Here is a 56,516-nt window from a genome sequence, read left to right on the forward strand (position 1 = left end):
ATCGGCTCGTGATCAACGCGCAGAACTGCGTGCACTGCAAGACTTGCGACATCAAGGACCCGACGCAGAACATCGTGTGGGTCACGCCCGAAGGCGGCGGCGGGCCGAATTACCCGAACATGTAACGACCGGGACGCGCCGCCACGAGCGGCGCGTTTTGCGTGGGTCACGGCACACCGCCGCAAACGAAACGGGGCGCTGCATCACGCAGCGCCCCGCTTGCATTCATCGTTTGCCGGACGAGGCGACACGCGCCGCGCCCCAACCTGCTTCGTATCAGGTCGCGCTGCCGGCGATCTTCGGCGTCGACGTCTCGACGTCGCCGCACTGCGCACGATGGCGCAGCGCATGGTCGATCAGCACCAGCGCGAGCATCGATTCGGCAATCGGCGTCGCACGAATACCGACGCACGGATCGTGGCGGCCAAAGGTTTCGACCGTCGCCTCTTCGCCGGACTTCGTGATCGAGCGGCGCGGCGTGCGAATGCTCGACGTCGGCTTGATCGCGATCGACACGGTGATGTCCTGCCCCGTCGAAATCCCGCCGAGCACGCCGCCCGCGTGGTTGCCGACGAAGCCGGCCGGCGTCAGTTCGTCGCCGTGCACCGAGCCGCGCTGCGCGACGCTGTCGAAGCCCGCGCCGATCTCGACGCCCTTCACCGCGTTGATGCTCATCATCGCCTTCGCGATATCGGCATCGAGCCGGTCGAATACCGGTTCGCCCCAGCCGACCGGCACGCCCGACGCGACGACATCGATGCGCGCGCCGATCGAATCGCCGTCCTTGCGCAGCGCATCCATGTACGCCTCGAGCTCCGGCACGACCGCCGCGTTCGGCGAGAAGAACGGGTTCTCGTGCACATGCGACCAGTCGACGAACGGCACGTCGATCTCGCCGAGGGCGCTCATGTAGCCGCGCACCTCGACCCCGAAGCGCTCGCGCAGCCACTTCTTCGCGACCGCGCCGGCGCCGACGATCGGCGCGGTCAGGCGCGCGGACGAGCGGCCGCCGCCGCGGTAGTCGCGGATGCCGTATTTCTGCCAGTAGGTGTAGTCGGCGTGGCCGGGACGGAACGTCTCGACGATGTTGCCGTAATCCTTGCTGCGCTGGTCGGTGTTGCGGATCAGCAGCGCGATCGGCGTGCCGGTCGTCACGCCTTCGAACACGCCCGACAGGATCTCGACCTCGTCGGCCTCCTGCCGTTGCGTCACGTGCCGCGACGTGCCCGGCTTGCGGCGATCGAGTTCGACCTGGATGTCGGCTTCGGTCAACCCCATCCCCGGCGGGCAGCCGTCGATCACGCAGCCGATCGCGGGACCGTGCGATTCGCCGAAGGTCGTGACAGTGAAAAGCGTGCCGAGGGTATTGCCGGACATGATGGAACCGCCCAAAGAGAAATGGGCAAACCGATGCGCTGCCGGGGCCGCGGGCAGGTCGATCGTTTGCCGGTCGAAAAAGAGGTAAACCGCTATTATGCCAGCCGTCCCGGGCCCGCGGGCCGTGTGAACCGTTCAGATCACCCGGGCAGGCCGTGGCCGCGGCGTGGCCTGCGGTCGCTCGGCCGCACCGGGGCCGGGCAGGCCGTGCGGCTCGCCGCGCTCGTCGCCGCGCGGCAACCGGTTACCGGCAACCCGCACCCGGCCGCCGCGCCTACTTCCGCGCGCCGCGCAGCTCGGTCACTGCCGCCTGCAGCGCTTCGGGCGTCGCCATCGACGCCGGGATCGGCTCGCCGACCGCCAGCGTCAGCCGGCTCATCACGCCGCGCTTGATCGGCCGCGGCATCCGCGCATCGGCATGCCGCGAAAAATAGCTGCCCCACAGCCCGCGCAGCGCCATCGGGATCACCGGCGCCGGCGTGCGGCTCAGGATCTCGGTGATGCCGTGGTGAAACGTGTTGATGTCGCCCGTCTTCGTCAGCTTGCCCTCGGGGAAGATGCACACGAGTTCGCCGTCCTTCAGTGCTGCCTCGCACAGGTCGTACGCACGCGCGAGCATCGCGGCATCCTCGTGGCGCGGCGCGATCGGGATCGCCTTCGCGTGCCGGAATACCCAGCTCGCGAAACGCGTCTTGAAGATCCGGTGATCCATCACGAAACGAATCGGCCGGGGGCTCGCGGCGGCCAGCACGAGCGCATCGACGTAGCTCACGTGATTGCACACGAGCACCGCCGCGCCTTCCGCCGGAATCCGCTCCGCGTGCACGAGGCGGATCCGGTAGAACGTATGCACGAGCACCCACGCGACGAAGCGCAGCAGGAACTCGGGCACGAGCAGGTAGATATACGTCGCGACGACCACGTTCAGCAGCGCGGTGACGAGGAACAGCCCCGGGATGTCGACGCCGGCCTTGGTCAACCCCATCGCCATCACGGCCGACAGGATCATGAACAGCGCGTTGAGGATGTTGTTCGCGGCGATGATCCGCGCGCGGTGGGTCGGCGCGCTGCGGCTCTGGATCAGCGCGTACAGCGGCACGCTGTAGAAGCCGCCGAACATCGCGAGCAGGAACAGGTCGGCGAGAATCCGCCAGTGGCGCGCACCGGCCAGGAATTCGCCGACCGACAGCAGATGGCCGGGCGACGGCAGCGCGTGGCTCGCGAAATACAACTCGATGGCGAACACGCTGATGCCGATCGAGCCGAGCGGCACGAGGCCGATCTCGACGCGCCGCTGCGACAGCCGCTCGCACAGCAGCGAGCCGAGGCCGATGCCGACAGAGAAGGTCGCGAGCAGGATCGTGACGACGTCGGGGCTGGCGGACAGCACGTCCTTCGCGAAATTGAAGAACGACGTGAGGAACGTCGCGCCGACGAACCACAGCCACGAGATGCCGAGCAGGCTCAGGAACACCGTGCGGTTCTGGCGCGCGAGCTTCAGGTTGCGCCAGGTCTCGCTGACCGGGTTCCAGTTGATCACGAGGTCGGGCTGCGGCGCGGGCGTGGGCGGCACGCGCTGCGCGACGAGCCGCCCCGCCAGCGCGATGACGACGACGCTCACCGCGAGCACGCGTTCGCCGCTGCCTTCGATGCCGGCCGCCGCGCCGCCGATGATCGTGCCGATCAGGATCGCGATGAACGTGCCCATCTCGACGAGCCCGTTGCCGCCGACCAGCTCATGTTCGCCGAGATGCTGCGGCAGGTACGAATACTTGACGGGCCCGAACAGCGTCGAGTGCATGCCCATCATGAACGTGCACAGATACAGCAGCGTCGCGCTGTGCGTGACGAAGCCGGCCGCGCCGACCAACATCAGCACGATCTCGAACGATTTCACGAAGCGCGTGAGAGTCGCCTTGTCGTATTTGTCGGCGATCTGGCCGGAGGTGGCCGAGAACAGCACGAACGGCAGAATGAAGATCGCGGAAATCAGGAACGCGGCCGTCTTCGCATCGACGCCGGAAAACCGTGCGGTGTGATACGTGACGAGCGACGTGAAGCCGATCTTGAAGACGTTGTCGTTCAGCGCGCCGAGGAACTGGGTCGTGAAGAACGGCGCGAAGCGGCGCTCGCGCAGCAGGTCGAACTGCGATGCGTGGGCGCGCCGTTCGTCGCGCCGCCCCGAAGTGGCTTGCGTGTGATCGCTCATGCGGAATACGCGCGCATCGTCTGGGCGAAGCTGCGCGGGCCTCGTGTCGTTGTTGAAAAAAAAGCGGCGCAGGCCATGCCTGCGCCGCCGCGTGCCGGATGGCGGCGCCCATGCATCGACGTGCCGGGCGCGGCGCGATTCACGGCTTGTGCGCTTCGGCTTCCGATTCCGGCCAGTCGCGGATGTATGCCTTCAGCATCCGGTTCTCGAAGCTCTGCGCCTCGACGACCGTCTTCGCGACGTCGTAGAACGAAATGACGCCCATCAGCACCTTCTTGTCGAGCACCGGCATGTAGCGTGCGTGACGCTCGAGCATCATCCGGCGCACTTCGTTGACGTCCGTTTCCGGCGTGCACGTGAGCGGCTCGTCCATCACCTTGCGCACCTGCACGTCGCCGATCGCGCCGCCATTTTCGCGCAGGCGCAGGATGATCTCGCGGAACGTCAGCATCCCGACGAGATCGCCGTACTCCATCACGACGAGCGAACCGATGTCGTGTTCGGCCATCGTATCGACCGCTTCGCGCAGCGGCTTATCGGGCGTCACGGTAAACAGCGTGTTGCCCTTCACTTTCAGAATATCGCTGACGCGCATCGTAGTCCCCTCATGCTTGAATGCAAAATCTCTTTCGATCCTATCGGAAAGCCTGTCAAAAGGAAAGCACGGGCCCGCGCGGCGGCCCGCCGCCGCTTGCGGACGCCGGCCGCCGGCCGCACAATGGCCTTGTGAACGGCGGCCCGAGGAGACGGCCATGGCGCATACGCATACGGAGCAATTCGCCAGCTTCGCTGACTTCTACCCGTATTACCTGAACGAGCACCGGAACCTGACGTCGCGGCGGCTGCACTTCATCGGCTCGCTCGGCGTGATCGGCTGCGTCGCGATGGCGGTCGCGACCGGCCACTGGCCCTGGCTGCCGGCCGCGGTCGTGTGCGGCTACGGGTTCGCGTGGGTCGGGCACTTCTTCTTCGAGAAGAACCGTCCGGCCACGTTCCGACACCCGATCTACAGCCTGATGGGCGACTGGGTGATGTTCAAGGACATCTGCACCGGCAAGATCCCGCTGTAGCCGCCCGCCCCGCCTTCACGCAGGCCGCGGCGGCCGCGCGTGCGGATCGTCCACGCGCGGCGCCGCGCCGGCGTTCCCGGCCGGCTGCCCGCCCGCGAGCCGGTGCGCGGCGATCAGCGATGCGAGCGTCACGTCGAACCGGTCGCTCGACAGTACCGCGAGCAGCGCCGCGCCTTCGACGTGGCTGCGGCGCCGCTCCAGTTGGTAGGTCAACTCCGCGCGGTCGATCACCAGCACGTCGAACAGTTGCGCGAGCGTCAGTTGCTCCGGGTTCGCGAGCAGGATGTAGCGCGGCGTGGCCTCGTCGCCGCCCTCGAGCCGCGCGACCCATTCCCGCTCCTCCATCGTCGTCAGCAAGCGCTGCGCGGTTTCCATGTCGCAGCGCAGCATCGTCGCGAGCCGCATCGCCGTGTAGCCGCGCTTGCCGGCCGCGCGCGCTTCGGCGAGCCGCGCGAGCAGTTCGAGCGCGTCGAGCAGGTCGCTCCCCGGATAATGGATGCGGTGAAACTGGCCCACCCGAATCGCCGGCAGCGCCGACGCGACCATCGCGCCGAGCAGCGCGATGAACCAGCTCAAATACACCCACAGCAGGAACACCGGCAGCGCCGCGAACGCGCCGTAGACAGCCGTATATGTCGGAATGCGCCGGACGTAGTAGCCGAAGCCGCGCTTCGCGAGCTCGAACGCGATGGCCGCGAACAGCCCGCCGATCACCGCATCGCGCCATGCGACCGCGCAGTTCGGCAGGTACACGTACAGCAGCGTGAACGCGAGCACCGTCAACGGCAACGACGCGAGCGCGAGCAGCCACTCGACGATCGACGTGGACGGCCCCGCGCCGGTGAACGCGAGCGATTGCGTGAACAGGTACGACGAGATCGACAGGCTCACGCCGAACAGCAACGGCCCGAGCGTGATCAGCGCCCAGTACGCGAGCACGCGCTGCGCGAACGGCCGCGGCTTGCGCACGCGCCAGATCAGGTTGAACGCCGATTCGATCGTCATCATCGTCATCACCGACGTGACGACGAGCACGATCAGGCCGGCCGTCGTCAGCCCCTTGGCCTTCGATGCGAACTGGTTCAGGTACTTGAAGATCTGGATGTTGAACTGCGCGGGCATCAGGTGATCGGCGAGGAACCCCTGCAGCGAGATCTGGAACGACGCGAACATCGGGAACGCGGTGAACAACGCGAACGCGACCGTCAGCAGCGGCACGAGCGCCAGCAGCGTCGTGAAGGTCAGGCTGCCCGCCACCTGCGGGATGCGATCCTCGGCGCTGCGCCGGGCCGCGAACTGCGCGAGGCGCTTGATGGTATCGAGATCAACGCTCAACTTCGGCAAACGGCTTCTCCTTCTTGATGCCGCGCGCGTCACGGCGCGCCGCCGCCGCGCTGCGCGACGGCTTCAGCCCCTATAATAGCCGCTCGATTCCAGCAGGGGCCGACTGCACCGGGCATGCGCGCGGCCGCACGCGGCTCCGTCGCCCATGAAAGACATTCTCGTCCTCTATTACAGCCGCCACGGCGCCACGCGCGATCTCGCGCTCGCGATCGCGAACGGCATCGACAGCGTGCCGGGCATGCAGGCGCGCATCCGCACCGTGCCGCCCGTGTCGGCCGTCTGCGAAGCCACCGCCCCCGACATCCCGGCCGACGGCCCGCCCTACGCGGAACTGCGCGACCTCGAGGAATGCGCGGGCCTCGCGCTCGGCTCGCCGACCCGCTTCGGCAACATGGCCGCGCCGCTCAAGTATTTCCTCGACGGCACGACGCCGCAATGGCTGTCGGGCGCGCTGACCGGCAAGCCCGCGAGCGTGTTCACGTCGACGGGCAGCCTGCACGGCGGCCAGGAATCGACGCTGCTGTCGATGATGCTGCCGCTGCTGCATCACGGGATGATGATCGTCGGGATCCCGTACACCGAATCCGCCCTCAGCACGACACGTACCGGCGGCACACCGTACGGCGCGTCGCACGTCGCGCAGCACGATCGGTCGTCACCAGGCGGACTGTCCGCGGACGAGAAGGCGCTCGCGGCCGCGCTCGGCGTACGGCTCGCGCGCGCCGCCGCGGCCCTTTCCAGCGCCCCGGCCGCCGAGGCGGCATGAACGCCCCCGCCCGCTCCGCCGTCGCGGCCCGGCCGCACTACGCGCTGGCTGCCGCCGCGTGTCTCGTCGCGCTGATCGCGCTGTCGCTCGCCTGGGAGCTGTGGCTCGCGCCGCTGCGCCCCGGCGGCTCCGCGCTGATGCTCAAGGCCGTGCCGCTCGCGCTCGCGCTGCCCGGCGTCTGGCGGCGTAACATCTATACGATGCAGTGGGCGAGCATGCTGATCCTCGTCTATCTTGCCGAAGGTATCGTGCGCGGCATGTCCGATCGCGGGCTGTCCGCGACGCTGGGCTGGTGCGAGACCGCGCTTGCCGTCGGCTTCTTCGTCGCGGCGCTGGCTTACGTCGCGCCGTTCAAGCGCGCGGCGAAAAAGCCGCGCGCCACGTCCTGACCCTTACGCGACAAGGTGATGATGTCCTCCGAAGCTTTCGTTTCCGCGTGCCGCGACGCGATCGGCGCCGACCACGTGCTGACCGATCCGCACGATACCGAACCGTTCCTCACCGACTGGCGCCGCCGCTACAAGGGCGCGGCGTGCGCGGTGCTGAAGCCCGCGAACACGGCCGAAGTCGCCGCACTCGTGAAGCTGGCCAACGCGCACGGCATCGCGCTCGTGCCGCAGGGCGGCAACACGGGGCTCGCGGGCGGCGCGACGCCCGATGCGAGCGGCAGCCAGGCCGTGCTGAGCGTCGCGCGCCTGAACCGCGTGCGCGCGCTCGATCCGCACAACAACACGATCACCGTCGAAGCCGGCGTGATCCTCGCCGACGTGCAGGCGCGTGCCCGCGAAGGCGGCCGGCTGTTCGCGCTGAGCCTCGCGGCGGAAGGCAGCTGCACGATCGGCGGCAACCTGTCGACCAATGCGGGCGGCACCGCGGTGCTGCGCTACGGCAACGCGCGCGAGCTGTGCCTCGGGCTCGAGGTCGTGACGCCCCAGGGCGAAATCTGGGACGGGCTGCGCGGGTTGCGCAAGGACAATACGGGCTACGACCTGCGCGACCTGTTCATCGGCGCCGAAGGCACGCTCGGGATCATCACGGCGGCCGTGATGAAGCTGCATCCGCTGCCGGCCGCGCAGGTCACGGCACTGGCCGCGCTCGAATCGCCGCACGCGGCGCTCGATTTCCTCGCGCTCGCGCAGCGCGCGGCCGGACCGCTGCTGACCGGCTTCGAGCTGATGTCGGATTTCTGCATGCAGCTGGTCGGCAAGCACTATCCGCAACTGCGCTACCCGTTCGCGCAAACGCATGCGCAGACGGTGCTGCTGGAGCTGTCCGACAACGAAAGCGAAGCACATGCGCGCGCGCTGTTCGAGAAGCTGATGGAAGAAGCGTTCGAGGCCGGGCTCGTGGTCGACGCGGTGGTCGCGGAGAACCTCGCGCAATCGCGTGCGTTCTGGGACCTGCGCGAGCACATCCCGCTCGCGCAGGCCGACGAAGGGCTCAACATCAAGCACGACATCGCGGTGCCGATCTCGTCGATCGCGCGCTTCATCGACGAGACCGACGCGGCGATCCAGCAGGCCGCGCCGGGCGCGCGGATGGTCACGTTCGGCCACCTCGGCGACGGCAACCTGCACTACAACGTGCAGATGCCCGAAGGCGGCGATGCGAAGGCGTTCCTGGCCGCGTTCCAGGTGCCGATCAACCGGATCGTCTACGACAACGTGCACCGCCACCACGGCACGATCAGCGCGGAGCACGGCATCGGCCAGTTGAAGATCGACGACGCGCAACGCTACAAGTCGCCGGTCGAAACGGCGCTGATGCGCACGCTGAAGACCGCGCTCGACCCGCGCGGCCTGATGAATCCCGGCAAGGTCCTGCGCTGAAGCCGCCTACTCCGGAGCCAATCCCGTGAAAGTCCGCGTCCTGTCCGACCTGCATCTCGAAAGCAACCTGCCCGACGCGATCCCGCATGCCGACGCGGATCTCGTCGTGCTGGCCGGCGACATCCACAATCACGCGGAAGGCCTGCGCTGGGCCGCCGAGACGTTCGACCCCGCGGTGCCGGTGATCTACGTGCCCGGCAATCACGAGTACTACGACGGGGAATTCGGCGCGCTGGAAACGGCGATGCGCGACGCGGCGCATGCGCTCGACAACGTGCACTACTTGAACAACGGCGTCTACGTCGATCCCGCGCAACGCTTTCGCGTGCTGGGCACGACGCTCTGGGCCGATTTCTCGCTGTTCGGCCGAGACGAAGCCAGCGTCGCGCGCGCGATCGATGCCGCGCTGCGCGTGATGCTCGATTTCAAGGGATTGATCCAGGTGACCTGGCCGCACGACGCGGCGTTGCATGCGGCAGCGAGTGCGCCGGACGCACCGGACCGGGATTTCTCGCCGGCCGACGCGATCGCGCTGCACCGGCAAGGGCGCGCATGGCTGGAAGCGCAGCTGGCGGCGCCGTTCGCGGGCAAGACGATCGTCGTCACCCATCATGCGCCGCACCGGCGCTCGCTGGCGCAACGCTATGCGGACGATCTTGCTTCGGCGGGGTTCGTGACGGACATGGCGGACCTGGTGCGACCGCCGGTGGATCTGTGGCTGCACGGCCACACGCATACGTCATTCGATTACGTGACGGACAGCGGCACGCGCGTGGTGTGCAATCCGCGCGGCTACTTTCACCGGCGCACCGGCGAATGGGAAAACCCCGCGTTCGCGTGGGACAAGGTCGTCGAGCTCGGCTGAGCGCCGGCCCGGGCCGCCGCGTGGCGCGGCCTTCCAGACCTGAAGCGTGACGGCGGGATCAGCGGCCGGGGCGGCGCGGCTCGCGCACGCGGACCGGCACGGGCTTCATCTGCGCCTTCGCCTTCATCGCACGCAGTAGGTCGCGGCCTGCCGCCGCGGCGGCAACCGCGCCCAGCAGGACGCCAAGGCCGATCATCAGGTGCGTATCCATCGCTACTCCGGTGTGATGTATCTCGTTAATTCCAACAGTATCAAACTGTCCGACACGCGTTCGTAAAAAAATGTTGCGTGAAGGACAAATCTCGTCAGATTGCGGCCCACCGCGCTGTCATGTCGCATGCGTGTACTGTTCGAGCGCCGCTTCGTCCGCTTCGAGCGTGACCGGCAGCTCGTCGCGCAGGAAATCGACCCAGGTCCGGATTTTCGCGTCGAGGTACTGCCGCGACGGATACAGCGCGTAGATGTTCATCACGTGCGACCGGTACTCGGGCATCACGCGCACGATGTGCCCGCTGCGCAGCCAGCCGATCGCCGAATAGAGCGGCAGCCCGCCGACGCCCATCCCTTCCCGCACGGCCACCGCGAGCGCCTCGGCGACGTTCACGCGAAACGGCGGCGCCGTGATCGGCACGACTTCGTCGCCGTTCGGCCCCGCCAGCGCCCATTCGTCGAAGTGAAAGCCCGGCGCGACCATCCCGAGGCACACGTGCTGCGCGAGGTCGGCCGGCCGCTGCGGCACGCCGTGCGACTCGATGTAGCCGGGCGATGCGCAGACGACGCTGTAGCTTTCGCCGAGCCGCTGCGACACGAGCCCCGAATCGGGCAGATCGCGTCCGACGACGATCGCGACGTCGTACCCCTCGTCCAGCAGGTCAGGCATCCGCTGCGCGAGCGTGAGCTCGACGTGCACGTCCGGATAGCGCGTGCGGTAGCGCGCGATGGCCGGCACCAGATAGTGCTGGCCGAGGCTCGTGAAGCAATGGACCTTCAGCTTGCCGGACGGGCGCGCATGCGCGTCGCCGGCCTCGGCTTCGGCCTGGTCGACGTAAGCGAGGATCTGTTCGCAGCGCTGCAGATAGCGCTCGCCGGCTTCGGTCAGCGCGATCCGGCGCGTCGTGCGGTTCAGGAGGCGCGTGCGCAGGTGGGCCTCGAGATCCGAGACCGCGCGCGACGCGTAGGCGGTGGTCGAATTCATCTGCTGGGCGGCCGCGGTAAAGCTGCCCGCGTCGACCACGCGGACGAATACCCGCATGTTTTGTAACGTATCCATCCCACTACCCGTTTGAATGCGGAGGGATTGTTGCACATCCGCTAGCCAATATTATCCCAGGATTCGTAAAAATGAGTTTCGCCGTTGCCGGTTTATTCAGGAATCGCTGAAAAATATAATCCCCCCCGACCCATCTATATCCGAAAGGGAGAAAATCGTGCAGTCTCGGGGAAAAACAGGGACGTTCGCACTTGCGGTTCTTGCAATCTCATTAATAATGGCCGGCTGTGCGAGCATGGGCGACAACCGGACCCAGTCCACCCGCATCGAAGCGAACGCGCTCGACGCCGGCGCGGCCATCCGCGCGGCGGACCGCGACGCGGGCTGGCCCGCCGCCGACTGGTGGCGCGCGTACCGCGATCCGCAGCTCGATGCATGGATCGCCGCCGCGCAGGCCGGCAACCCCACCCTGGCGGCGGCGAGAGCACGCGTGCGCGAAGCGCAGGCCATGGCGCGCGTCGCCCGTTCGGCCGAACTGCCGCAGATCAACGGCAATCTGTCGCTGATGCGCGAGCACTGGCCGGACAACGTGTACTACGGCCCGGGCCCGCTCGCGAACGCCGACACCTGGAACAATACCGGCACGCTCGGCCTGTCGTACCACCTCGACCTGTGGGGCAAGGACAAGAACACAACCGAACGCGCGCTCGACACCGCGCACGCGACCGCCGCCGACGCACGGGCGGCGAAGCTCGAACTTGAAGTGAACGTGGTGCGCGCGTATGTCGGCATGTCGATGAACTACGCGCTGCTGGATCTCGCGCATGAAACGTTCGAACGCCAGCGCTCGCTCGCCGATCTCGCGCGCAAGCGGCTGCAGGCCGGCATCGGCACGCAACTCGAAGTCAGCCAGGCGGAATCGACGCTGCCCGACTACGAGCGCCAGATCGACACCTATGAAGAAGCGATCCAGCTCGCGCGCCACCAGCTCGCCGCGCTGGCCGGCAAGGGCCCGGGCGCCGGCGACGCGATCAAGCGGCCGCAGCTTGCGCTCGACGCGCCGGCCGGCCTGCCATCGGCGCTGCCGGCAGACCTGCTCGGCCGCCGCCCCGACGTCGTCGCGGCGCGCTGGACGGTCGACGCGCAGGCGCGCGGCATCGACGTCGCGAAGGCGTCGTTCTACCCGAACATCGACCTGCTCGCGACGGTCGGCGGCTTCGGCGTGACCGCGCCGTTCACCGACTTCCTGCGCGCGATGAACGGCGGCTGGACGGCCGGCCCCGCGCTGTCGCTGCCGATCTTCGAAGGCGGCCGGCTGCGTGCGCAGCTCGGCGCCGCGAATGCCGGCTACGACCAGGCGGTCGAGCGCTACAACCAGACGATCGTCGGCGCGCTCAAGGACATCGCCGACCAGGTCGTGCGGATTCGCTCACTCGAGACGCAGAAGAAGGACGCCGCGCGCTCGGTGGCGGCCAACAATCGCAGCTATCAGTTGTCGCGCGAAGGCTTCCGCCGCGGGCTGACCGATTACGTGAACGTGCTGGTCGCGCAACAGCAACTGCTGCGCGCGCAGGAGACGGCCGCCCGCATCGACGCGGAACGCCTCGCCGCGCACGCGCAGCTGATGGCCGCGCTCGGCGGCGGGGTCGAGACGGGCACGGATGGCCGGGGCGACCCACCGCCGAAGGACGAAGCCGCCGTCGGCGCCGCCGCGCCAGCCGCCGCATCGGGCACGAAGCCCGCGGCCGCCGTCGGCCGGCCCGCGCAGGTCGCAACCGCCGACGCGTCCGCCGCGCCGGACGCACGGTAACGCGGAGCGCCGCCATGTCAGCCTCCTCCCCCGCTTCCACGCCCGCCGGCGGTGCATTCGCGGCCTGGTACGCCGCGTTCGGCGACTGGGCCCGCACCGACGGCGCCGCGTGGCTCTACCTGTTCAAGGCGCTGCTTGCCGCGTTCATCGCGACCGGCGTGTCGATGCGGCTCGACCTGCCCGCGCCGAAAACGGCGATGACGACCGTGTTCATCGTGATGCAGCCGCAAAGCGGCGCCGTGCTCGCGAAGAGCTTCTACCGGGTCGCCGGCACGATCTTCGGGCTGATCGCGACGCTCACCTTCGTCGGGCTGTTCCCGCAGCAGCCGCAACTGTTCCTGCTGGCGATCGCGCTGTGGATCGCACTGTGCACGGCGGGCGCCGCGCGCAACCGCAACTTCCGCAGCTACGGCTTCCTGCTGGCCGGCTACACGACCGCGCTGATCGGCCTGCCCGCGTCGCAGCACCCGGACGGCGCGTTCATGAGCGCGCTGACGCGCGTGGCCGAAATCATGGTCGGGATCGTGTCGGCCGGCGTCGTCAGCGCGCTCGTGTTCCCGCAGTACACGGGCGAGCAGATGCGCACGACGGTACGCAAGCGCTTCGGCACCTTCGTCGATTACGTCGCGTCGACGCTTTCGGGCCAGCTCGACCGTGCGCATATCGAAACCATCCATACGCGCTTCGTCGCCGACGTGGTCGGGTTCGAGGCCGCACGCAGCATGGCCGTGTTCGAGGATCCGGACACGCGGATGCGCAGCGGCCGCCTCGCGCGGCTGAACAGCGAGTTCATGAGCGCGTCGAGCCGCTTCCATGCGCTGCATCAGTTGATGAACCGGCTGCATGCGACCGGCGCGCAGGCCGCGATCGACGCGATCGAGCCGTACTTCCGCGAAATCGCGCCGCTGCTGCTGACGCCGGCCGGCGAACCGGTGCGCACGTCGGCCGACGCCGGCCATGCGGCCGCGCAACTGCTCGCGTGGCGCGACGCGCTGCCGCGCCGCATCCGCGCGACGCGCGCGGCGCTCGAAACGCGGCCGGACTTTCCGCTGCTCGACTTCGATACGGCCGCCGAACTGCTGTACCGCTTCATCACCGACCTGCACGAGTACGCGGCCACCTACGCGTCGCTGTCGAGCGCGACGCACGAGCGCGAACGCTGGATCGAACGCTACGAGCCGCGCACCAACGCGACGGCGACGGTGATCGCGGCGATCCGCACCGCGACCGTGATTCTCGTGCTCGGCTGGTTCTGGATCGAGACCGCGTGGCCGAGCGGCGTGACGATGACGCTCACGGCGGCGGCCACCTGCGCGCTCGCGTCGTCGACGCCGCGCCCGACCGCGATGTCCGCGCAGATGGGCATGGGCACGGCGCTCGCCGTCTGTACGGGCTTCCTGCTGACGTTCGGGATCTATCCGCACATCGACGGCTTCCCGCTGCTGTGCGTCGCGCTCGCGCCGCTGCTCGCGATCGGCATCTACATGACGCTGAAGCCGAAGCTCGCCGGCTACGGGATGGGCTACCTGATTTTCTTCTGCTTCCTCGCCGGCCCGGACAACATCACGCACTACGACCCGACCGGCTTCATGAACGATTCGCTCGCGCTCGTGCTGTCGATGGCGGTATCGGCGATCGCGTTCGCGGTGCTGTTCCCGCCGACCGCCCCGTGGCTCAAGAAACGGCTGTTCGCCGATCTGCGCCATCAGGTCGTCGCGGCCGGCCACGCACGGCTCGCGGGCCTGCGCACGCGCTTCGAAAGCGGCGCGCGCGACCTGATGTACCAGGCGCACACGCTGTCGGCCGACCAGCCCGACGTGCAGCGCGACGCGCTGCGCTGGATGTTCGCGGTGCTCGAAGCCGGCAACGCGACGATCGACCTGCGTCACGAGCTTGCGGCGCTGCCGCCCGACCCGCGCTATGCGAGCACGATGCCGTGGCGGCGCGCGATCGAGACGATGCGCACGGCGCTGTCCGCGCTGTTCTCGAAGCCGAGCGCCGCGCGCTTCGACGCGACGCTCGCCGCGACCAATGCGGCGATCGACGCGACCCGGCAAACGCTCGACGCGGTCGAGCCGTCGCGTGAAGAGCGCCACCGGCTGCAGCGCATCCTGAGCCATCTGCATTTCGTGCGGACCGCGCTGCTCGACCCGGAATCGCCGCTCGAGCCGCTCAACCGCAACCGCCCCGTGCGTCCCCAACCAGGAACCTCGTCATGATGCCGCGTGAAATCGCCATTCTCGATGCCTACATGCCCACGGTGGTGCTGATGTTCGTCCTCGGCGCGATCGCGACCTGGGCCGTCGACCGCCTGCTCGCCTACACGGGCCTCTACCGTCTCGTCTGGCACCCGTCGCTGTTCCGGGCCTGCCTTCTCGTCTGCATTTGCGGCGGACTGAGTCTTGCCGTTTACCGTTGATTCCGAACCATCATGATGCTCAGAAAACTCTTCGGCTTCGTCGCGACCGCCGTCATCCTTCTCGTCGCGATCCTGATCGGGCGCTCGCTGTGGGTGCACTACATGGACGATCCGTGGACGCGCGACGGGCGCGTGCGCGCGGAGATCGTCAACGTCGCGCCGGACGTGTCGGGCGCGATCGTCGAGCTGCCCGTGCATGACAACCAGCTCGTGAAGAAAGGCGACCTGATCATGCAGATCGATCCGTCGCACTACCAGATCGCGGTCGAGCAGGCGCAGGCGGCGGTGGCCGCCCGCCGCGCGGAACTGCAGATGCGCCGCGACGATGCGGCCCGCCGCGCGGACCTCGATGCGCTCGTCGTGTCGAAGGAAAACCGCGAGAACGCGGCGCACAGCGCATCGAGCGCCGAAGCACAGTACCAGCAGGCGCTCGCCGCGCTCGACGCCGCGAAGCTCAACCTCGAACGCACGCGCGTCGTCGCGCCGGTCGACGGCTACATCACGAACCTGCAGACCTTCAAGGGCAACTACGCGGTGGCCGGCCAGGCGAAGCTCGCGATCGTCGACAGCCACTCGTTCTGGGTCTACGGCTACTTCGAGGAAACCAAGCTGCCGCGCGTGAAGATCGGCGCGCCGGCCGAAATGCGGCTGATGAGCGGCGGCGTGATGAAGGGCCACGTCGAGAGCATCTCGCGCGGCATCTACGATCGCGACAACCCGCAAAGCCGCGACCTCGTCGCGGACGTGAACCCGACCTTCAACTGGGTGCGTCTCGCGCAGCGCGTGCCGGTGCGCATCAAGATCGACGAAGTGCCGGCCGACGTGGTGCTGTCGGCGGGCACGACCTGCACGGTCATCATCGATCCGGACAAGCAGAAGAAGCGGTGATCGGCGGGGCGCGCCGCACGCTCAGTGTGCGATGCGGAAGCGCCCGACCAGCGCCTTCAATGCCTGTGCCTGCTCGTCGAGCGCGTTCGCGGCCGCGGCCGCCTGTTCGACGAGCGCCGCGTTCTGCTGGGTGCCGGCGTCCATCTGCGTGACCGCGCGACCGATCTCGTCGATCCCCGCGCTCTGCTCGTCCGACGCCGCCGAAATCTCGCCGATGATGTCGGTCACGCGCTTGACCGCACGCACCACGTCGTTCATCGTGCGGCCGGCGTCGTGTGCGAGCGCCGCACCGTTCGCCACGCGCTCGACCGACGCGCCGATCAGTTCCCGGATCTCCTTGGCCGCGGTCGCCGAGCGCTGGGCGAGCAGCCGCACCTCTCCGGCGACCACCGAGAAACCGCGCCCCTGCTCGCCGGCGCGCGCGGCCTCGACCGCCGCGTTCAACGCGAGAATGTTGGTCTGGAACGCGATCCCCTCGATCGTGCCGATGATGTCGCGGATGTTCTTCGCGCTGTCGTCGATCTCGCTCATCGTCGCGACCACGCGCCCGACGACTTCCCCGCCCGTCTCCGCCACCGCCGACGCATTGGCCGCGAGCGTGCTCGCCTGCCGCGCGTTCTCGGCGTTCTGCCGCACGGTCGACGTGAGCTGCTCCATGCTGGCCGCGGTGCGCTCGAGCGCGACGGCCTGCTGCTCGGTGCGCCGCGACAGGTCGAGGTTGCCGGTCGAGATCTCGCCGGACGCGGCCGCGATGGCTTCGGCGCTCACCGCGATCTCGCCCACGGTTGCCGCGAGCCCCGTCTGCATCTCGGCCAGCGCGCGCACCATGCTGTCGCGATCGTGCCGGCCGAGCGTGATCGGCCGCGTCAGGTCGCCGCGTGCGATGTCCGCGGCAATCTCCTTCGCAAGCGCGGGCTCGCCGCCGAGCTGCGACGCGAGGCGTCGTACGACGCGTTCGGCGATCGCGACGGCCAGCACGATCAGCGCGGCCGTCATTGCCGCGATCATCGCGAACGACGACGAAAAAATGGTCGCGGACGCATCGAGCGTCGCCTTCGACTTTTCGCCGCGCGTCTTCACGAGTTCGGCGACGAGTTTTTCGAGCTTGCTGGTTTCGACCAGCAGCGACACGTCCTGCGTGCCGACCTGCCAGTTCATCTGCGACAGGTCGAGCGGCTGCGCGCGCACCAGCGTGACGAAATCGCGCAGATGCGCGCTCCACGTGCCGACCGCCGTCGAGAACGCGCGCAGCCGCGCCGAATCGCCGGCGTCGGCCGGATCCGCATAGCGCTGCAGCGTGCCGAGCGCCTGGCCGATCGACGCGAGCCCCGCGCTCACTTCGGCGCCGAGTTCGTCACGCTCCTTCGCGGTGGTCGCGGTCAGCAGCATCTTCTGCGCGCGGCTCGCGCGCAGCACCTCGGCCCGCACCTCCGCCGCCGCCCGGCTCGCGACGTGGCCCTGCTCGTAGACCGACGCGATCGACGCGTTCAGCCGGCTGATCTGCCACAGCGAGAACACGCCGATCGCGAGCGTACCGGCCAGCAGGATCGCGAATGCGGCGCGCAACGTCGCCTTGACGGTCCACGGCCGGCGCTCTCGGCGCGCCGCTCGCGCGCGTCGCGTGACGCGACCGGCGGCGACGTCGGATGCGGCGGCTGCCGCACCGGGCTGTGGATGCAAAGATGCTGCTTTCATCGAACTATCCCCGTATGGATCACGCTGCCGGAAAGGTCGGTCCGGCTGTCCCGCGATGGCAGGCCATGCCGCGCGTCCTGCGCCCGCCCGGCGGGTAGCCGGCGCCAGGCGCGGCGCGCGTGTCGTCATTGGGTCGTTCTACGGCCGCCACCGCCGTTTCTTGAGTCCGGAAAAACACGCACCGGGCCCCGGCGCGGCCCCGCCGAAGGGCGGACGCGCCGCCAGCGTTATACCCGTCCAAAAAGCACGCAGCAGCCGATCCGTCCGACGAATGTCCGATTCGCGATAAAACTTGGCCTGACATTCTTGATACGCCACATTACACTTCTTTGACGCATCAACGAATCAACCCACGCGCCGATCCCAACAGAGCGCGCCTGCCACCTCAACTCGTTCAGCTCACATGGAAACCAGCCTCGACTCCCGGGCCGGCGCAGCCGCCGCCCAGCCGTCCGCACCGCCCGTTGCCCGCACCGTCTACCCGGTGCTCGGCGCGATCAGCTTCTCGCACATGCTCAACGACATGATCCAGTCGTTGATCCTCGCGATCTACCCGATGCTCAAGAGCCAGTTCGCGCTGTCGTTCGCGCAGATCGGCCTGATCACGCTCACTTACCAGATCACCGCGTCCTTGCTGCAACCGCTCGTCGGCCTCTATACCGACAAGCGTCCGAAGCCGTATTCGCTGCCGGTCGGCATGGGCTTCACGCTCGCGGGGCTGCTGCTGATGTCGGCGGCGTCGAATTTCCCGATGCTGCTCGTGGCCGCCGCGCTCGTCGGCTGCGGGTCGTCGGTGTTCCATCCCGAATCGTCGCGGGTCGCGCGGATGGCGTCGGGCGGCCGGCACGGGCTCGCGCAGTCGGTGTTCCAGGTGGGCGGCAATGCAGGCTCCGCGCTCGGGCCGCTGCTTGCCGCGCTCGTGATCATTCCGCACGGCCAGCACAGCATCGCGTGGTTCTCGGCGGCCGCGCTCGTCGCGATGATCGTGCTCACGCAGATCGGCCACTGGTACAAGAAGCATCCGTCGATGAAGAAGAAGGCCGCGTCGGCCGGCCACCCGACGCTGTCGCGCGGCCGCGTGATGGGGGCGATCGGCGTGCTGGTGCTGCTCGTGTTCTCGAAGTACTTCTACCTCGCGAGCATCAACAGCTATTTCACGTTCTACCTGATCGACAAGTTCCACCTGTCGGTTCAGGCCGCGCAGATCCACCTGTTCGTGTTCCTCGCGGCGGTGGCGGCCGGCACGCTGATCGGCGGCCCGGTCGGCGACCGGATCGGCCGCAAGTACGTGATCTGGGTGTCGATCCTCGGCGTCGCGCCGTTCACGATGCTGCTGCCGTACGCGAACCTGTTCTGGACGAGCGTGCTGACCGTGATCATCGGCGTCGTGCTGGCGTCGGCGTTCGCCGCGATCCTCGTCTATGCGACGGAATTGATGCCCGGCAAGGTCGGGATGGTCGCGGGCCTGTTCTTCGGCTTCGCGTTCGGCCTGGGCGGCGTGGGTGCCGCCGTGCTCGGCCAGCTCGCGGACGCGACGAGCATCCCGTTCGTCTACAAGGTGTGCTCGTTCCTGCCGCTGATCGGCGTGCTGACGGTGTTCCTGCCGAACCTCGAAGGCAGCGGGCGCAAGCAGGCATGACGAACGGCCGGCCGCGGCACACGCGCCGCGGCCGGCCGATTCGAATGGAGAAGGGTTCGACGGCGGCTTCAGGCCGCCGTCGTCGCATGCAGCGTCAGGAAACGCTTGAGGATGCCGGACGAGTAGCTGCCCGCGATCGCCGACAGGAAGTGCGAGAACGATTGCGTCGCGTGGTCGTCGGCCGTATCGGAGATCGTGCGCACGAGCGCGAACGGCACGTCGTGTTCGGCGCACACCTGCGCGATCGCCGCGCCTTCCATTTCGACCGCGAGCGCGTCCGGCAGCGCGTCGCGCAGCGCGAGCACTTCCCGCTCGCTCGACACGAAGCGGTCGCCGCTGATGACGAGCCCCGCGTGCAGCGCCGCGCCGGCGAACCCGAAGCGCTCGGCGAACCGCGCGCCCTCTTCGTCGACGAACAGCGCGCACGCGGCCCGCAAGCGGGCCGTCAGCGCCGCGTCGGTCGCGAAACGCGTGATGCCGAGCAGCGGCACCTCGTAGCGCGGAAAGAGCGGCGATGCGTCGAGATCGTGCTGCAGCAGCGTATCGGCCACGACGACGTCGCCGACGCGCACCGTGCGCGACACACCGCCCGCGACGCCGGTAAACACCACGCCCGACACGCCGAACACGTGGATCAGCGCGCTGACCGTCGCGGCGGCCGCGACCTTGCCGACCCGCGCGAGCGTGACGACGCAGGCCGCGCCGTGCACGGTGCCGACGTGATAATCGCGGCGGCCGAGCGTGACCGTCTTCATCGCGCCGTCGGCGCGCATCGCGGCGATCAGGTCGCCGAGTTCCTCCGGCAGCGCGGCCAGAATGCCGAGCGGACGCGCGGCAGGCGCAACACCCAGGTCGACGTCCATCATTCCACCGCCTGCAGTTTCGCGACCGCGAGCGCGAGCCACTTCTCGCCGTGGCGCTTGAACTTCACCTGCGCCTTCGCATCGGTGCCGTTGCCTTCGAGCGCGGTGACCGTGCCTTCGCCGAACTTCGTATGGAATACCTGCTGGCCGACCCGGAAGCCGGCGTCGGCCGCGCGCTGCTTGTCCGCGAACGCGGGCAGCGGCGCGGACACGGCCGCGTCGACGATCTGCTCGCGACTGCCGCCGCCGGGGCGCGCGAACCAGTCGCGCCCGTAACCGGCGTTGTCCGAGCGCCCGCCCCAGCGCGAGCCGGCCTCGACCTTCGGCGTGAGCCACTTCAGCACGTGCTCCGGCAGTTCGTCGAAGAAGCGCGAGCGCACGTTGTAGCGGGTCTGGCCGTGCAGCATCCGGCTTTGCGCGAACGACAGGTAGAGGCGCTCCTTCGCGCGCGTGATCGCGACGTACATCAGCCGGCGCTCTTCCTCGAGGCCGTCCGATTCGAGCACGCTGTTCTCGTGCGGGAACAGCCCTTCCTCGAGCCCCGTGATGAACACGGCCGAGAATTCGAGCCCCTTCGCCGCGTGCACGGTCATCAGCTGCACCGCGTCCTGGCCGGCCTGCGCCTGGTTGTCGCCGGCCTCCAGCGACGCGTGCGACAGGAAGCCGGCGAGCGGCGTCATCGTGTCGGGGTTCTGGGCGGGGTCGGCGGGCGACGCCGCATCGAGCACGTCGAGCGCCGGATCGTCGGTCGCCGTGCCCAGCTCGGGCGCCGCGATCGCGCCCGCGCGCAGCGGGATCGAGCGAGCCGGCGTGTCGAGCCCGTAGCCTTCCTCGGCGATGAACGCGGTGGCCGCGTTCACGAGTTCCTGAAGGTTTTCCAGGCGATCCTGGCCTTCGCGCTCGCCCTGGTAGAAATCGGCGAGGCCGCTCGCGCGCACGATGTGCTCGACGGTGTCGGGCAGGTTCATGTGCTGCGTGTCGGCGCGCATCTTCGCGATCAGGTTCGCGAACCCGCCGAGGCTCGTGCCGGCCTTGCCGGTCACGTACGGAATCGCGGCGGCCATCGAGCAGCCGTACAGGCGCGCCGCGTCGGCCAGTTGCTCGACCGAGCGCGCGCCGATTCCGCGGGTCGGGAAGTTCACGACGCGTGCGAATGCGGTGTCGTCGTTCGGGTTGTCGATCAGGCGCAGGTACGCGAGCGCGTGCTTCACTTCCTGCCGCTCGAAAAAGCGCAGGCCGCCGTACACGCGGTACGGAATGCCCGACGACATCAGCGTGTGCTCGATCGAGCGCGACTGCGCGTTGCTGCGGTACAGGACGGCCACTTCACTGCGCGCCATCCCGGTATTGATCAGCGAACGGATTTCCTCGACGATCCAGCCGGCTTCCTGCGAATCGGTGCTGGCTTCGTACACGCGCACGGGCTCGCCGTGGCCGGCGTCGGTGCGCAGGTTCTTGCCGAGGCGGTGCGCGTTGTTCGAGATCAGCTGGTTCGCCGCGTCGAGGATGTTGCCGTGCGAACGGTAGTTCTGCTCGAGCTTGATCAGGTTGCGCACGCGGAATTCGTCTTCGAAGTCGCGCATGTTGCCGACGTTCGCGCCGCGGAACGCGTAGATCGACTGGTCATCGTCGCCGACCGCGAAGATCGCGTTCTCGCCGCCCGCGAGCATCTTGAGCCACGCGTACTGCAGCTTGTTGGTGTCCTGGAATTCGTCGACGAGGATGTGCCGGAAGCGCGCCTGGTAATGCGCGCGCAGCGGCGCGTTGTACGCGAGCAGTTCGTAGCAGCGCAGCAGCAGCTCGGGGAAGTCGACGACGCCTTCGCGCTGGCACTGCTGGTCGTACGCCTGGTACAGCTCGACGAACTTGCGGTTGAAGTTGTCGGTCGCGTCGACCTTGTCCGGGCGCAGCCCCTGCTCCTTCGCGTTGTTGATGAAGTACTGGACGTTCTTCGGCGGGTACTTTTCGTCGTCGACGTTGGCCGCCTTCATCAGCCGCTTGATCGCGGACAACTGATCGGCCGTGTCGAGGATCTGGAAAGTCTGCGGCAGGCCGGCGTCGCGCCAGTGCGTGCGCAGCATCCGGTTGCACAGGCCGTGGAACGTGCCGATCCACATCCCGCGCGTGTCGATCGGCATCATCGCCGACAGGCGCGCCATCATCTCGCGCGCGGCCTTGTTCGTGAAGGTGACGGCGAGCACGGTGGGCGGCGATGCGTAGCCCTGCTGGATCAGCCACGCGATGCGCGTGATCAGCACGCGGGTCTTGCCGCTGCCCGCCCCTGCGAGGATCAGCGCCGGTTCGTTCGGCAACGTGACGGCGGCGAGTTGTTCGGGGTTCAGATTGGCGAGCAGATCGGGCATGGAGCGGCAGCTGACGGGCGAGAAAAATGCGGACCCGACATTATAAGTCCGTCGCGTGCAATGCCGTGGCCGACCGATGTGGCATCGCGTCCCGACGATGCCGCTTTCCTGCCGGCGACGGCTTCGGCGCCCGTCACCCGCGTTATTTCCTGGGCCGCCTGGCGGGTTTGTCGCCGATCCAGTCGGGATGTCGGACATACCGGCGAACTTGTTCGTCGAGCTCGGGGCCGTGATACAGGTCCAGGCATTTCAGCAGAGCAAATTCGGCCCCGGCGTAACCTTCCACGGGATTGCCGTAATCGCGGTGCAAATAGTGTTCAGCAAGGCGCTCGACCGCCGGATCGCCCTTCTCGTCATCGTAATAAGTCCATTCCAGGAACGCACTCTTGGTCATTTCGGCATCCTTGCCTGCCGGCGATCCTCGGTAAGCGATCGACAGGCAGGCCGCCAACGCCCTGTCCTTGTAATTCTCCGCATTGGTGCGCCGCACGGCCATGACGGAATCGGCCGCTTCGGCAGACAGTGCCGAACATAGCGCGACGGCGCAGACTGCCCGAAAAACGTTCATTTGAGCGTCCAGAAACAAGCGCGGCTAGTGCGATAGTTCGCCCCCGGCTCGTTGAAATAACAAGCGTCGTAGCACTGGCGCCCATTGAACAGCGTCGCATGCCCGCTGGCGTCACTCCACCCATGCACCTCGAAAAGGCCCTACTTACATCCACAGCCAGACCCGCAAGTTAGCGCTCGCAACACGCGTCAGCAATTGGACACGTACGAACTGACTGCATAGGCCGCGAACGGCTCACTCGACGCCTGGCGATTTATAATGTCAGGTTCAAGTCTCCAACACGCATTTTTCGGCAAATTTCCACCATGAGCGACAACACGCTGGCGAAGAGCTTCGAACCCCACACCATCGAGTCCCAATGGGAGCCCGAGTGGGAAAAACGCGGCTATGCCGCCCCGGCATTCGATCCGGCGCGCCCCGATTTCGCGATCCAGTTGCCGCCGCCGAACGTCACCGGCACGCTGCACATGGGCCACGCGTTCAACCAGACGATCATGGACGGCCTCGCCCGCTACCACCGGATGCTCGGCGAGAACACGCTGTGGGTGCCCGGCACCGACCACGCGGGGATCGCCACCCAGATCGTCGTCGAGCGCCAGCTCGACGCGCAGGGCGTGTCGCGCCACGACCTCGGCCGCGAGAAGTTCGTCGAGCGCGTGTGGGAATGGAAGCAGAAGTCCGGCTCGACGATCACCGGCCAGGTGCGCCGCCTCGGCGCGTCGACCGACTGGTCGCGCGAATACTTCACGATGGACGACAAGATGTCGGCCGCCGTGCGCGACGTGTTCGTCACGCTCTATGAACAGGGCCTGATCTATCGCGGCAAGCGCCTCGTCAACTGGGATCCGGTGCTGCTCACCGCCGTGTCGGACCTCGAAGTCGTGAGCGAGGAAGAAAACGGCCACCTGTGGCACATCCGCTACCCGCTCGCCGACGGTTCGGGCTCGCTGACCGTCGCGACCACACGCCCCGAGACGATGCTCGGCGACGTCGCGGTGATGGTCCACCCGGAAGACGAACGCTACGCGCACCTGATCGGCAAGCTCGTCACGCTGCCGCTGACGGGCCGCGAGATTCCGGTGATCGCCGACGACTACGTCGACCGCGAATTCGGCACGGGCGTCGTGAAGGTCACGCCCGCGCACGACTTCAACGACTATCAGGTCGGCCTGCGCCACAACCTCGCGCCGATCGAGATCCTGACGCTGGACGCGAAGATCAACGACAACGGCCCCGAGCAGTATCGCGGCCTCGATCGCTTCGACGCGCGCAAGGCGATCGTCGCCGACCTCGACGCGCAGGGCTTCCTCGACTCGGTGAAGCCGCACAAGCTGATGGTGCCGCGCGGCGACCGCACGGGCGTCGTGATCGAGCCGATGCTGACCGACCAGTGGTTCGTCGCGATGACGAAGCCGGCGCCGGAAGGCACGTTCAATCCGGGCAAGTCGATCACCGAAACGTCGCTCGACGTCGTGCGCAGCGGCCAGATCAAGTTCGTGCCGGAAAACTGGACGACCACCTACTACCAGTGGCTCGAAAACATCCAGGACTGGTGCATCTCGCGCCAGCTGTGGTGGGGTCACCAGATTCCCGCGTGGTACGGCGAGAACGGCGAGGTGTTCGTCGCGCGCGACGAGGAGCAAGCGCGTGCGCAGGCCGCGGCGAAGGGCTATGCGGGCGCGCTCAAGCGCGACGAGGACGTGCTCGACACGTGGTTCTCGTCCGCGCTCGTGCCGTTCTCGTCGCTCGGCTGGCCGAACGAAACGCCCGAACTGCAGCACTTCCTGCCGTCGTCGGTGCTCGTCACCGGCTTCGACATCATCTTCTTCTGGGTCGCCCGGATGGTGATGATGACCACGCACTTCACCGGCAAGGTGCCGTTCCACACCGTGTACGTGCACGGCCTCGTGCGCGACGCGGAAGGCCAGAAGATGTCGAAGAGCAAGGGCAACACGCTCGACCCGATCGACATCGTCGACGGCATCGATCTCGACACGCTGGTCGCGAAGCGCACGACGGGCCTGATGAACCCGAAGCAGGCCGCCACGATCGAGAAGAAGACGCGCAAGGAATTCCCGGACGGCATTCCGGCGTTCGGCACCGACGCGCTGCGCTTCACGATGGCGTCGATGGCGACGCTCGGCCGCAACGTGAACTTCGACCTCGCGCGCTGCGAAGGCTATCGCAACTTCTGCAACAAGCTGTGGAACGCGACGCGCTTCGTGCTGATGAACTGCGAAGGCCACGACTGCGGCGCCGACAAGCCCGAAGTGTGCGGCGCGGGCGACTGCGGCCCCGGCGGCTACCTCGATTTCTCCGCGGCCGACCGCTGGATCGTGTCGCTGCTGCAGCGCACCGAAGCCGACATCGCGAAGGGTTTCGCCGATTACCGCTTCGACAACATCGCGAGCAGCATCTACAAGTTCGTGTGGGACGAGTACTGCGACTGGTATCTCGAACTCGCGAAGGTGCAGATCCAGAACGGCACGCCGGAACAGCAGCGCGCGACGCGCCGCACGCTGCTGCGCGTGCTGGAAACGGTGCTGCGCCTCGCGCACCCGGTCATCCCGTTCATCACCGAAGCGCTCTGGCAGAAGGTCGCGCCGCTCGCCGGCCGCTATCCGCAGGGCAAGGCCGACGGCGAGGCGTCGTTGATGACGCAGGCCTACCCCATCGCGAACCTGCAGAAGCTCGACGAGGCGTCCGAGCAGTGGGCGGCCGACCTGAAGGCGATCGTCGACGCGTGCCGCAACCTGCGCGGCGAGATGAACCTGTCGCCGGCCACCAAGGTGCCGCTGCTGGCCGCCGGCGACGCCGAGCGCCTGCGCTCGTTCGCGCCGTACGTCCAGGCGCTCGCGCGCCTGTCGGAAGTGCAGATCCTGGCCGACGAAGCGTCGCTCGACCAGCAGGCGCACGGCGCGCCGATCGCGATCGTCGGCCCGAACAAGCTGGTGCTGAAGGTGGAAATCGACGTCGCGGCCGAACGCGAGCGCCTGGCGAAGGAAATCACGCGCCTGACGGGCGAGATCGCGAAGTGCAACGCGAAGCTCGGCAACGAGGCTTTCGTCGCGAAAGCGCCGCCGGCCGTGGTCGAACAGGAGCAAAAACGCGTCGCGGAATTCCAGAGCACGCTCGAAAAACTGCGTGCTCAGCTCGATCGGTTGCCTGCGTAACAAAGGGTAAGGTCATTTGCGTTCACTATAATGCGGACGTGAACATAGACCGTCTGACAAGTCGATTACAGGAATAAAGGTTCGATCATGTTGAAAGTCACCAAGGCGGTATTCCCCGTGGCCGGTCTCGGCACGCGGTTCCTGCCGGCAACGAAGGCGAGCCCGAAGGAAATGCTGCCGGTCGTCGACAAGCCGCTGATCCAGTACGCGGTCGAGGAAGCGATCGCTGCCGGCATCACCGAGATGATCTTCGTGACCGGGCGCAGCAAGCGCGCGATCGAGGATCACTTCGACAAATCGTACGAAGTCGAGGCCGAACTCGAGGCGCGCGGCAAGGAAAAGCTGCTCGAGCTGGTGCGCAGCATCAAGCCGAGCCATGTCGACTGCTTCTACGTGCGCCAGCCGGAAGCGCTCGGCCTCGGCCATGCGGTGCTGTGCGCGGAAAAGCTGGTCGCCGACAATCCGTTCGCGGTGATCCTCGCGGACGACCTGCTCGACGGCAACCCGCCGGTGATGAAGCAGATGGTCGACGTGTTCGACCACTATCACAGCTCGGTGATCGGCGTCGAAGAGATCCCGCCGTCGGAGACGAAATCGTACGGGATCGTCGACGGCAAGGAATGGGAAGAGTCGATCGTCAAGATGTCGGCGATCGTCGAGAAGCCGGCGCCGGAAGTCGCGCCGTCGAACCTCGGCGTGGTCGGACGCTACATCCTGAAGCCGCGGATCTTCGAGCACCTGCGCGCGCTGAAACCGGGCGCGGGCGGCGAACTGCAACTCACCGACGCGATCCAGGCGCTGCTCGCCGACGAACAGGTGCTGGCCTACAAGTATCAGGGCACGCGCTACGACTGCGGCAGCAAGCTCGGCTACCTGAAGGCGACGGTCGAATTCGCGCTGCGCCACCCGGAAGTCGGCGCGGAGTTCGAGACGTATCTGCGCACCCGCGACGGCGGCCAACCGGCCGTCTGAACGCGGCAAGGGCCTGCCGCGGCGGGCCCGCCCTCACCTTGCGGCCGGCGCCTTCAGCGCGCGTCGGCCGGCTTCACCGAGACGACGCCCGGCATGCCGCCCGCGTCGTCTTTTTTCGTCTTGACCAGCCAGCCGGTGCCGTCGCCGAACGGGACCTTCGCCAGCGCGCTCTTCACGAGCGCTGGCGCGGCCTGCTGCGTACCCGGATCGCGATCGCGCAGCGACGCCGACACGCGATAGACGTCGGCGCCCGATTTCGCATCGACGAAACGCAGCGTCAGCACGTGGCGGTACACGCGGCCCATGAACGGCAGCGCGAGCGGCGCGGGCCCGTCGACCGTCACGCATGCGCTGCTCGCCGCGCCGCAGCGCTCGGCGCTTGCCGCGACCGCCGCCGGCTGCGTCGCGTACGCGATCGACAACCGGTAACGCGCATCCTTGAGCGGCTGCGCATCGAAGCCGCGGCGCGCGAGTTCGTCGCGCACGAGCGTCTCGATCTGCCGGTACTCGGCATCGCCCGCCTGCGCGGCCGTCCGCACGAAATCGTAGCCGTGCGCACCGGAAGCGAACGCATCCGGCTGCCCGACCGCACTCACGCCGCTCGTGACGCCGGCGCAACCCGCCAACAGCGACGCCGCCAGCGCGGCCGCCGCCCATTGCTTTCTCATGGCTTTCCCCAAATGCCTGCCGTCGCGCCCGGCCCTGTCAGGCGGACGGCTCGTCGATCGCGGGCAGCGACACCGTCACCGCGGTTCCGACACCCACTTCGCTGTCGACCGACACGCTGCCCCCATGGCGCGTGACGACCGTCTTCACGAACGCCATGCCGAGCCCGGAACCCGAGATTTCGGGCCGCTCGCCGGCATGGAACCGCTTGAAACGCTCGAACAGATGCCGCTGATCTTCCGGCGCGATGCCGTACCCCTGATCGCGAATCGTACAGAACATCCGCTTCGTTGCGTGCTCGACCGTCAGCGTACACGTGATCACCGTGTCGGACGGACTGTATTTGACCGCGTTGTTCAGCAGGTTCACGAACGCGCGCGTGATCAGCGAGCGGTCCGCGCGCACCCAGCACATGTCGGCGCCCACGTCGGTCTCGATGCGGATGTGTTTCGCCTGCGCCTGCGGCCACACCTCGTCGCTCGCATCGATCAGCACGTCGACGAGGCTCGTCACCTCGAGCTGGTACGCCTGCGACTCGGCGCGCGCCAGTTGCACGAACTCGTCGGCGAGCGACAGCGCGCGGTGCGCATAGCGCTCGATCCGTGCAAGCAGCCCGCGCATCGCATCGCTCTCGACGCGGTCGCGCTCGATCTCGACCAGCGCGAGGATCGACGACTGCGGCGAACGCATGTCGTGCGACAGCAGGTGCAGAGCTTCCTCGCGCTGCCGCTCGGCCGCGTGCAGCTCGGTCACGTCGACGAGGCCGGCGATCCAGCCGGTCACGCGACCTTGCGCGTTCGTGCACGCGGCGTAGCGTAGCAGATGGTCGAGCCCGTCCCGGTCGCGCACCTCGATGCCCCGCGCCATCGCGTCGTGCTCGGCCTCGAGCGTCGGGTCGAGCGCGGCCGGCCAGTGCTCGCGGATCGCCGCGTCGTGCTCGGCGTTGCCGTCGACCGTCTTCATGAACGTCAGTTCGCCGAGCGCGATGCGCAGCGGCCGCCCTTCCGGCAGCGGCAGCGCGAGCCGCGACCCGTAGCGTTTGGCCGCATGATTCGCGATCAGCACGGTACCGGCGAGGTCGGTCACGAAGATCGGTTCGGGCATGCTGTCGAGGCTGTCCCACACGAAGCGCTTCATGTCCTGCACGCGCTGCGCGGCCTGCGCCATCAGCGCCATCTGCCGCTCGAGCACGTCGCCGCCGACGTTGCGCGTGCGCGGCGCCTCGGGCAGCAGGTGCGGCTCGTCGGCGAGCTTCTGCAGCTCGCGACGCAGATACGACATCGTCATTTCCAGCCGCCGCCAGTTCCAGATCGGGTAGACGGCGATCAGCCCGAAGATCGCCGGCGCCGGCGTCAGCCAGATGCGCGCCTCGAACAGCAGCGCCACGCTCGCGACCACGGCGAGCGCGGCCAGGCTCAGCGTCAGCAGCAGCGCGCGCCACGGCGACAGCATCAGGAAGCCGCCCAGCAACACGGCGAGCGGCAGCAGCGACGCGATGAACAATCCCGCGCGCGACGCGGGCGAGATCGCGCTGCCGGTCGCCAGCATGTCGAGCACGTTCGCATGGATGTACACGCCGGCGAGCGGACCGAACTCGCCGGACACCGGCGTCGCGAAGCGATCGTACAGCCCGGACGCGGTCACGCCGACGACGACGATCTTGCCGCGCAGGGCGTCGGGCTTCACGCGCCCTTCGAGCACGTCGTCGAACGACAGCGTCGGATACGCGGGCGTGTTGCGGCTGAACGGAATCAGGTAGCGGCCCTCGCCCGCCGCATCGCGCGACAGGTCGTGCGCGTTCGCGCCGGGCACGCCGCCGACCGGGTGCAGCCGGCCGGCCTGGATCGCGCGGTACACGGGCACCATCAGTTGCGGCCAGCGCACGCGGCCGTCGCTTTCGAACAGCGCGACGCTGCGAACGATCCCGTCGCGATCGACTTCGAGATTGATATGGCCGAGCCCCGTCGCACGCGCGGCGAGCGCGGCGACCGGCGGATCGACGGAACGCGCGCCGTCCGCCTGCTCGGGGCTCAGCAGCACCGGCAGAAAGGTCGGCACGCGGCTCATCGCGTCCGCGAACGCGCGATCCTCGGGCGACGGCTCGGTAAACAGCACGTCGTAGACGACGGCGGCCGGCTGTGCGCGCGCGAGCGTGTCGAGCAGCCGCGCGTGCACGTCGCGCGGCCACGGCCAACGACCGAGCGCGGATACGCTCTGGTTGTCGATGTCGACGACGACCACGTCGGGCGACAGCGGCAGGCTGCGCAGCATCAGCAGCCGGTCGTAGATCAGCCCGTCGACGCTCGACGACAGGCGGCCGAGCGCGCATGCGAGGATCACCGCGATCCCGAGGCAGCCGATCGCGATCCATTCGATCAGGAAGCGGCGGCCGAGGCGTCGCCGCGGAGAAACGGAGTCGTGTCTCATGCGCCGCGGGTCAGCGCGACAACGTGAACGCGCTGACCGGACTGGTCTTCTCGTAGAACTTGCCGCCTTCGAAATCCTCGACGGTCACGGCCCAGAAATAGTCGCCCGGCGGCAGGTGCGCGACGGTGATCTGGCGCGCGTGCAGGCCGACCTGATCGACGACCGGCGCGCTCAGGTCCTTCGAGCGCGACAGCACGAAGCGGTAACGCGCGTTCTTGCCCGAGCCATTCGGCGACCAGCGGAACTCGTAACCGCCCGCGCCCTGCGACGCGCTCGCGTCGAGCCCCATCACGCGGCGTTCGAACGCATAGGTGCGCGGCCGCCCCTCGAGGCCGTTCGCATCGATCGCGGCGATCCGCACGAAGTAATTCCCGTTCGGCACGTCGCGGAACACCGCGCGCGGCGAATCGGTACGCGTTTCGCGGAACAGGTCGAGCAGCCCCGCATCGTGCGCGAGCTGCACGCGATACGCATGCACCTGCGCGAGCGGCGCGACGTCGAAGGCGACGTCGGGCTCGTCCTGCACCTTGTCGGGATGCGCGAGCGTTGGCGCGCCCAGCAGTTCGACGGGCGCGCCGACCGCGCCGGACGACGTCGCGACGCTGCCGAAATTCGCATGCACGAGGGTCGCGTCGGCCGGCCGCCGGCCGCCCGCGACGCCGACGGTGCCGTCGAGCACTTCGACGCGCGTCGTCGCATTGCCGGCCGCGTCGTAGTTCACGCGAAAGCGCGTGCCGCGCACGCCTGCCACGACCGACGGCGAGCGGATCTGGAAGCGGTCGTCGCGTTTCTTCAGGTGGGTGACTTCGCTGTCGACCGAGCCGCGCGTGAGCTCGAACTCGCGATCGAGCGTGCCGGTCAGCACCGTGCGGCGCAACGACTTCAGGTCGAGCTGGCTGTCGGGCGGCAGGCTCATGTGCGTGCCGTCGCTCAGCTCGATCGTCACGAAGCCGTTCGCGCCCGTGCGCACGCGGTCGCCTTCGGCGAGCGTCGCATCGTTCGCGAGCGGCGCGAAGGCGCCGCCGGACGCGCGCTCGGCCGTGCCCTGCACCGCGACCACGCGTGCGGTGAGCTTTTCCTTGCGCAGCCGCGCGACCGGCAGCTTCAGCGCGATGCCGGGCTGCAGGTGCTTCGGCGCCGGCACGCCGTTGATCTGCTGGAGCAGTTGCCAGTCGTCCGCGCCTTGCAGGTAGCGCGCGGCGACGTCGTACAGCGTGTCGCCCGCCTGCGTGCGATAGACGACCATCTTTCCCGCGGCGGCGGGCGGCTGCGCGACGGCGGGCTGCACGGCGAACGCCAACGCCGCCGCGCAGGCTGCGTGCAGCGCCGCCGTACGCAGGCTCGCCGTGCGCGGCGCGATTCGCGTGATCACTCCGGTTCCCCCTGGCCGACCCGTTCGAGCCGGTAGCCGTACCCGTAGATCGGCGCGAGACGGTAGCCGTTTTCGGGCCGCAGGCCGAGCTTGGTGCGCAGCATCGAAATGTGCGTATCCATCGTGCGCGACGGGATGTCGGTCGCCTGCTTCCACACGAGGTCGAGAATGTGCGCGCGCGACAGGGGCCGGTCGAGATGCTGGAACAGCAGCAGCGCGAGCTCGAATTCCTTTTGCGTGAGGCTCACGGCCTTGTCGCCGACGTACGCCTGCTTCAGGTTCACGTCGAAACGGAACTGGTCGAACTCGCGAACGGTCGCCTCGGCGTTGACCGGATACGCGCGGCGCAGCAGCGAACCGATGCGCGCGCGCAGGATCGGGCCCGACACGGGCTTGACCACGTAATCGTCGGCGCCGGCGTTGAGGATCTGCGTGATACCCGCCTCGTCGTCGCGGCTCGTCATGAAGATGATCGGCAGGCTGTGCTCGGTCTGGTTGGCGCGCACCCACTTGAGCACTTCCTCGCCGGACATGTCGGGCACGTTCCAGTCGAGCACCAGCAGATCGAACGTCTCGCGCTGCAGGCGCTTTTTCAGGGCCTTGCCTTCCTTGAACGCGTAGCACGTGTGGCCGATGGCCGTCAGCGTTTGACTGACGAAATCCGTCTGGGCCGGATCGTCATCCAGTACAGCAATTCTCATAGCACCCCGCAAATCGAAGTCGGTTCGTCCATTCGGCTCCCGCGCCTGCCCCGGCCGCGCAGGATGCGCGCGGCGTTCCGGATACCGGCCGGCGAGCCGTCGTTCGCCGCTCGCGCCTCCTGCGCACCCCGGCGACCCCGGCTAAATATCTCAAAAACGGGGCACGGACGAACCGGCGATTTCATCATAGTAGTATGAAATTCGCCAAGAAATTGCGCGGACTATCGCCCTTTCTTCGAATAATCCCTTCTGTTGCGCAACCGGACGCCTATTCGGCGCCCGCGATGCCGGCCACCGGCTCGGCACAGTCGTCTGTCGGCACGCGCGGTGACGGCGGCTCCGCCAGCGGCGGTTGCGCAAGCATCCGCTGCAGCTGGTCGCGCACACGCTCCCACGCGCCGGCCGCGTAGTCGGGCTGGCCCGCCGCCCATGCCTGCGCCAGATCGAACACGCGCTCGATCGTCGCGCCGCAGTAGGTCGGGCCCGAGCCGTCGTCCCGCGCGGCATCGCGCAGCCGTTCGTCGAGCCACTCGGCCAGCCACGGCATCTCGGCGGCGGCCGAATCCGCATACGCCTCCAGCGCGGCACGCGCGTGGCGGTCCTGTTGCGGATCGAGCTCGATCCGGCTCAATTCCGACGTGCGCACGGGCGCAATGCTTTCCGCTCCGGACGGGCTTCCAAAGGTCCCTGGTCTGAAGGACATGTCCTCTCCCCGTTGTACGACGGTAGCGTCAGGCATGGCCCCCGAGCCCGCCGTGCGACGTACCGTGGCCGGCGCCTCCGCTGGGAGCGGACGACCGGCCGGCTCAGTATACGCAGCCGGTCGCGCGACGAGGTTTAAGAATTGTCAGAAAGGAGCGGCAAGACACGGCCGGCCGGAAGCCTGCCGCGGCGGGATGGGTAATGCGCGCCTTCAGCGGCGGCGCATCAGGAACACGAAGGTCTTGTCCTGCGTCGTCGATTCGACGATCTCGTTGCCCGTCTGCTTCGCGAACGCGGCGAAATCGCGCTGCGAGCCCGGATCGGTCGCGAGCACCTTGAGGATCTGCCCGCTTTCCATATCGGCAAGCGCTTTCTTGGCACGCAGGATCGGCAACGGGCAATTGAGCCCGCGCGCGTCCACTTCCTTGTGAATCTGCATCGGCTGTCGACCTTCGAATGACGCGCCACACCTGGCGCGGGAGGAAGCCGCGATTTTACCGCAGCGCCGCCGCGCCTGCCCGGGCGCCCACGGCCCGGCGCCCGCCGGCATCCGGCTCATGCGCCGGAGAAACCGCCCGCGAGCCGTTCGCGCAGGTGCCGCACGAGCGCGCGCACCGCGCTCGGCACGACGGGGCTGTACGGGCGGATCGCGAAAATATGGTCGCCGAACGCGCCCGACGGCCGCCAGCCGTCGAGCAGCGCGACGAGGCGGCCGGCGTCGAGATCGCGCCGCGCGCTGAAATCGGGCAGCAGCGCGATGCCGAGCCCGCCGAGCGCGGCCTCGCGCATCGCCTCGCTGTTGTTCGCCGCGAAACTGCCGCGCACCGGCACGCTCACGCGCTCGCGCAGGCGGCCGTGCGGCTCGAAGCTCCACGCGGCCGGCTCGTTCTCGCGCAGGTAGCACAGGCAGCTGTGATCGACGAGTTCGCCCGGGTGGCGCGGCGCGCCGCGCGCGTCGAGATAGTCGCGGCTCGCGACCAGCAGCGAACGCGTGTCGCACAGCTTCCACGCGACGTGGGTCTGCGGCGCGGTGGTCGTATGGCGAATCGCGAGATCGAAGCCCTCCTGCGTCAGCGAATGCAGGCGATCCGACAGGTCGAGCTCGATCTGCACGCCCGGATGCCGGCGCAGGAAATCGGGCAGGTGCGGCACGACCTGCTGGCGCCCGAGCGCGACCGGCACCGTCACGCGCAGCAGCCCGCGCGGCTCGCCGGCGAGATCCTTCACGCGCGCGAAATGCTGGCCGATCGACTCGAACGCGTCGCGCGTGCTGTCGACGAGCGTCTGGCCCGCATCGGTGAGCCGCACGCTGCGCGTGGTGCGGCGCACGAGCGGCACGCCGGCCGCCTTTTCGAGATCGGCGATGCGCTGGCTCATCGCGGCCTTGCTGATGCCGAGCCGCTGCGCGGCAGCCGTGAAACTGCCCGCCGCGGCCAGCACCGTCAGCGAATGGATATGCGGCCAGAGCGCCTGGACATTTTGCTGATTCATCCGCCGATTATTCAGAATTCTGAACAGTGAATCAAGTTTGGCGGACTTCTCCCGCCCTGCCGGTTTCCCTAGACTGGGCGCTGTTCCCCCTCGTCCCCAGGAGACACGCATGACCACGGTTCCCGCGTATACGTCCGACGCCGACGTCGGCCACTACATCGACGGCGCGCCCGTCGCCGGCCGCAGCGGCCGCTTCCAGGACGTCCTCAATCCGGCGCTCGGTCGCGCGGCGCGTCGCGTGGCGCTGGCCGACGACAGCGAAGTGCGGCAGGCCGTCGCCGCCGCCCACGCCGCGTTCCCGGCCTGGGCCGACACGCCGCCGATCCGCCGCGCACGCGTGCTGCACCGTTTCCTGCAACTGATGAACGAGCACCGCGACACGCTCGCGGCGATCATCACCGCCGAGCACGGCAAGGTGTTCTCGGACGCGCAAGGCGAAGTCGCGCGCGGCATCGACATCGTCGAATTCGCATGCGGCGTGCCGCAACTGCTGAAGGGCGACTTCACCGACCAGGTCAGCACCGGCATCGACAACTGGACGATGCGCCAGCCGCTGGGCGTCGTCGCGGGCATCACGCCGTTCAACTTCCCGTGCATGGTGCCGTGCTGGATGTTCCCGGTCGCGATCGCGACGGGCAACACGTTCGTGCTGAAGCCGAGCGAGCGCGACCCGTCGGCCGCGCTGTTCATCGCCGACCTGCTCACGCAGGCAGGCCTCCCGGCCGGCGTGTTCAACGTCGTGCAGGGCGGCAAGGACGCGGTCGATGCGCTGCTCGACCACCCGGACGTGCAGGCCGTCAGCTTCGTCGGCTCGACGCCGATCGCGGCGTACGTGCAGCAGCGCGCAGTGCAGTCGGGCAAGCGCGTGCAGGCGCTCGGCGGCGCGAAGAACCACCTCGTCGTGATGCCCGATGCGAACATCGAGCAGGCCGTCGACGCGCTGATCGGCGCCGCGTACGGCTCGGCCGGCGAGCGCTGCATGGCGATCAGCATCGCGGTGCTGGTCGGCGACGTGGCCGACAGGATCGTGCCGGCGGTCGCCGAACGCGCACGCAAGCTGGTGATCGGGGACGGGATGTCGCCGGAAGTCGAGATGGGCCCGATCGTCACCGGCGAAGCGCTCAAGCGCATCGAAGGCTATATCGAGCAGGGCGTGAACGAAGGCGCGCAACTGGTGGTCGACGGCCGCGGGCTGCGCGTGCCGGGCCGCGAGGCCGGCTTCTTCACCGGCGGCACGCTGTTCGATCACGTGCGCCCCGACATGCGGATCTACCAGGAAGAGATCTTCGGGCCGGTGCTCGGCTGCGTGCGCGTGAAGGATTTCGGCGAAGCGGTCGACCTGATCAACGCGCACGAGTTCGGCAACGGCGTTTCATGCTTCACGAGCGACGGCGGCATCGCGCGCGAATTCGCGCGGCGCATCCAGGTCGGCATGGTCGGCATCAACGTGCCGATCCCGGTGCCGATGGCGTGGCACGGCTTCGGCGGCTGGAAGAAGAGCCTGTTCGGCGACATGCACGCGTACGGCGAGGAAGGCGTGCGCTTCTACACGCGCCAGAAGTCGGTGATGCAGCGCTGGTCGTCGAGCATCGGCAAGGGCGCCGAATTCGCAATGCCGACCGCGAAGTAAGCCGGCCGGTGCGCAGCCCGTCGAGCCGTTCGGCGGGCGGTGCGCAGCCCGTCGAGATCAACCGGCTTTCGTGCCGTGCGCGCCGTCGGCGGTCGGCATATAGGACAGCTCGAGCCGGTACGCGAGCGCGACGAACAGGCTCTGCGCGAGGCCCATCGTCGCGGTCAGCGCGCGGAACCCGAACGTCGCGCTGTCCTGCACCATCAGCGTCACCTCGGCCTCCCGCGCGAGCGGGCTCATCCGGCTGTCGGTGATCGCGATCAGCCGCGCGCCGCGCTGCGCGGCCTGCTGCGCGACCTGCACGGTCTCGTCCGCGTACGGCATGAACGAGATCGCGATCATCACGTCGCCCTCGCGCACCGACCGGATCTGCCCGAGATGCATGCTGCCGAGCGCGCTGAACAGCCCGATGCGCTTGTCGGTGTGCTGCAGCGCATAGTCCAGATACACGGCGATCGGAAACGCGCGCCGCGACCCGGCGATCCAGATCGCCTGCGTATCGGCGAGCAGGTCGACGGCCCGCGCGAGCGCCTGCGAGTCGAGCGTCTGCCGCAACTGCTGCATCCCGGCGATGCTGCCCTTGATGAATTCGTCGGCGATCTGTTCGGGCTGCAGGCTCGACGAACCGGCTTCGATCACGTCGCGCAGCCGCAGGTTGTATGCGCGCCCCGGCGCGATCTGCTGCGCGAGCCCTTCGCGGAACAGCCGCTGCATCTCGGAGAAGCCGGAAAAGCCGAAGTGCTTCGCGAAGCGCACGACGGCCGACGGCTGGACGCCGCAGGCCTCCGCGAGCGACTGGATGCCTTCCAGCCCAAGCTGGTCCCGATGCGTTTCCACGTGGCGCGCGATCACCTTCAGGCGATTGCTGAGGCCGTCGTACTCCTGCGTCAGGTGCTGCAGGAACGCCTCGACGGTGGCGGGAGGTTTCTCGGATGAACTCATCGGATAGCGCGAAGTTGACGGCCCCGATGCGCGCGCGTGGCTGGCGGGCGCGGCCCGGGGCTCGACTGGATACATGCATGAAGGGCGAATTTAATCACGTTTGCGGCACGGCCCGTGCCGCGTGCTCGCTCCCACGCGCTCGATCATCACCAGGGTCTGTTGACGTACGCTCCACGGCAAGACTGGAACCGATTGTCCAACGCGCGCGCGGCGGCGTAAAGATCAGGGTGTGTACCGAGGCCGGCTGCCGCGGCGAAGCGCGGCGCAGCGGGCCTTGCCCGCTTCAACGATAGTCGATCCACACGCCGCCCGCATCGGCCGAACGCACGCAGTTCTCGACCCAGCGCACGCCCTCGACGCCCGCGTGCACGTCCGGAAAGCGAATGGTCTTCAATGCCGCCGTGTCGCCGCGATCGGCCGCGTCCATCGCGAGCGCGAAGCGCGCGTACAGGTTCGACCATGCGTCGAACAGCCCTTCCGGATGCCCGGCGCCGATGCGATCTTCGCGCAATGCGTGCGGATGCAGGTACGGCATTCCGCGATCGAGCACCTGGGCAGGCTGCCCCTGGATTTCGTAGCGCAACTGGTTCGGGTGCTCGTCCCACCATTCGACGCTCGCCTTCGAGCCGATCACGCGCACCTTCTGCCCGTGCATCGAGCCGGCGTTCACCGCGCTCGACCACACGTAGCCGATCGCGCCGGTGTCGTATTCCATGATCGTGAACGCGTTGTCCTCGAGCGGCGCGCGGCTCTTCACGAAGCTCTGCCGCGAACACATCAGCCGCCGGATCTTCAGCTCGGGCGCCATCACTTCCGAGATGTACAGCGGGTGCGTGCCGATGTCGCCGAGCACGTAGCTCGGGCCCGCGAACTTCGGATCCACGCGCCAGCGCGCGGCCGCGCTCGCGGCCTCGACGCCCTCGCTGTGGAAGCCGTGCGCGAACTGCATCTGCACGATGCGGATCTCGCCGAGGTCGCCGCGCGCGATCATCTCGCGCGCCTGCTCGATCATCTGGTGTCCAGAATAACCGTACGCGACGCCGACAATCCGGTTCTTCTCGACCGACAGCCGCTGCAGCGCCTCGGCCTCCTCGGTCGTGAAGCACAGCGGCTTCTCGCAGACCACGTGCAGCCCCGCGTTCAGCGCGGCGCGGCAGATCTCGAAGTGCGTGTTGTTCGGCGTCGCGATCGACACCGCGCGGATGCCGTCGGGGCGACGCGCCTCGGCGTCGAACATCGTCGCGTAATCGGGATAGCAGCGCTCGGCCGCGACGCCGAGCTTCACGCCGAACTGGCGGCCGCGTTCGGGATCGATATCGAATGCGCCGGCAACCAGCTGGAAGCTGCCGTCGCGCAGCGCGGCCGACCGGTGGCTGTAGCCGATCTGGCTGCCGAGTCCGCCGCCGACCATGCCCCAGCGAATCGAATGTCCAAGCAGAATCTGTCCGTCAATCATGATGGTGGTGTTCCTGGTGCGTGTTCATGGGTCATGCGAAACCGGCTGACGCGAGAAACGCGCGGCTCGCGGCGACGTCGCGCAGGCTCGTGCCGGCGCTGCGCGGGTCGCGTTCCTGCTCGATCGTGATATAGCCCGCGTAGCCGATGTCGTCGAGCGCCTCGCGGATCGCGCGGTAGTCGAGCACGCCGGCGCCGATCGGGCACATCACGCCGCGCGCGCAGGCGGCGAAGAACGCGATGTGCTCGCCCATCACCGCGTCGTATACGGCTGCGTCGATGTCTTTGAAATGCACGTAGTCGAGACGCGCCGCATGGCGGCGCAACCACGCTTCCGGCTCCATGCCCGAGTAATACAGGTGGCCGGTATCGAGACAGAGGCCCGCCGTCTCGGCCGGAATGTCGGCAACGATCCGGTCGATCTCGTCCGCGAATTCGATGTAGCCGCCCGCATGCGGATGAATCACCGCGCGCACGCCGAACTCGTCGCGCGCGATCGTCGCGATCTGCCGGATATGGTCGACCATCCGCGCCCAGCGCGTGTCGGACAGCCGCGGCGCGCGATCGCCGTGGCCGGCCGCGTAGTCGCGCTCCTCGTGGCCCCAGTCCATCACGACCAGGTACGGCGCCGCGTAGCGCTGGCCGTCCTGCGTCGGCAGCTTCGGCAACTGCGTGATCAGCGCGCAGATGTCGCGCGTCTGGCGCAGCAGGTTCGGCAGGTTCTCCGGCGACACGAGATCGTCGAAAATCGTGCCGGCCGTGATGCTCAGGCGCTGGCGCTCGAGCTCGGCGCTCACCACGTCGAGTTCGAGCGGGATATAGCCATAGGGCCCGAGCTCGATGCCCGAATAACCGGCCTGCGCGGCCTCGGCGAGCACGTGCCGCCACGGCGGCAGATGCGGGTTGTTCACGTCGTCGACGCCCCAGCAGCACGGGGCGCAACCTATCTTCATCGTCATGTCGGTCGGTCCGGTACGTCAGCGGCGGGCGGTCGCTGGTCAGCCGCGATAGAACGCGGGACGCTCGGCCATCGCGATCGGCTCGACCGCGCCGGTCTTCTGGGCCCGCACGCACGCGTCGGCCGCGACCGCCGCCGCGTAGCCGTCCCACGCGGACGGCCCGGTCAGCACGCCCTGCCGCACGCCGTCGATGAACGCCTGCAGCTCGACGTCGTACGACGCGATGAAGCGCTCCTTCCAGTCGGTCATGATCTCGACCGACTGCCGCGCCGCATGCTTGAGCCCGACGGCCGGCGGATCGGGCAGCTTCGCGATGCCCTGCTCGCCGACCACCTCGCACTGGATGTCGTAGCCGTACTGGCAGTTCACGAAGATCTCGACGTCGATGCGCACGCCGCTCGCGGTTTCGAGCAGCACGATCTGCGGATCGGCGAGATGCGCGGATGCATGGCGCGTCTTCTTCGGATAGACGACCTGCGCGCTCGTGTAATCCTCGCCGAGCAGCCAGCGCAGCACGTCGAGTTCGTGGATCAGCGTGTCGGTGATCGCCATGTCGGTCGTGTAGCGCTCGCCGACCGACTGGTTGCGGTGCGCGCAATGCAGCATCAGCGGCGCGCCGATTTCGCCGCTGTCGATCACGCGCTTCAACGCGCGATAGCCTTCGTCGTACGGCCGCATGAAGCCGACCTGCACGAGCCGCTTGCCGTGTGCGAGCTCGGCTTCGACGATCCGCATGCAACCGTCGGCCGTGACGGCCAGCGGCTTCTCGCAGAACACCGGCTTGCCGTGCGCGATCGCGTCGAGCACGAACGCTTCGTGCGTCGGCCCCCAGGACGTGACGAGCACGGCCTGCACGTCGGCGGCCGCGATCACTTCGTGGCCGTCGCCGTAGATCTCGGCGTCGAGCCCGTATTTCGTCACCGCGTCGCGCGCCTGCCGCGGATCGATGTCGTTGACGGCCACGACGCGCGCGCCGGACAGCGTGCGGGTCAGTCTGCGAATGTGGTCCTGGCCGATCGCGCCGCAGCCGATCACGCCGATTTGCAAGGTCATGCAGTTGTCTCCGGTGGTTCGTTCATCAGCGGCGCGGCCCATGCCGCGCCGGTCGCTTCCCTCTCGAATGCGGGCGGCCCGCGCGCTCAGCGGCGCGACTTCTTGTTGCGGTACTGGTCGGCGATCACGGCCGCGACGATGATCGCGCCCTTCACCATCTCCTGGTAATACGCGTCGATGCGGATGAACGTGAAGCCCGACGTCATTACGCCGAGGATCAGCACGCCGATCACGGTGCCCGTCACGCGGCCGAGGCCGCCCGACAGCGACGTGCCGCCGATCACGACGGCCGCGATCGCATCGAGCTCGTACATCACGCCCATGCCCGACTGCCCGGAGATCGCGCGCGCGGCCGTCACGGTGCCGGCAATCCCGCTCAGGAGGCCCGCGATCGCATAGACGAAGATCAGGTGCCGCGTGACGTTGATGCCCGACACGACGGCCGCGTGACGGTTCGCGCCGATCGCATAGGTGTACTTGCCGAAGCGCGTATAGCGCAGCACGACGTGGAAGATCGCGGCGATCACGACGAAGATGATCACCGGATTGGCGCCCGCGCCGATCGCCGCGAACGGGTCGGTCAGCATCGACACCGGCATCCCGTTGGTGAACCACTTCGCGAAGCCGCGCGCGGCGACCATCGTGCCGAGCGTCGCGATGAACGGCGGGATGCCCGTCATCGCGATCAGCGTGCCGTTCAGCAGGCCGACCAGCAGCCCGACGCACACGCCGGCCAGCACCGGCCAGATGACCGGCAGGTCGGTGAGGTGCGGAAACACCGCGCGCGGGAAGTCGGACACCTGCGCGAGGCTCGCCGACACGACGGCGGCGGCCGCGACGACCGACCCCGACGACAGGTCGATCCCGCTCGTGATGATCACGAGGTTCACGCCGACCGCGATGATGCCGATCACGGCCATCTGCAGCACGATGATCTCGAGCCGCTCGGCATTGAACAAGAAGCTCTGGCCGACGACGACCCAGCCGACGATCTCGAAGAACAGGCTGATGCCGACCAGCACGAGGAAGATGCTCAGTTCGGGCGGCCACTTCGCATGCCGCGACTTGAGTGTCATGGTCTGCGCATCCGCGACCGGGTTCAGGTTGCCCATTTCAGTTGTCTCCAATCTTGTTTCGGCTCAGCGCGACGCGAGATCCATGATGCGGACCTGGTCGGCGTCCTTGCGATCGACGATGCCGGTCATGCGCCCTTCGTGCATCACCATCACGCGATCGCTCATGCCCAGCACTTCCGGCATCTCCGACGAGATCATCAGCACCGCGACGCCCTTGCCGGCGAGCGCGCTGACGAGCCGGTGGATCTCGGCCTTCGCGCCGACGTCGATGCCGCGGGTCGGTTCGTCGAGGATCAGGATGCGCGGCTGCGTGAGCAGCCACCTGCCGATCAGCACCTTCTGCTGGTTGCCGCCGGACAGGTTCTGGATGGTTTCGTGCAGCCCGGGCGACTTCACGCGCAGCATCCGGCTCATTTCCTCGCAGTCGCGCTTCAATTGCGCGTGCTGCACGAAGTTGAACTTCACGTAGCGACGGCTGAGCACCGCCGCTTCCATGTTCGCGAGCAGGTCGAGATTCAGGAAGCAGCCGGAGTCCTTGCGGTCCTCGGTGAGGAACGCCATTCCGTGCCGCATCGCCTGCGCGGGCGTCGAAATGCGCACCGGCTTGCCGTCGATGCGGATCTCGCCCGACGTGGCCGGCACGACGCCGAACAGCGCCTCCGCGACGTTGGAGCGCCCGGAGCCGACGAGGCCCGCGACACCGAGAATCTCGCCCGCGCGCAGCTCGAAGCTCACGTCGCGGAACACGCCGTCGACGCAGAGATCCTTCACCGACAGCACGACGTCGCCGATCGGCACCGCTTCCTTCGGGAACATCTGCGTGATCTCGCGCCCGACCATCATGCGGATGATGTCGTCGCGCGTGACGTCGCTCGATGCGTGCGTGCCGATGTACTTGCCGTCGCGGAACACCGAGAATTCGTCGGCGATCTCGAACAGCTCGTTCATCTTGTGCGTGATGTAGACGATGCCCTTGCCCTGCTCGCGCAACTGGCGAATGATCCGGAACAGGTGCGTGACTTCCCTGTCGGTCAGCGCGGAGGTCGGCTCGTCCATGATTAGCACGTCCGAGTCGAACGACACGGCCTTCGCGATCTCGACCATCTGGCGGCTCGCGACCGTCAGCGTGCGCACGTCGGTTTCCGGATCGATGTCGACCGACAGCCGCTCGAACAGCTCGGCCGTGCGGCGGCGCAGCTCGGCGTGATCGATCAGGCCGAAGCGGTTCTTCGGTTCGCGGCGGATCCAGATGTTCTCCGCGACCGTCATGTAAGGCATCAGGTTGAGCTCCTGATGGATCATCGCGATCCCGCGATCGAGCGCGTCGAGCGGCCCGTTCAGCACGACGGGCTCGCCGTTGATCAGGATTTCGCCCTGGTCGGGCGTGTAGACGCCCGCGATGATCTTCATCAGCGTGGACTTGCCGGCGCCGTTCTCGCCCATCAGCGCATGAACGGTGCCGCGGCGCACGCGGAACTGCACGCCGTCGAGCGCGACGACGCCGGGAAAGGACTTGCCGACGCCGCGCACCTCGAGCACGCAGTCGGCCATGGCCGCGCCGGGCGCGGCGGACGAAGCGGCCGGCGCGCTTTCGCTGGCCATCGAGCGCGCGATCCTGGCTGTAAACATGGACGTTCCTCGAAAGTCGCGCGCGAACCCGGCCGCGCCGGGCCCGCGCAGTTCAGCGGGAAAACCGGTCAGTGCTTCGCGTACTGGTTCATGTTCTCCGGCGTGACGAGCTCGAACGGCACGTTCACGTAGCGATCGACCGGCTGCTTCTTCGCGAGCTTGAGCGCCGCGGCCACCGCTTGCGCGCCCTGCCCGGTCGCGTTCTGGTAGACCGACACCTTCAGCTCGCCGGCCTTCATCGCCGCGAGGCCGTCCGGCGTCGCGTCGATGCCGGCGACGACCGTCTTCGGCGTCAGCTTGCGCGCGGCCTTCAGCGCGTTGATCGCGCCGATCGCCATTTCGTCGTTGTTCGACACGATCGCGTCGAACTTCGTCCCGGAGCTCAGCCAGTTCATCGTGATGTCCTGGCCCTGCGTGCGGCTCCACTTGCCTTCGCGCTTGTCGACGATCTTCATGCCCGCGCAATCCTTCGTCGCGATCACGTCCTCGATGTCCTTGGTGCGGGCGCGCGCCGACTCGTTGGACAGCTCGCCCATCAGCACGAGGATGTCGCCCTTGCCGCCGAGCAGCTTGCACACCTGGCGCGCCTGCAGCGTGCCCGACTGCTTCTCGTCGGAAGCGACGACCGCGACGCCGGCCGGCAGCTTGTCGAAATCGACCGGCTTGCGGTTCACGTAGACGAGCGGGATCTTCGCGGCGGTCACCATCTTCGTGATCTTCGGCGTCGCGTCGGTATCGACCGCGTTCACGATGATCGCGTCGACCTTCTGCGCGATCATGTTCTGGACCTGGCTCAACTGCTTGCCGACGTCATTGCCGCCGTCCTCGATCTGCACGGTCACGCCGTCCTTCTTCGCCGAATCGGCAATGCTGTTGCGCAGGATGGTCAGGAACGTGTCGTCGAACGATGCCATCGTCACGCCGATCTTCTCGGCATGCGCGAGCGGCGCGGCCAGGATCGCGGCGGCCGCGACGGCCATCAGCTTGGTCTTCATGATCAATCTGTCTCCTCATCTCCGGGGGCGGAAGACGGCGCGTTGCGCGCCGCCGGGCCGAGTCCGATCTGGTCCGATCGGGACTGAAGCATCCGGATGAAACTGTAGATCACTTCCTCGAAAATTTGGAAATTTATTTCTACGTGATTTCACCTAGGGAACTGTATTTCCAAAAAGTCTAGACTCCGTTCCGTAGCCCGATTCCCGGCGGCAGGCAGCCTCGCGTCGTGCGGCACGTGCCGCGGACAGCCGCCGCTGGATCGGTCCCTAATCTGCCGGCAGCGCCGAACGCCGGCCGCGAGCGTGACACGTGATATGAGCCTGAACTTTCCGAGTGACCGCCCCATCGATCTCGCCTGCCTCGGCCGCGTGGCCGTGGATCTCTATGCCCAGCAGTACGGCAGCCGCCTCGAGGATGCGCGCAGCTTCCAGATGTATCTCGGCGGTTCGTCGGGCAACGTCGCGTTCGGCGTCGCGCGGCTGGGCCTGAAGACCGCGATGATTTCGCGCGTCGGCGACGAGCAGATGGGCCGCTTCCTGCGCGAGACGCTCGAGCGCGAAGGCTGCGACACGAGCCAGTTGCAGACCGACCGCGAGCGCCTGACCGCGCTGGTGCTGCTCGGGCTGAAGGATCGCGACACGTTCCCGCTGCTGTTCGTGCGAGAGAACTGCGCGGACATGGCCGTGCGCGCCGACGAGATCAGCGAGGACTTCATCGCCGGCTGCCGCGCGCTGGCGATCACCGGCACGCATCTGTCGACGCCGGGCACGCGCGAGGCGTCGCTGACCGCGTTGACGTATGCGCGCCGCCACGGCGCCGTGCGCATCCTCGATATCGACTACCGGCCGGTGCTGTGGGGGCTGACCGCGCGCGGCGCCGGCGAAAACCGCTACGTGCCCGACGCGCAGGTGACGCGGCAGTTGCAGCAGGTGCTCGGCGAATTCGACCTGCTGGTCGGCACCGAGGAGGAATTCCTGATCGCGGGCGGCGTGCCGCACGACCTGATCGCGTCGTTGCAGGCGGTGCGCGCGATCACGAACGCGACGCTGGTGGTCAAGCGCGGCGCGCTCGGCTGCTGCGTGATCGAAGGCGACGTTCCCGCGCGCATCGACGATGCGCCGACCTATCTCGGCGAGCGGGTCGAGGTGCTCAACGTGCTCGGCGCGGGCGACGCGTTCCTGTCGGGCCTGCTGTCGGGGCTGCTGCGCGGGCGCGACTGGGCCGAATCGACGCGCATCGCGAACGCGTGCGGCGCGATCGTCGTGTCGCGCCACGCGTGCTCGGCCGCGATGCCGACGCCGGCCGAACTCGCGCACTGGTTCGACGGCGGGCGCAATCCGGCGGTCGATGCCGACCGCACGCTCGCGCACCTGCATCGCGTGACGGTGCCGCGCCGCGACTGGGACGACCTGTGCGTGATGGCGTTCGACCATCGCAGCCAGTTCCACGAGCTGGCAGTGCAGGCCGGCGCGGACGAAGCACGGATCAAGACGTTGAAGCGCCTGCTCGTGCGCGCGGTCGAACAGGTCGAGCGCGATCGCGGGATCGCCGGCCACGTCGGCGTGCTGATCGACGGCGGCGCATACGGCAGCGACGCGCTCGCGTCGGCCACGGGGCGCGGCTGGTGGGTCGGCCGCCCGGTCGAGCTGCCCGGCTCGCGGCCGCTGCGTTTCGACGACACGCGCTCGGTCGGCTCGTCGCTCACGCACTGGCCGACCGAACAGGTCGTGAAGTGCCTCGTTCACTATCACCCCGACGACTCCGTCGACCTGCGCGTCGAGCAGGAGCAGCGCGTGCTGGAACTGTGGGAAGCCACGCGCGCGAGCGGCAACGAGCTGCTGCTGGAAATGATTCCGCCGCGCGCGGTCACGCCGGCCGGCACCGAGGACGACGCGGTGCTGCGCACGGTCGCGCGCTTCTACAACCTCGGCGTGAAGCCCGAATGGTGGAAGCTCACGCCGCTCACCGCCGACGGCTGGGCGCGGCTCGCCGCGCTGATCGCCGAGCGCGACCCGTACTGCCGCGGCGCGGTGATCCTCGGCCTGAACCAGCCGCTGCAATACCTGGTCGACAGCTTCCGCTCGGCGACCAACCCGATCGTCAAGGGCTTCATGGTCGGGCGCACGCTGTGGGCCGATGCGTCGCTGAACTGGTTCGCGGGCCGGATCGACGATCAGGCGCTGATCGACGAAGTAGCCGGCAACTTCGCGCAACTGGTCGACGCGTGGCTCGGCCGCCGGGCCACCGCGCGGGCCGCCGCGGCCTGATGCCCCGTGTTCGTGACGACCACCCGACTCCTCTCTATCGACCGACGATGACCACCACCGTAAGACTGACCGTCAGCCAGGCGCTCGTGCGCTACCTGGCCGCCCTGCGCGCCGAAGTCGTCCAGCCCGACGGGCGCACCGAGATCCTGCCGTACTGCGGCGGCGTGTTCGCGATCTTCGGCCACGGCAACGTGGCCGGTCTCGGCGAAGCGCTGCATGCGGAGAAGGACCGGCTGCCGACGTTTCGCGCGCACAACGAGCAAGGGATGGCCAACGCGGCCGTCGCGTTCGCGAAAGCGCATTTCCGCCAGCGAATGATGGCCGCGACGTCGAGCATCGGCCCCGGCGCGACCAACATGCTGACCTCCGCCGCGCTCGCGCACGTCGGCCGCTTGCCGCTGCTGTTGCTGCCCGGCGACGTGTTCGTGTCGCGGCTGCCCGACCCGGTGCTGCAGCAGATCGAGGATTTCGAACAGGGCGACGTCAGCGCGAACGACTGCTTCCGGCCCGTCACGCGCTACTTCGATCGCATCACGTCGCCCGAGCAACTGCTCGTCGCGCTGCCGCGCGCGATCCAGGTGATGACCGATCCCGCGCAGTGCGGGCCCGTATGCCTCGCGCTGCCGCAGGACGTGCAGACCTTCGCGTACGACTGGCCCGAGGATTTCTTCGCGCCGCCGGTGATCCGGATGCGCCGGCCGCCGGCCGACGCGCTCGAGCTCGCCGACGCGCTCGACGTGCTGAAAGCCGCGAAGAAGCCGCTGATCGTCGCCGGCGGCGGCGTGCTGTACAGCCAAGCGTGGGACGCGCTGCGCGCGTTCGCCGACACGCACGGCGTGCCCGTCGCCGAATCGCAGGCCGGCAAGGGCAGCCTCGCGTGGGATCATCCGCTGAACCTCGGCTCGATCGGCGTGACGGGCTCGCCCGCCGCGAACCGCGCGGCCGCGCAGGCCGACGTCGTGTTCGCGGTCGGCACGCGGCTGCAGGATTTCACGACCGGCTCGCACGCGCTCTACGGCGACGCGACGCTGCTGAGCCTGAACGTGCAGCCGTTCGACGCGGGCAAGAAGCGCGGCCGGCAACTCGTGGCCGATGCGCGCACGGGCCTTGGGCAGCTATCAGCCGCGCTGGCCGGCTGGCGCGCCGATGCGGCGTGGACCGCCGCGAACCGCGACCAGGCCACCGCATGGAACGCGCGCGTGACCGAGCTGACCACACGGATTCCGAAGGACACGCTGCCGTACGACGCGGAAGTGATCGGCGCGGTGCGCGACTCCGCGGCCGACGCGGGGCGCGACAGCGCGCGCGACGATCTCGTCGTCTGCGCGGCCGGCACGCTGCCGGCCGAACTGCACAAACTGTGGCGCAGCGGCGTGCCGGGCAACTACCACATGGACTATGCGTATTCGTGCATGGGCTACGAAGTCGCGGGCGGCCTCGGCGCGAAGCTCGCGCGCCCCGAGCGCGAAGTGATCGTGATCGTCGGCGACGGCTCGTACATGATGCTCAACGCGGAACTCGCGACGTCGGTGATGCTCGGCCGCAAGCTGATCGTCGTGATCCTCGACAACCGCGGCTACGGCTGCATCGAGCGGCTGCAACGCCATTGCGGCGGCGCGAGCTTCAACAACATGCTCGACGACTGCGTGCCCGAAGGCGGCGAACGCTCGACGATCGACTTCGCGATGCATGCGCGCGCGATGGGCGCCGAAGCCGTGCACGTGCGCGACGTCGGCGAATTGCGCGATGAAATGAAGCGCGCGCGTGCGGCGACGAAGAGCCAGGTGCTCGTGATCGACACCACGCACCATCGCACGACCGACGACGGCGGCGCGTGGTGGGAGGTCGCGGTGCCGCAGGTATCCGGACGCGCCGGCGTCGAAGCGGCGCACCGCGCGTATCTCGACGCGAAGACGCGCCAGCGACGTTGAGCGCGCCTGCCCCGCGCCTCTGCCGCACCGGTAAAACAACATTCGAACCAAGGAAGCACGTCATGAGCTGGAACGTCCGCATCGGTATCAATCCCCTGTCGTGGATGAACGACGACCTGCCGTCGCTCGGCGGCGAGACGCCGCTCGAAACGGCGCTGAAGGAAGGCGCCGAGATCGGCTACGCGGGCTTCGAGCTCGGCAACAAGTTTCCGAAGACGGGCCCCGAACTGAAGGCGAAGCTCGCCGAATTCGGGCTCGTGTGCGTGTCGGGCTGGTATTCGGGCTTCCTCGCGGAAGTCGCGCCGGGCATGACGGACGCCGATGCGGTGGCGGCGGAGATCGAGCGCTGCCGCGCGCACATGACGAAGCTGCAATTCAACGACGTGAAGGTCGTCGTGTACGGCGAATGCGCGGGCACGATCCAGGGCAGCATCGACACGCCGGTGGCGAAGCGACCGCGTTTCGTCGACGACGAAGCGTGGCGGCGCTATGCGGCGCGCCTCGACGCGTTCGGCGCGCACCTGCTCGACACGTACGGCATCAAGCTCGCCTACCATCACCACATGGGCGCGTACGTCGAATCCCCGGCCGACGTCGACCGGCTGATGGCGCTGACCGATCCGGCGAAGGTGTTCCTGCTGTTCGACACCGGCCATGCGTATTTCGGCGGCGCGGCCGACCCGGTGGCGCTGCTGAAGAAGCACGTATCGCGCGTGGCGCACGTGCATTGCAAGGACGTGCGGCCGCAAGTCGTGAACCAGGCGCGCAACGACGGCTGGAGCTTCCTGAACGGCGTGATCAACGGCACCTTCACGGTGCCGGGCGACGGCGCGCTCGATTACGACGCGACGCTGCGCACGCTGAAGGACGCCGGCTACGAAGGCTGGCTCGTCGTCGAGGCCGAGCAGGATCCGGCCGTCGCGCCGAGCTATCAGTATGCGAAGAAGGGCTACGACGCGCTGCGCGCGATCGTCGACCGGTTGAGCGCTTGAGCACGCGCGCAAGCGCCTGGGCGGTCGCGCCCTACCCTATTGCGGAGACCCATCTCATGACGATTTCTCCCCTGCTGGTCAAGGCATCCGCCGACCGCGAAATCTGCAACGTCACGCCCGAATCGGCCGGCTGGAAACACGTCGGCTTTCGCGCGCTGCGCCTGAAGGCCGGCGACACCGAGACGCTCGACACCGGCACGCGCGAACTGTGCGTCGTCGTGCTGACGGGCACGGTGCGCGCCGAAATCGACGGCGAAACCCACGACGCGCTCGGCAGGCGCGACAGCGTGTTCGAGGACGTGTCGCCGGACGCGCTGTACGTGCCGGGCGGCAAGACGGTGACGCTGGTCGCGACGCGCGATGCGGAAGTCGCGCTGTGCACCGCGCCGTACGCGAGCGGCGACAAGCGCGTGCTGCGCCTCGACGGCGAGCGGATGCGCCGCTCGGTGCGCGGGCAAGGCACCAACACGCGCTACGTATGCGACATCCTGATGGGCGACAACCCGGCCGCCGACCGGCTGCTCGTCGTCGAAGTCGTCACGCCGGCCAGCCATTCGAGCAGCTATCCGCCGCACAAGCACGACCGCGACGCCGCGCCCGACGAAACCTCGCTCGAGGAAACCTACTATCACCGGATCGATCCGCCGCAGGGTTTCGCGTTCCAGCGCGTGTACACGGACGACCGCAGCCTCGACGAAGCCTGCGCGGTCGAGAACCACGACGTCGTGATGGTGCCGCGCGGCTATCACCCGGTGGTGGCGCCTCACGGCTACAACCTGTACTACCTGAACGTGATGGCGGGCCCAAGCCGCGCGTGGGCGTTCAAGAACGATCCCGCGCACGAGTGGATGCTGGACGCGGCGCCCCATCGTTGAAGCACTGAAACGCCGAAGCACCGAACGGAAGACGGGCCCGCGCGCGGCCCGTGACGATGCAACGCCCGGCACGCGCGTGCAGCGCCGGCAATGCGACGGAGCCGCCATGGTGACGCCCCCCTTTCGCCTCGAACCCCACGCCTTCGACGACGATGCGTCGAACCCGGCGCTGCCGCACTTCAATGCAGCCGTCGCGCGCCGCATCGGAGAAATCGCGGTCAACCTCGCGACGCGACGCGGACTGCCGATTGCGGTCGGCATCGTCGGCGGGCACGCGCCGCTGTTCTATTGCGCGCTCGACGGCAGCGACGCGCGCGACGGCGATGCGATCCGCCGCCGGCAGAACACGGTGCTGCGTTTCGGCCAGAGTTCGCTCGCGGTCGGCGCGTGCTTTCGGCGTGCCGGCTGGTCGCTGCGCTCGCAAGGCCTGTCGGACGACGATTACGCGCTCGACGGCGGCGGCGTGCCGTTGCGGCTCGTCGGCGCCGGCATCGTCGGCGCGATGACGATCGCGGGGCTCGGCTCCGAAGACAATCACGCGCTCGTCGTCGAATGCTTGCGGTGGCACGTCGGCGCGACCGCGCTGGCGATGAGCGCATAGCGGGCGTCGCACCAGCGCACGCAGGCCGTCACGAACGGCGCGTCGGCAGCGCGTCGAGCGTGCCGGCCGGCCGGTTCGCCACGGCCGAGTCAGCTTGCTCGTCCGGGATATCGTCGAGCGACCGGTTGTTGGTGCGCGGCCCGAACGCGCCGATCGACAGCATCACGATCAGCATGCTGCCGCCGATCAGCGCGAACACCGCGGACACCCCCGCGCGCTCGAGCAGCAACGCGACGATGAAACTGCTGGCCGCGCCGGTCAGGCGGCCGATCGAATGCACGAAGCCGAGCGCGCGCCCGCGGATCGCGGTCGGAAACAGTTCCGACTGGTACGCGGTGCCGTTGCTCGCGAGCACCGTGCTCGACAGCGTGACGAGCAGGCCGAACGCGATCACGAACGGCGCCTGCGCCGACGTCGCGAACGCACTGCCGAACAGCGCGACGCCGAACGCCGACGCGACGATCAACCACTTGCGCTCGATCCGGTCGGCGAGCAGGCCTGCGACGAGCGGCGACACCGGATACGCGAACGCGATCACGAATGCATAGCCGAGGCTTTTCGCGACGGTCGCGCCCTGCGCGGCGAGCAGCGTCGGCAGCCATTGGCTGAAACCGAAGAAGCCGATGCTCAGGAAGCCGTTGAACGCGATCAGCATCGCGGTGCGGCCGCGGTGCCGCGCATCCCACATCGACGGCGCGCGTGGCGCCGGCTGCACGTCGGCGGCCGGCGGCCGGACCGCCGGCAGCGGCCGCCCCGATTCGCGCGCGACGATCCGTTCGAGTCGGGCCACGATGCGTTCGGCCTCGGCTTCCCGGCCCACGCCGACGAGCCAGCGCGGCGACTCCGGCAGGCGCGCCTGCAGCCACCAGACGACCACCGCGCCACTTCCGCCGAGCAGCACGACCCAGCGCCATCCCGACCAGCCGAGCGGATCGCGCGGGACCCAGAGCCACGATACGAACGCGAGCACCGGCATGGCCAGATACCCGACGGCGAAGCAGACGGCAAATGCACGGCCACGCACCGCCTTCGGCACCAGCTCGGTCAGGAACGCGCCGATCGTGATCAGCTCCGCGCCGACGCCGCAGCCCGCGACGAAGCGGCACGCGAGCACGCCGATCGCGCTCCACTGCACGCACATCGCCAGGCTCGCGACGGTATAGAGCAGCAGCGCGCCGGTAAACAGCGCGCGACGCCCGTAGCGGTCCGCCAGGCGCGACACGAACATCTCGCCGACGAACAGCCCGATGAACGTCGCCGCGCCGAGCGCGCCCTGGTCGGACATGCCGAGCACGCCGCGCGCGCCGGTGTGAAAGATGCCGTCGCGAATCAGCCCGGGCGGCAGATAGGTCATCTGGAACAGGTCGTAGACCTCGAAGAAGCCGCCCACGCTCAGGAACAGCACGAGCTTCCAGATGCTCGCCGTCGCGGGCAGGCGGTCGATGCGCGCGGCGAGCGATGCCGCAACAGAGTCAGACATGGCGCGTCCTCGGTAGTCCGCCCGCGCGCCGCGCGGGACGTCGATCAACGCGCGGCGCGGGCCGCGCGGCAGGCAATCACACGGTGGCGACCGGATTGACCGGCGAGCCGACGAGCCCGCGCAGATGCAGCGGCGGCGCGGTCAGCAGGAAGCGGTTGCGACGGTGTTCGTGCAGCCAGTCCGCCAGCGGCGTCAGGTGCCACAGCTCGCCGAGATGGATGCCGAGCTTGAACAGGCACAGCTCGTGCAGCGGCATCAGCGCGCCGGGCCGCGCGCGCGGCGGCGCGTCGCGCGGGCGCTCCTCGACCGCGTGGTTGTCGGCCGCGAGCGCGGCGAGCCCCGACGCGTCGATCCAGTTCAGCAGACGTTCGTCGGCGCCGTCCAGCACGCAGCATGCTGGCGGCGCACCGGTCTCGCCGCGCGCGTCGGCGGCGAGCAGAAGGTCCGCGAAACCCGTGTGCACGCAGACGATATCGCCGCGCTCGACGCTCACGCCGTCCGCGCGCAGCACCGCCATCCAGTCGTCGAAACCGATCTTGCGCCGCGCGTCGCCGAAGTGGCGGCGCAGGTCGACCATCACGCCGCGCCCCTGCACGCCGGTGCGCGCCATCACCTCGATGCCGAGCGCGTGCGCGCCGCCTTGCGCGGCGCCCGCTTCCGGCACGCGGATATGCTCGTCCATCCGGTAGCCGTTGTAGAACACGCGGGTCTTTTCGCCGTCGCCGGCCGGATCGAACAGCGAGCCGACGTGCGACAGCGCATCCCATTGCGTCGAGAACTGCGAATGCAGGCAGAACGCGTCGTCGCAGACGACATCCGTTGCGTTCGCAACCTGTTCGTCGGCGCGGTAGCCGAAGTACGGCTTGTCGCCCAGCAGCGCCGGCATGATCGCCGGCGGGCGCCGTCTCGCGTTCAGTCCGCCGCCGCGCGGCACGTCGAGCGGCAGGCTCAGCGAGAACACGCGGCCTTCGCGCACTTCCGCGACGCCGCGCAGCACGGCGTCCGGCGTCAGCCAGTTCAGGCGCCCCTTCTGGTCGTCCGGGCCGAAATCGCCCCAGTTCGAACCGGGCGGTCGGTGGGTCCAACGCGGATTCATGGTGCCTCCTCCACTATGCGGTGCATCCGGTCTCTGCCGGTGCGCGGCCCGCTTACTGCGAGCGGATCACGCCCAGCGCGGCGAGCCGTGCGTATTCGTGCTCGCCGAGCAGCGGCTGCAGGATTTCGCGGTTGTGTTCGCCGAGCGCGGGCGCGGGCCGGCGGAAGGCGCCGGGCGTACCCGACAGGCGCGGCGTGACGTTGTGCATCGGCAGGCTGCCGACGTCGTCGTCGGGCAGCTCGACCAGCGCCTCGCGCTCGATCACGTAGCGATCGGCGACGATCTGCGCGATGTCCTGGATCGGCCCGACCGTCACGCCCGCCTCCTCGAAGAACGCGAGATTGGCGTCGAGATCGCGCGCGGCGATGAATTCGCCGACGATCGCATCGAGCGCTTGCGCGTGCCGCACGCGCAGTACGTTGGTCGCATAGCGCGGATCGTCGATCAGATCGGCGCGCCCGATCGCGCGGAACAGCCGCTCGGCCATCGCCTGCGTCGAACTCGACAGGCACAGCCACTTGCCGTCGCGCGTGCGATACGCGTTGCGCGGCGCGGTGTTCGTCGAGCGGCTGCCGGTGCGCGGCTTGATCTCGCCGGTCATCACGTAGTTCGCCGCGGCCGGCCCGAGGATCGACAGCAGCGGCTCGAACAGCGACACGTCGATCACCTGCCCGGCCGCCCGCTGCGCGCCGCGCGCATGCAGCGCGACCAGCACGGCGAGCGCGCCGGACATCCCGGCCGTCATGTCGGCGAGAAACATCGGCGGCAGCACCGGCTCGCGATCGGCGAACCCGTTGATCGCCGCGAAACCCGCATAGCCTTCGGCGAGCGTGCCGAAGCCCGGCTTGTGGCGATACGGCCCGGTCTGTCCCCAGCCGGAGATCCGCGCGATCACGAGTTCCGGGCGGATCGCGAGCAGGTCGTCGGGGCCGAGCCCCATCCGCTCCGCGACGCCCGGCTTGAAGCTTTCGACGAACACGTCCGCGTCGCGCACCAGCCGGCGCACGATGTCGACGCCCTCTGGCGTGCGCAGATCGACGCACACGCTGCGCTTGTTGCGCCCGTACACCTTCCAGTTCGTGCTGATGCCGCCGGCGCCGACCGCGCGCAACGTATCGCCGCGCTCGCTTTCGACCTTCACGACGTCCGCGCCGAAGTCGGCCAACTGCACGCTCAGCATGTTGCCGGCCATCAGGCGCGACAGATCGACCACGCGCACGCCGGACAGCGGCCCGGTGGCGTTGGCATCGAACGATTTCGGATGGATCGGGCCGGTGGACGCGCGACGATGCGCGCCGGCCGCGCGAGCGGCCTGCGGGTCGGGTACGGACATGATGTCTCCTGGTAGTTGTCGGTCAGTCAGGCATGCGCGCGTCGCGCGCCGGCGCTACTCGAGCAATGCGCCGAGCCGGTCGGTCGCGGGAAACGCCGCACCCGTCGCGGGCAGATCGCCGCCGAGCGCACGCGTCAATTCCGCGGCGGCGGCCTGCACATGCGGCAGGTAATCGGCCAGCACTTTCTTGTTGAAGCGATAGCGCGGCACGCCGAGCGAAATCGCGCCGCTCAGCACGCGGCCGACACCGAACGCCGGGCACGCGATCGCCGCGCTCTCCGGATCGCGCTCGGCGATCGACACCGCATAGCCCTGCTCGGCCGTCTTCTCGTACTCGCCGCCGCGCGTGCCGGAAAACGCGAGCAGCACGCGCCCCGCCGCGCCGACGTCGAGCGCGAAGCGGTCGCCTTCGCGCAGATGCGTGCTCACCGCGCGCTGCGCCTGGATGCGGAACAGGCAGACACGCTGGTCGCCTTCGCGCACGTAGAACGCGGCGGTCTCGCCGGTCTGCGCCGACAGCGTCGACAGGATCGGCATCACGTATTCGCGCAACTGGAACGACTCGCGATACATCACGCCGAGCTGGAACACGGCCGGCCCCAACACGTAGCGCCCGTCGGGCAGGCGCTTGATGAAGCGGAATTGTTCGAGGGACTCGAACATCCGCAGCAGCGTGCTCATGTTGAGCCCCGTCGCGTCGCTGACCTGCGCGAGCATCAGCCCGCCGGGCGCGCCGGAGAAGGCCAGCAGCGCGGTCAACGCACGATTGACCGCGGCCACGCCGCCTTCCGCCTGATTAGTCGTCTCTACCTTGCTCATGTCCGCCTCGCGCTGTGCCGGGCGGCGCGAACGGCGCGCCCGGGCTCACACAAATTGAAAGTCACTTTCATTATACGCAGGATGGCCGTGACATCAACATGAATCCGCAGCGCTTCCTTCGTTCAACTTCTTTCAACTCCTCATAAATATAGGCGTTAACGATAATCTTGACGAATGGCCCCATCGATCACAAAAATAAAAGTGACTTTCATTTTTATAGAACAACGATGAATCCCACCTCCCAACCGGTCTGGCGCTCGCTGCTCTACGTGCCTGCCCACGTCCCCCGTTTCGTCGAGAAGGCCGCGACCAGCGCGGCCGATGCGCTGATCCTCGACCTGGAAGACAGCGTCCCGTTCGCGTGCAAGCGCGACGCGCGGGACGGCCTCGCCGACGCCGTGCCGAGGCTGCGGGCCGCCGGCCACGACGTGCTGGTCCGCGCCAACGGCCCGCTCGACCTGCTGGTGCCCGACCTGCGTGCGGCCGTGCAGGCGGGCGTGCACGGCGTCGTGCTGCCGAAGGTTCGCGGCGGCTCGCACGTCGAGGCGATCGACGAACTGCTGGCCACGCTCGAGGATGAAGCCGGCGCCGCGCCCGGCGGCACGCGCGTCGTCGCGATCATCGAGACGCCGCGTGCGTTCCAGGCGATGGAGCGGATCGCGCGCGCGTCGCCGCGCGTCGTCGCGATGATGCTCGGCGGCGCCGACTTCGCGCTGAACTGCGAAAGCGGCACCGGCGCCGACGTGCTGCGCGTGCCGAAGCAGTTGCTGATCATCGCCGCGCGCGCGGCCGGCATTTTGCCGCTCGGCCTGCTCGACGGCCTCGACGAACTGCGCGACCTCGATGCGTTCGAGCGCATCGCGCGTGCGTCCGCGGCATTCGGCTATGCGGGCGCGACCTGCATTCATCCGCTGCAGGTCGATGCGCTGAACCGCGCGTTCCGGCCGGACGACGACGCGGTGC

General features: G+C 68.4%; 49 protein-coding genes (1 of these 49 running past the window's edge). 20 read left to right on the forward strand and 29 right to left on the reverse strand.

Annotated features, from left to right (window positions below; translation table 11 throughout):
* Nucleotides 1–125: 4Fe-4S dicluster domain-containing protein (locus LGN10_RS28300; protein ID WP_155630433.1), on the forward strand; the 125-nt coding region annotated here is incomplete at its 5' end.
* Between the two features lie 151 nt (nucleotides 126–276).
* Here the strand turns inward: LGN10_RS28300 and aroC are convergent.
* The 3 genes from aroC to LGN10_RS28315 all read right to left on the reverse strand — a co-directional run bounded on the left by aroC (nucleotide 277) and on the right by LGN10_RS28315 (nucleotide 4,181).
* Nucleotides 277–1,377, reverse strand: a complete 1,101-nt coding sequence (gene aroC, locus LGN10_RS28305) for a chorismate synthase (RefSeq protein ID WP_059575828.1) — start codon at nucleotides 1,375–1,377, stop codon at nucleotides 277–279.
* A gap of 274 nt (nucleotides 1,378–1,651) precedes the next feature.
* Nucleotides 1,652–3,586, reverse strand: a complete 1,935-nt coding sequence (locus LGN10_RS28310) for an MFS transporter (protein WP_059575968.1) — start codon at nucleotides 3,584–3,586, stop codon at nucleotides 1,652–1,654.
* Between the two features lie 139 nt (nucleotides 3,587–3,725).
* Nucleotides 3,726–4,181 carry a CBS domain-containing protein gene (locus tag LGN10_RS28315; protein ID WP_034207093.1) on the reverse strand — a complete coding sequence of 152 codons (456 nt, stop codon included), beginning with the start codon at nucleotides 4,179–4,181 and terminating at the stop codon, nucleotides 3,726–3,728.
* A 157-nt stretch (nucleotides 4,182–4,338) separates the two neighbouring features.
* Between LGN10_RS28315 and LGN10_RS28320 the strand changes: the two genes are divergently transcribed.
* On the forward strand, nucleotides 4,339–4,656 hold the full coding sequence (locus tag LGN10_RS28320; protein WP_059640702.1) for an Mpo1-like protein: 318 nt from the start codon (nucleotides 4,339–4,341) through the stop codon (nucleotides 4,654–4,656).
* 15 nt (nucleotides 4,657–4,671) lie between these two features.
* On the opposite strand, the gene LGN10_RS28325 is transcribed toward LGN10_RS28320, so the two are convergent.
* The gene (locus tag LGN10_RS28325; RefSeq protein ID WP_060316235.1) at nucleotides 4,672–6,000 is read right to left on the reverse strand and encodes a YihY family inner membrane protein; all 1,329 of its coding nucleotides are present in this window, start codon (nucleotides 5,998–6,000) and stop codon (nucleotides 4,672–4,674) included.
* Between the two features lie 145 nt (nucleotides 6,001–6,145).
* Between LGN10_RS28325 and wrbA the strand changes: the two genes are divergently transcribed.
* From wrbA to LGN10_RS28345, 4 genes are read left to right on the forward strand one after another with little or no spacing between them, the layout of a single operon-like run.
* Nucleotides 6,146–6,766, forward strand: a complete 621-nt coding sequence (wrbA, locus tag LGN10_RS28330) for an NAD(P)H:quinone oxidoreductase (RefSeq protein ID WP_226225759.1) — start codon at nucleotides 6,146–6,148, stop codon at nucleotides 6,764–6,766.
* Entirely contained in the window at nucleotides 6,763–7,155 is a 393-nt protein-coding gene (locus tag LGN10_RS28335) for a DUF2069 domain-containing protein (protein WP_059575836.1), read from the forward strand. Before wrbA ends, LGN10_RS28335 begins: the two co-directional genes overlap by 4 nt.
* Before the next feature lie 18 nt (nucleotides 7,156–7,173).
* The gene (locus LGN10_RS28340; RefSeq protein WP_226225760.1) at nucleotides 7,174–8,595 is read left to right on the forward strand and encodes an FAD-binding oxidoreductase; all 1,422 of its coding nucleotides are present in this window, start codon (nucleotides 7,174–7,176) and stop codon (nucleotides 8,593–8,595) included.
* A gap of 25 nt (nucleotides 8,596–8,620) precedes the next feature.
* Complete coding sequence (locus LGN10_RS28345) at nucleotides 8,621–9,460, forward strand: metallophosphoesterase (protein WP_104012262.1); 840 nt, start codon at nucleotides 8,621–8,623, stop codon at nucleotides 9,458–9,460.
* A 58-nt stretch (nucleotides 9,461–9,518) separates the two neighbouring features.
* Here LGN10_RS28345 and LGN10_RS28350 read toward each other — a convergent pair whose 3' ends face one another.
* Both LGN10_RS28350 and LGN10_RS28355 read right to left on the reverse strand, forming a co-directional pair.
* A complete protein-coding gene (locus LGN10_RS28350; protein WP_226225761.1) occupies nucleotides 9,519–9,671 on the reverse strand; it encodes a hypothetical protein in 153 nt (50 codons plus the stop codon).
* 117 nt (nucleotides 9,672–9,788) lie between these two features.
* On the reverse strand, nucleotides 9,789–10,730 hold the full coding sequence (locus LGN10_RS28355) for a LysR family transcriptional regulator (protein WP_059640691.1): 942 nt from the start codon (nucleotides 10,728–10,730) through the stop codon (nucleotides 9,789–9,791).
* A 235-nt stretch (nucleotides 10,731–10,965) separates the two neighbouring features.
* Here LGN10_RS28355 and LGN10_RS28360 point away from each other — a divergent pair, with 235 nt between their 5' ends.
* Genes LGN10_RS28360 through LGN10_RS28375 form a run of 4 tightly spaced genes read left to right on the forward strand, consistent with a single transcriptional unit; the run spans nucleotide 10,966 to nucleotide 15,787 of the window.
* A complete protein-coding gene (locus LGN10_RS28360) occupies nucleotides 10,966–12,480 on the forward strand; it encodes an efflux transporter outer membrane subunit (RefSeq protein WP_367033307.1) in 1,515 nt (504 codons plus the stop codon).
* A 14-nt stretch (nucleotides 12,481–12,494) separates the two neighbouring features.
* Nucleotides 12,495–14,699 carry an FUSC family protein gene (locus LGN10_RS28365; protein ID WP_226225765.1) on the forward strand — a complete coding sequence of 735 codons (2,205 nt, stop codon included), beginning with the start codon at nucleotides 12,495–12,497 and terminating at the stop codon, nucleotides 14,697–14,699.
* Nucleotides 14,696–14,899, forward strand: a complete 204-nt coding sequence (locus LGN10_RS28370) for a DUF1656 domain-containing protein (protein WP_006476212.1) — start codon at nucleotides 14,696–14,698, stop codon at nucleotides 14,897–14,899. Before LGN10_RS28365 ends, LGN10_RS28370 begins: the two co-directional genes overlap by 4 nt.
* Nucleotides 14,900–14,911: 12 nt before the next feature.
* Nucleotides 14,912–15,787: an HlyD family secretion protein gene (locus LGN10_RS28375; RefSeq protein ID WP_060316250.1), complete on the forward strand. Its 876-nt coding sequence runs from the start codon at nucleotides 14,912–14,914 to the stop codon at nucleotides 15,785–15,787.
* 21 nt (nucleotides 15,788–15,808) lie between these two features.
* Here the strand turns inward: LGN10_RS28375 and LGN10_RS28380 are convergent, their stop codons facing one another.
* Complete coding sequence (locus tag LGN10_RS28380) at nucleotides 15,809–17,482, reverse strand: methyl-accepting chemotaxis protein (protein WP_226225767.1); 1,674 nt, start codon at nucleotides 17,480–17,482, stop codon at nucleotides 15,809–15,811.
* A 403-nt stretch (nucleotides 17,483–17,885) separates the two neighbouring features.
* Between LGN10_RS28380 and LGN10_RS28385 the strand changes: the two genes are divergently transcribed.
* Entirely contained in the window at nucleotides 17,886–19,121 is a 1,236-nt protein-coding gene (locus tag LGN10_RS28385; protein WP_059640682.1) for an MFS transporter, read from the forward strand.
* A gap of 68 nt (nucleotides 19,122–19,189) precedes the next feature.
* Here the strand turns inward: LGN10_RS28385 and LGN10_RS28390 are convergent, their stop codons facing one another.
* From LGN10_RS28390 to LGN10_RS33855, 4 genes are all read right to left on the reverse strand, one after another.
* Nucleotides 19,190–19,984 (reverse strand): 5'-methylthioadenosine/adenosylhomocysteine nucleosidase, encoded by a 795-nt coding sequence (locus tag LGN10_RS28390; RefSeq protein ID WP_413227168.1) that lies wholly within the window; start codon nucleotides 19,982–19,984, stop codon nucleotides 19,190–19,192.
* Nucleotides 19,984–22,347, reverse strand: coding sequence for a UvrD-helicase domain-containing protein (locus LGN10_RS28395; RefSeq protein WP_059575855.1), 2,364 nt, complete (start codon nucleotides 22,345–22,347; stop codon nucleotides 19,984–19,986). Before LGN10_RS28395 ends, LGN10_RS28390 begins: the two co-directional genes overlap by 1 nt.
* A gap of 142 nt (nucleotides 22,348–22,489) precedes the next feature.
* A complete protein-coding gene (locus LGN10_RS28400) occupies nucleotides 22,490–22,915 on the reverse strand; it encodes a type VI secretion system amidase immunity protein Tai4 (RefSeq protein ID WP_059575857.1) in 426 nt (141 codons plus the stop codon).
* Complete coding sequence (locus tag LGN10_RS33855) at nucleotides 22,912–23,043, reverse strand: hypothetical protein (protein WP_413227167.1); 132 nt, start codon at nucleotides 23,041–23,043, stop codon at nucleotides 22,912–22,914. The genes LGN10_RS28400 and LGN10_RS33855 overlap by 4 nt, the downstream gene beginning before the upstream one ends.
* A gap of 177 nt (nucleotides 23,044–23,220) precedes the next feature.
* Here LGN10_RS33855 and LGN10_RS28405 point away from each other — a divergent pair, with 177 nt between their 5' ends.
* Both LGN10_RS28405 and galU read left to right on the forward strand, forming a co-directional pair.
* Complete coding sequence (locus LGN10_RS28405) at nucleotides 23,221–26,088, forward strand: valine--tRNA ligase (RefSeq protein WP_226225770.1); 2,868 nt, start codon at nucleotides 23,221–23,223, stop codon at nucleotides 26,086–26,088.
* Between the two features lie 87 nt (nucleotides 26,089–26,175).
* Nucleotides 26,176–27,060 carry a UTP--glucose-1-phosphate uridylyltransferase GalU gene (gene galU / locus LGN10_RS28410; protein WP_059575861.1) on the forward strand — a complete coding sequence of 295 codons (885 nt, stop codon included), beginning with the start codon at nucleotides 26,176–26,178 and terminating at the stop codon, nucleotides 27,058–27,060.
* Nucleotides 27,061–27,113: 53 nt separating this feature from the next.
* Here the strand turns inward: galU and LGN10_RS28415 are convergent, their stop codons facing one another.
* From LGN10_RS28415 to LGN10_RS28445, 7 genes are all read right to left on the reverse strand, one after another.
* Nucleotides 27,114–27,728 (reverse strand): DUF4136 domain-containing protein, encoded by a 615-nt coding sequence (locus LGN10_RS28415; protein ID WP_059575864.1) that lies wholly within the window; start codon nucleotides 27,726–27,728, stop codon nucleotides 27,114–27,116.
* A 37-nt stretch (nucleotides 27,729–27,765) separates the two neighbouring features.
* Complete coding sequence (locus LGN10_RS28420) at nucleotides 27,766–30,153, reverse strand: CHASE2 domain-containing protein (protein ID WP_104012267.1); 2,388 nt, start codon at nucleotides 30,151–30,153, stop codon at nucleotides 27,766–27,768.
* A 10-nt stretch (nucleotides 30,154–30,163) separates the two neighbouring features.
* Nucleotides 30,164–31,525 carry a FecR domain-containing protein gene (locus LGN10_RS28425; RefSeq protein ID WP_226225771.1) on the reverse strand — a complete coding sequence of 454 codons (1,362 nt, stop codon included), beginning with the start codon at nucleotides 31,523–31,525 and terminating at the stop codon, nucleotides 30,164–30,166.
* The gene (locus tag LGN10_RS28430) at nucleotides 31,522–32,226 is read right to left on the reverse strand and encodes a response regulator transcription factor (RefSeq protein WP_027784223.1); all 705 of its coding nucleotides are present in this window, start codon (nucleotides 32,224–32,226) and stop codon (nucleotides 31,522–31,524) included. The genes LGN10_RS28425 and LGN10_RS28430 overlap by 4 nt, the downstream gene beginning before the upstream one ends.
* A 268-nt stretch (nucleotides 32,227–32,494) precedes the next feature.
* On the reverse strand, nucleotides 32,495–32,929 hold the full coding sequence (locus tag LGN10_RS28435; protein WP_059575870.1) for a hypothetical protein: 435 nt from the start codon (nucleotides 32,927–32,929) through the stop codon (nucleotides 32,495–32,497).
* A gap of 210 nt (nucleotides 32,930–33,139) precedes the next feature.
* Complete coding sequence (locus LGN10_RS28440; RefSeq protein ID WP_006402122.1) at nucleotides 33,140–33,367, reverse strand: sulfurtransferase TusA family protein; 228 nt, start codon at nucleotides 33,365–33,367, stop codon at nucleotides 33,140–33,142.
* A 116-nt stretch (nucleotides 33,368–33,483) separates the two neighbouring features.
* On the reverse strand, nucleotides 33,484–34,419 hold the full coding sequence (locus tag LGN10_RS28445; RefSeq protein WP_226225772.1) for a LysR family transcriptional regulator: 936 nt from the start codon (nucleotides 34,417–34,419) through the stop codon (nucleotides 33,484–33,486).
* A 109-nt stretch (nucleotides 34,420–34,528) separates the two neighbouring features.
* Here LGN10_RS28445 and LGN10_RS28450 point away from each other — a divergent pair, with 109 nt between their 5' ends.
* Entirely contained in the window at nucleotides 34,529–36,049 is a 1,521-nt protein-coding gene (locus LGN10_RS28450) for a CoA-acylating methylmalonate-semialdehyde dehydrogenase (protein WP_226225773.1), read from the forward strand.
* Nucleotides 36,050–36,106: 57 nt separating this feature from the next.
* On the opposite strand, the gene LGN10_RS28455 is transcribed toward LGN10_RS28450, so the two are convergent.
* The 7 genes from LGN10_RS28455 to LGN10_RS28485 all read right to left on the reverse strand — a co-directional run bounded on the left by LGN10_RS28455 (nucleotide 36,107) and on the right by LGN10_RS28485 (nucleotide 44,158).
* On the reverse strand, nucleotides 36,107–36,991 hold the full coding sequence (locus tag LGN10_RS28455) for a MurR/RpiR family transcriptional regulator (RefSeq protein ID WP_060316274.1): 885 nt from the start codon (nucleotides 36,989–36,991) through the stop codon (nucleotides 36,107–36,109).
* Nucleotides 36,992–37,274: 283 nt separating this feature from the next.
* The gene (locus tag LGN10_RS28460; RefSeq protein ID WP_226225774.1) at nucleotides 37,275–38,447 is read right to left on the reverse strand and encodes a Gfo/Idh/MocA family protein; all 1,173 of its coding nucleotides are present in this window, start codon (nucleotides 38,445–38,447) and stop codon (nucleotides 37,275–37,277) included.
* Between the two features lie 31 nt (nucleotides 38,448–38,478).
* Entirely contained in the window at nucleotides 38,479–39,405 is a 927-nt protein-coding gene (locus tag LGN10_RS28465) for a TIM barrel protein (protein ID WP_226225775.1), read from the reverse strand.
* 39 nt (nucleotides 39,406–39,444) lie between these two features.
* Nucleotides 39,445–40,458, reverse strand: a complete 1,014-nt coding sequence (locus LGN10_RS28470; RefSeq protein WP_104012269.1) for a Gfo/Idh/MocA family protein — start codon at nucleotides 40,456–40,458, stop codon at nucleotides 39,445–39,447.
* A gap of 86 nt (nucleotides 40,459–40,544) precedes the next feature.
* On the reverse strand, nucleotides 40,545–41,570 hold the full coding sequence (locus LGN10_RS28475; protein WP_059575884.1) for an ABC transporter permease: 1,026 nt from the start codon (nucleotides 41,568–41,570) through the stop codon (nucleotides 40,545–40,547).
* Nucleotides 41,571–41,597: 27 nt separating this feature from the next.
* Nucleotides 41,598–43,163, reverse strand: a complete 1,566-nt coding sequence (locus LGN10_RS28480) for a sugar ABC transporter ATP-binding protein (RefSeq protein ID WP_124864082.1) — start codon at nucleotides 43,161–43,163, stop codon at nucleotides 41,598–41,600.
* Nucleotides 43,164–43,231: 68 nt separating this feature from the next.
* Nucleotides 43,232–44,158 carry a sugar ABC transporter substrate-binding protein gene (locus tag LGN10_RS28485; RefSeq protein WP_059575888.1) on the reverse strand — a complete coding sequence of 309 codons (927 nt, stop codon included), beginning with the start codon at nucleotides 44,156–44,158 and terminating at the stop codon, nucleotides 43,232–43,234.
* A gap of 315 nt (nucleotides 44,159–44,473) precedes the next feature.
* Here LGN10_RS28485 and LGN10_RS28490 point away from each other — a divergent pair, with 315 nt between their 5' ends.
* The 5 genes from LGN10_RS28490 to LGN10_RS28510 all read left to right on the forward strand — a co-directional run bounded on the left by LGN10_RS28490 (nucleotide 44,474) and on the right by LGN10_RS28510 (nucleotide 50,825).
* A complete protein-coding gene (locus tag LGN10_RS28490) occupies nucleotides 44,474–46,426 on the forward strand; it encodes a bifunctional 5-dehydro-2-deoxygluconokinase/5-dehydro-2-deoxyphosphogluconate aldolase (RefSeq protein ID WP_226225776.1) in 1,953 nt (650 codons plus the stop codon).
* A gap of 47 nt (nucleotides 46,427–46,473) precedes the next feature.
* Nucleotides 46,474–48,357, forward strand: coding sequence for a 3D-(3,5/4)-trihydroxycyclohexane-1,2-dione acylhydrolase (decyclizing) (gene iolD, locus LGN10_RS28495; RefSeq protein WP_226225777.1), 1,884 nt, complete (start codon nucleotides 46,474–46,476; stop codon nucleotides 48,355–48,357).
* A gap of 62 nt (nucleotides 48,358–48,419) precedes the next feature.
* On the forward strand, nucleotides 48,420–49,349 hold the full coding sequence (gene iolE, locus LGN10_RS28500; RefSeq protein ID WP_059640651.1) for a myo-inosose-2 dehydratase: 930 nt from the start codon (nucleotides 48,420–48,422) through the stop codon (nucleotides 49,347–49,349).
* Nucleotides 49,350–49,405: 56 nt separating this feature from the next.
* Nucleotides 49,406–50,224: a 5-deoxy-glucuronate isomerase gene (iolB, locus tag LGN10_RS28505; protein WP_226225779.1), complete on the forward strand. Its 819-nt coding sequence runs from the start codon at nucleotides 49,406–49,408 to the stop codon at nucleotides 50,222–50,224.
* 106 nt (nucleotides 50,225–50,330) lie between these two features.
* Complete coding sequence (locus LGN10_RS28510) at nucleotides 50,331–50,825, forward strand: heme-degrading domain-containing protein (RefSeq protein ID WP_104012272.1); 495 nt, start codon at nucleotides 50,331–50,333, stop codon at nucleotides 50,823–50,825.
* A 28-nt stretch (nucleotides 50,826–50,853) separates the two neighbouring features.
* Here LGN10_RS28510 and LGN10_RS28515 read toward each other — a convergent pair whose 3' ends face one another.
* The 4 genes from LGN10_RS28515 to LGN10_RS28530 all read right to left on the reverse strand — a co-directional run bounded on the left by LGN10_RS28515 (nucleotide 50,854) and on the right by LGN10_RS28530 (nucleotide 55,553).
* Nucleotides 50,854–52,305, reverse strand: a complete 1,452-nt coding sequence (locus LGN10_RS28515; RefSeq protein ID WP_081066612.1) for an MFS transporter — start codon at nucleotides 52,303–52,305, stop codon at nucleotides 50,854–50,856.
* Between the two features lie 76 nt (nucleotides 52,306–52,381).
* On the reverse strand, nucleotides 52,382–53,401 hold the full coding sequence (locus LGN10_RS28520) for a cyclase family protein (protein WP_226225781.1): 1,020 nt from the start codon (nucleotides 53,399–53,401) through the stop codon (nucleotides 52,382–52,384).
* Between the two features lie 52 nt (nucleotides 53,402–53,453).
* Complete coding sequence (locus LGN10_RS28525) at nucleotides 53,454–54,734, reverse strand: CaiB/BaiF CoA transferase family protein (protein ID WP_059575901.1); 1,281 nt, start codon at nucleotides 54,732–54,734, stop codon at nucleotides 53,454–53,456.
* A gap of 54 nt (nucleotides 54,735–54,788) precedes the next feature.
* Entirely contained in the window at nucleotides 54,789–55,553 is a 765-nt protein-coding gene (locus LGN10_RS28530) for an IclR family transcriptional regulator (protein WP_059640647.1), read from the reverse strand.
* Nucleotides 55,554–55,780: 227 nt separating this feature from the next.
* Here LGN10_RS28530 and LGN10_RS28535 point away from each other — a divergent pair, with 227 nt between their 5' ends.
* On the forward strand, nucleotides 55,781–56,516 hold the 5' portion of the coding sequence (locus LGN10_RS28535) for an HpcH/HpaI aldolase/citrate lyase family protein (protein ID WP_059575905.1). It continues 155 nt past the right edge of the window; only the first 736 of its 891 coding nucleotides appear in the window; its start codon is at nucleotides 55,781–55,783; its stop codon lies off the right edge, out of view.

Source organism: Burkholderia sp. AU32262 (assembly GCF_020419985.1).
Lineage (GTDB): Bacteria > Pseudomonadota > Gammaproteobacteria > Burkholderiales > Burkholderiaceae > Burkholderia > Burkholderia semiarida.

What these genes read in the sequence shown, in the direction of transcription:
- LGN10_RS28480 (WP_124864082.1), bottom strand. Translation starts at nt 43,163, where the DNA reads ATGTTTACAGCCAGGATCGCGCGCTCGATGGCCAGCGAAAGCGCGCCG.
- LGN10_RS28530 (WP_059640647.1), bottom strand. Translation starts at nt 55,553, where the DNA reads ATGAGCAAGGTAGAGACGACTAATCAGGCGGAAGGCGGCGTGGCCGCG.
- LGN10_RS28450 (WP_226225773.1), top strand. Translation starts at nt 34,529, where the DNA reads ATGACCACGGTTCCCGCGTATACGTCCGACGCCGACGTCGGCCACTAC.
- LGN10_RS28430 (WP_027784223.1), bottom strand. Translation starts at nt 32,226, where the DNA reads ATGAGAATTGCTGTACTGGATGACGATCCGGCCCAGACGGATTTCGTC.
- LGN10_RS28315 (WP_034207093.1), bottom strand. Translation starts at nt 4,181, where the DNA reads ATGCGCGTCAGCGATATTCTGAAAGTGAAGGGCAACACGCTGTTTACC.
- iolD (WP_226225777.1), top strand. Translation starts at nt 46,474, where the DNA reads ATGACCACCACCGTAAGACTGACCGTCAGCCAGGCGCTCGTGCGCTAC.
- LGN10_RS28415 (WP_059575864.1), bottom strand. Translation starts at nt 27,728, where the DNA reads ATGAGAAAGCAATGGGCGGCGGCCGCGCTGGCGGCGTCGCTGTTGGCG.
- LGN10_RS28310 (WP_059575968.1), bottom strand. Translation starts at nt 3,586, where the DNA reads ATGAGCGATCACACGCAAGCCACTTCGGGGCGGCGCGACGAACGGCGC.
- iolB (WP_226225779.1), top strand. Translation starts at nt 49,406, where the DNA reads ATGACGATTTCTCCCCTGCTGGTCAAGGCATCCGCCGACCGCGAAATC.
- iolE (WP_059640651.1), top strand. Translation starts at nt 48,420, where the DNA reads ATGAGCTGGAACGTCCGCATCGGTATCAATCCCCTGTCGTGGATGAAC.
- LGN10_RS28360 (WP_367033307.1), top strand. Translation starts at nt 10,966, where the DNA reads ATGGGCGACAACCGGACCCAGTCCACCCGCATCGAAGCGAACGCGCTC.
- LGN10_RS28420 (WP_104012267.1), bottom strand. Translation starts at nt 30,153, where the DNA reads ATGAGACACGACTCCGTTTCTCCGCGGCGACGCCTCGGCCGCCGCTTC.
- LGN10_RS28365 (WP_226225765.1), top strand. Translation starts at nt 12,495, where the DNA reads ATGTCAGCCTCCTCCCCCGCTTCCACGCCCGCCGGCGGTGCATTCGCG.
- LGN10_RS28525 (WP_059575901.1), bottom strand. Translation starts at nt 54,734, where the DNA reads ATGTCCGTACCCGACCCGCAGGCCGCTCGCGCGGCCGGCGCGCATCGT.
- LGN10_RS28435 (WP_059575870.1), bottom strand. Translation starts at nt 32,929, where the DNA reads ATGTCCTTCAGACCAGGGACCTTTGGAAGCCCGTCCGGAGCGGAAAGC.
- LGN10_RS28485 (WP_059575888.1), bottom strand. Translation starts at nt 44,158, where the DNA reads ATGAAGACCAAGCTGATGGCCGTCGCGGCCGCCGCGATCCTGGCCGCG.
- LGN10_RS28350 (WP_226225761.1), bottom strand. Translation starts at nt 9,671, where the DNA reads ATGGATACGCACCTGATGATCGGCCTTGGCGTCCTGCTGGGCGCGGTT.
- LGN10_RS28340 (WP_226225760.1), top strand. Translation starts at nt 7,174, where the DNA reads ATGATGTCCTCCGAAGCTTTCGTTTCCGCGTGCCGCGACGCGATCGGC.
- LGN10_RS28460 (WP_226225774.1), bottom strand. Translation starts at nt 38,447, where the DNA reads ATGATTGACGGACAGATTCTGCTTGGACATTCGATTCGCTGGGGCATG.
- LGN10_RS28445 (WP_226225772.1), bottom strand. Translation starts at nt 34,419, where the DNA reads ATGAATCAGCAAAATGTCCAGGCGCTCTGGCCGCATATCCATTCGCTG.
- LGN10_RS28515 (WP_081066612.1), bottom strand. Translation starts at nt 52,305, where the DNA reads ATGTCTGACTCTGTTGCGGCATCGCTCGCCGCGCGCATCGACCGCCTG.
- LGN10_RS28355 (WP_059640691.1), bottom strand. Translation starts at nt 10,730, where the DNA reads ATGGATACGTTACAAAACATGCGGGTATTCGTCCGCGTGGTCGACGCG.
- LGN10_RS28490 (WP_226225776.1), top strand. Translation starts at nt 44,474, where the DNA reads ATGAGCCTGAACTTTCCGAGTGACCGCCCCATCGATCTCGCCTGCCTC.
- LGN10_RS28400 (WP_059575857.1), bottom strand. Translation starts at nt 22,915, where the DNA reads ATGAACGTTTTTCGGGCAGTCTGCGCCGTCGCGCTATGTTCGGCACTG.
- aroC (WP_059575828.1), bottom strand. Translation starts at nt 1,377, where the DNA reads ATGTCCGGCAATACCCTCGGCACGCTTTTCACTGTCACGACCTTCGGC.
- LGN10_RS28520 (WP_226225781.1), bottom strand. Translation starts at nt 53,401, where the DNA reads ATGAATCCGCGTTGGACCCACCGACCGCCCGGTTCGAACTGGGGCGAT.
- LGN10_RS28370 (WP_006476212.1), top strand. Translation starts at nt 14,696, where the DNA reads ATGATGCCGCGTGAAATCGCCATTCTCGATGCCTACATGCCCACGGTG.
- LGN10_RS28335 (WP_059575836.1), top strand. Translation starts at nt 6,763, where the DNA reads ATGAACGCCCCCGCCCGCTCCGCCGTCGCGGCCCGGCCGCACTACGCG.
- LGN10_RS28380 (WP_226225767.1), bottom strand. Translation starts at nt 17,482, where the DNA reads ATGAAAGCAGCATCTTTGCATCCACAGCCCGGTGCGGCAGCCGCCGCA.
- wrbA (WP_226225759.1), top strand. Translation starts at nt 6,146, where the DNA reads ATGAAAGACATTCTCGTCCTCTATTACAGCCGCCACGGCGCCACGCGC.
- LGN10_RS28510 (WP_104012272.1), top strand. Translation starts at nt 50,331, where the DNA reads ATGGTGACGCCCCCCTTTCGCCTCGAACCCCACGCCTTCGACGACGAT.
- LGN10_RS28375 (WP_060316250.1), top strand. Translation starts at nt 14,912, where the DNA reads ATGATGCTCAGAAAACTCTTCGGCTTCGTCGCGACCGCCGTCATCCTT.
- LGN10_RS28320 (WP_059640702.1), top strand. Translation starts at nt 4,339, where the DNA reads ATGGCGCATACGCATACGGAGCAATTCGCCAGCTTCGCTGACTTCTAC.
- LGN10_RS28475 (WP_059575884.1), bottom strand. Translation starts at nt 41,570, where the DNA reads ATGGGCAACCTGAACCCGGTCGCGGATGCGCAGACCATGACACTCAAG.
- LGN10_RS28465 (WP_226225775.1), bottom strand. Translation starts at nt 39,405, where the DNA reads ATGACGATGAAGATAGGTTGCGCCCCGTGCTGCTGGGGCGTCGACGAC.
- LGN10_RS28455 (WP_060316274.1), bottom strand. Translation starts at nt 36,991, where the DNA reads ATGAGTTCATCCGAGAAACCTCCCGCCACCGTCGAGGCGTTCCTGCAG.
- LGN10_RS28395 (WP_059575855.1), bottom strand. Translation starts at nt 22,347, where the DNA reads ATGCCCGATCTGCTCGCCAATCTGAACCCCGAACAACTCGCCGCCGTC.
- LGN10_RS28385 (WP_059640682.1), top strand. Translation starts at nt 17,886, where the DNA reads ATGGAAACCAGCCTCGACTCCCGGGCCGGCGCAGCCGCCGCCCAGCCG.
- LGN10_RS28470 (WP_104012269.1), bottom strand. Translation starts at nt 40,458, where the DNA reads ATGACCTTGCAAATCGGCGTGATCGGCTGCGGCGCGATCGGCCAGGAC.
- LGN10_RS28440 (WP_006402122.1), bottom strand. Translation starts at nt 33,367, where the DNA reads ATGCAGATTCACAAGGAAGTGGACGCGCGCGGGCTCAATTGCCCGTTG.
- LGN10_RS28405 (WP_226225770.1), top strand. Translation starts at nt 23,221, where the DNA reads ATGAGCGACAACACGCTGGCGAAGAGCTTCGAACCCCACACCATCGAG.
- LGN10_RS28390 (WP_413227168.1), bottom strand. Translation starts at nt 19,984, where the DNA reads ATGGACGTCGACCTGGGTGTTGCGCCTGCCGCGCGTCCGCTCGGCATT.
- galU (WP_059575861.1), top strand. Translation starts at nt 26,176, where the DNA reads ATGTTGAAAGTCACCAAGGCGGTATTCCCCGTGGCCGGTCTCGGCACG.